The following is a 55,431-nucleotide window of genomic DNA, read 5'->3' as shown; positions in this document are numbered from 1 at the left end:
ACCGCATCCGGCGGGTGCTGGAGGCCAAGGCCCAGGCCAATGGCCGCAGCTTCGCCGAGCAGGAGGCGGAGGCGCTGCGCCCTGTCTCGCTCCGCTGCTATGTCACGCCGCAGGACATCGCCAATATGGCGCTCTATCTCTGCTCGCCTTTCGGGGCGACGATCAGCGGCCAGTCGCTCTCGGTCGATGGCGACATGCAGGTGCTGATGTGAGCCCTCGCCCGATCGAATCCTTCGACGAGCTGGTCCTTGGCCAGAGCTTCGAATTCGGCACGGTCGAGATGACGCGGGCGGACATCCTCGATTTCGGCCGGCGCTTCGACCCGCAGCCCTTCCATGTGGACGAGGCGGCGGCGGCTGAAGGGCCCTTCGGCGGCCTCATCGCCTCCGGCCTGCACACCCTCTCGGCGGTCTTCGGCCATATGATCGAGAGCGGGATCATGGCCAAGGTCTCGCTCGGCGGGGCAGGGATGGAGATCGCTTGGCCGGCGCCGGTGCGGCCGGGCGATGTGCTCCGCGTCTCCGCCGTGGTGGAAGCGCTGGCGCCGAGCCGCAGCAAGCCGGACCGGGGCATCGCCAAGCTGCGTTTCACCGGCGAGCGGGTCTCGGACGGGGTGAAGGTGCTCGACGTGCTGACGACGGTCTTCCTGCGGCGCTGATCAGGCCCTAACCCTTGGCGCGGGCGATGATCCCGGTGGTGGAGCGCCCCGGCAGCAGGTCGAGCAGCACCACCTGGCCGCCCGCCGCCTCCACCTCCCTGGCGCCGACCACCGTCTCCTTCGTGTAGTCGCCGCCCTTCATCAGCACATCCGGCAGTAGCAGGCGGATGAGCTCGATCGGCGTGTCCTCCTCGAAGGCGATCACGGCATCCACCGAGGCGAGGCCGGCGATGACGGCGGCGCGGTCGGCCAATGGGTTCACCGGGCGGGCCGGGCCCTTCAGCCGGCTGACGCTGGCATCGGCGTTCAGCGCCACCACCAGCCGGTCGCAGCGGCGCCGGGCCGCGCGGAGCGAGGCCACATGGCCCGCATGGAGGATGTCGAAAACGCCATTGGTGAAGCCGACGCGCAGCCCATGGGCGCGCCATTCGGCGACGAGGCGGGCAGCGGCCTCACGGTCGAGCAGCGCGCCCTCATCCGGGGCAGAGCCGCTTTCGGCCCGCAACGCATGGGCCAGCTCATCGGCGCCGACGGTTGCCGTGCCAAGCTTGCCGACGACGATCCCGGCCGCGGCATTGGCGATGCGCATCGCCTCCTCCAGCGGCTGGCCGGAGGCATGGACCAGGGCGAGGGTGGCGATGACGGTGTCGCCGGCGCCCGAAACGTCGAAGACCTCCCGCGCCAGGGCGGGCACGCTGGTGGCGCCGGCGCCGGCGCGGACCAGTACCATGCCGCGGCCGGCCCGGGTGCAGAGCAGGGCGGCGAGCCCGGCCTCGGCCATCACATGCTCGGCGGCGGCGACCACCTCCGCCTCCGTGCCGACGGGCAGGCGGGCGGCGCGGGCGAGCTCGCGCGCATTGGGCTTCACGCAATCGGCGCTGCGATAGACCGAGAAATCCTCGCTCTTCGGATCGACCAGGACGGGGATGCCCTGGGCGCGGGCGGCGGCGATGGCCTCGGCGATCACCGGGGGCGAGAGCACGCCCTTGGCATAGTCCGAGAGGATCAGCGCCTGGCAGGAGGGCAGGGCGGCGCGCACCGCCGCCAGCATGGCGGCGGCCTCCGCCGGCTCGGCCGGGCTGGTAGCCTCGTCATCGACGCGGACCACCTGCTGGGTGCCGGCGATGATGCGCATCTTGCAGATGGTGGGGCGGCCGGCGCTCTCGACCAGCCGGTCCTCGATGCGCGGGTCGGCGGCGAGCAGGGCGCGGAATTCGGCCCCCGCGGCATCCCGCCCGAGCAGCCCGACCAGCACGGCCCGGGCGCCGAGGGCGGTGATGTTGCGCGCCACATTGCCCGCCCCACCCGGCATGGCCGAGAGGCGGCGCTGGCGCAGCACGGGCACCGGCGCCTCGGGCGAGATGCGCTCCACCTCCCCGTAGAGGAAGCGGTCGAGCATGGCATCGCCGAGGACGAGGACGCGGAGGGCGCTGAAGTCGAGCATGGGGAGCGGCATAGCGCCGCGCGGTCCGGAAACGCAAACGGCGCCTGGGTTGCCCCAGGCGCCGCCATGCATCAGCCCTGATGGGCGAGGATCAGGCGGAGTTCTTCATGATCTCGTCCGCCACGTTCCGGGGCACCGGATCGTAGTGGTGGAACTGCATGGAGAAGCTGGCGCGGCCCTTGGTCATGCCCCGCAGGTTGGAGATGTAGCCGAACATCTCCTTCAGCGGCACATGCGCCCGGACGATGACCGAGGTGCCGGCCATGTCCTGGCTCTGGATCACGCCGCGGCGGCGGTTGAGGTCGCCCACCACGTCGCCGACATGGTCCTGCGGCGTCGTCACCTCGACATCCATGATCGGCTCGAGGATGACCGGGCCGGCCTTCTTCATGCCCTCGCGGAAGCAGGCCTTGGCGGCGATCTCGAAGGCGAGTGCCGAGGAGTCGACGTCGTGGTACTTGCCGTCCACCAGGCTGTACTTGAAGTCGACGGTCGGGAAGCCCGCGAGCACGCCGGTATCGGCCTGCATCTTGATGCCCTTGTCGACCGCCGGGATGTACTCCTTCGGCACCGAGCCGCCGACCACGGCATTGACGAACTCGATGCCGGTGTTCCGCTCCTTCGGCTCGAAGGTGATCTTCACCTCGGCGTACTGGCCCGAGCCGCCCGACTGCTTCTTGTGGGTGTAGACCTCGGTATGCGGCTTGGTGATCGTCTCGCGATAGGCCACCTGCGGCGCGCCGATATGGGCATCGACGCCGTATTCCCGCCGCAGCCGGTCGATGATGATCTCGAGATGCAGCTCGCCCATGCCGGACAGGATGGTCTGGCCGGTCTCCTGGTCGGTCTTGAGGCGGAGCGAGGGGTCCTCGCCGGCCAGCTTCTGCAGTCCGAGCGTCATCTTCTCGACGCCTTCCTTGGTCTTCGGCTCGACCGAGATGTCGATGACCGGGATCGGGAAGGCCATGCGCTCCAGCACCACCGGGTCCGCCTGGTCGGCCAGCGTGTCACCCGTGCCGGTGTCCTTCAGCCCGACGAAGGCGGCGATGTCGCCGGCGGTGACTTCCTTGATCTCCTCGCGCTTGTCGGCATGCATCTGGAACATGCGGCCGATGCGTTCCTTGTGGCCCTTGGTCGTGTTCATGACCATGTCGCCCTGCTTCAGCACGCCGGCATAGACGCGCACGAAGGTCAGGTTGCCGTACTTGTCGTTGATGATCTTGAAGGCGAGGCCGGCGAAGGGCAGCGTCTCGTCGGCCGGGATGATGCGGCGGTCGGCGGTCTCGTCCTCGCCTTCCTCGGCGGCGACCTTGATGCCGGGAATGTCGATCGGGCTCGGCAGGTAGTCGAGCACGCCGTCGAGCAGGGGCTGCACGCCCTTGTTCTTGAAGGCGGTGCCGCACATCACCGGGCGGAAGGTGCCATCGATGGTGCCGCGCTTGATGGCGCGCTTCAGCGTCTCGACCGAGACGTCGCCCTTCTCGAAGTATTCCTCCATGCCGGCGTCATCGACGCTCAGCGCGGTATCCAGCAGGTTCTGGCGGTATTCGGCCGCCTTCTCCTTCAGATCCTCCGGAATCTCCTCGTAGTGGTAGGCGGCGCCGAGCTCGTCGCCCTCCCAGATGATCGCCTTCATCTCGACCAGGTCGACGACGCCCTTGAAGGTGTCCTCGATGCCGATCGGCAGCTGCAGCGCGATCCAGGTGATGCCGAGCTTCTCGGTCAGCGTCGCCGCGGCGCGGTAGAAGTCGGCACCGGTCCGGTCGAGCTTGTTGATGAAGATCAGCCGGGGAACGTTGTAGCGGTCCGCCAGGCGCCAGTTGGTCTCGGACTGCGGCTGCACGCCGGCCACGCCCTCGATGATGAACACGGCGCCATCGAGCACGCGCAGCGACCGGTTGACCTCGATGTTGAAGTCAATGTGGCCGGGCGTGTCGATGATGTTGATCCGGTGGTCCTTCCACACGGCGGTCACGGCCGCGGAGGTGATGGTGATCCCCCGCTCGCGCTCCTGCTCCATGTAGTCGGTCGTGGTGTTGCCGTCATGGACCTCGCCGATCCGATGCGACTTGCCGGTGTAATACAGGATCCGCTCGGTCGTCGTGGTCTTGCCCGCGTCGATATGCGCGGTGATGCCGATATTGCGGATTCGGTCGAGCGGGGTGCGCGCCACGATGGGCCTCCATAGGCAAAAGCGGGCCCGGCCGCGGATTGCTCTCCGCACCGCCCGCCGAGGTCTGACTCAATCGGTCTGGTATCGCCGGGGGAGATGCCCCCTCCGGGCTGGTTTTGCAAGCGGGTTTCGTGATCGGGGGAGCCTTAACCCGGCGATAAGGGCCTGAGCGTTACGGAGATGGACCGGCCCGGCGCCCCGGGCACTGTACAGGATGTCACGATGCTGAACGCCCTTCGCCACACCCGCCTGTCGCTCAAGGTCATGCTACCCCTGGCCGTCATGGCCATGGTGGCGGTCGGGGCCGGCGGCTTCGTCAGTCGCTCCCTCGTCACCCTGGATGCCGCCTATAGCGGCCTGCTCGCGCGGGACAGCCTGGGCGCGACCTATGCCACGCGCCTCAACGTAACGATCGTCGACTTGCCCCGCTCCCTCTGGCGGGCCTTCGCGGTGCCCGAAGCGGCGACCATCGCCCAATCCATCGCCGAGATCGAGGCGATCGAGCGGACCTTCGCGGAGCGCGCCGTCCTGGTCCGGCCGGCCGTCGCCGGAACGCCGCACGCCGCCACCCTCGCCGGCATGGAACGCGACTTTCCCGCCCTGCGTGCAACCGGGCTGCGCGGCCTCGCCATGCTGCGGGACGGGCGTGGCGCGGAGGCGATGGCCTTGCTGCGGGCTGATTTTTTCAGCCAGATGATGCAGCTGCGCGAGACCAGCATTGCAATGACGCAGGCCCTGCTGGCTTCGGCCTCGGAGAAATCGGCGGCCCTGACCGAGGAGGCCCAGTCCATCGTCTGGACAGCCGTCACGGTCCTCGGCGCCGGCGTTCTGCTCAGCTTCGGCTTCGGCCTTTGGATGGCCCGGGCCACCGTGATCCGGCCCTTCGGCCGCCTGCAGGGCGCCATGCAACGGCTGGCGGGCGGCGACCTCGCCACCCCGATCGGCGATGCCGACCGCCGCGACGAGATCGGCAGCATGGCGCAGGCGCTTCAGGGTTTCGCTGCCAGCCTGCGGGAGGCCGAGACGCTTCGCGTCGGCCAGGAAGCCGCCAAGCACCGTGCGGAGGAGGAGCGCAAGGCCGGCCTCGCCAGCCTGGCTTCCGGCCTCGAGGCCAGCATCGGCGGCGTGACCGAGCACATCGCCTCGGCCGCGGCCGAGCTCAATGCCGCCGCGACCTCCATGGTGGCCATCGCCGACGGCACCAGCACGCGCGCCGGCACCGTCAGCAGCGCCACGCAGGAGGCGAGCGGCAACGTCAACACGGTCGCCGCCGCGACCGAGGAACTCGCGGCCTCCGTCGCCGAGATCAGCCGGCAGGTGGCCGACAGCGCCCGCATGGCCGCCGGTGCCGCCGATCAGGCCAACCGCACCAACGCGACGGTGGCTAACCTGAACGAGGCCGCGGCGCGGATCGGCGAGGTGACCCGGCTGATCGACAACATCGCCGGCCAGACCAACCTGCTGGCGCTGAACGCCACCATCGAGGCAGCGCGGGCCGGCGAGGCCGGCAAGGGCTTCGCCGTGGTGGCGAGCGAGGTGAAGGCGCTGGCCACCCAGACGGCTCAGGCAACCGGCAACATCGCCACCCAGATCCAGTCGATGCAGGGCGCCACCCGGCAGGCGGCGGCCGATATCGGCGCCATCCGCGACAGCATCGGGGCCATCAACGAGGTCACCGCGGCCATTGCGGCGGCGGTGGAGCAGCAGGGTGCCGCGACCCGCGACATCGCCCAGAACGTCCAGCAGGCGGCGGCGGGCACGGCGGCCATCGCCGGGGCCATCGACGGCGTCACCGCCGCCGCCAGCGAGACGGGCGGCGCCGCCAGCCAGGTGCAGGCGACCTCCGCCACCCTCGCGGAGCAGGCCGAGACGCTTCGCCGCGCCCTGGGCGACACGCTCGGCCGGTTGCGCGCGGCCTGACGGGGCCGGGCGGTGGCCTCAGCCGAAGAGCTTGGCGGTGATCTCCGCCACATGCTTGCCCTGGAAGCGGGCAAGATCCAGCTCATTCGCGCTGGGCTGCCGCTCGCCCTTGCCGCCGGCGATGGTCGAGGCCCCATAAGGGGTGCCACCGCTGACCTCGTCGAGGGTCAGCAGACCCTGGGCCGCGTAGGGCAGGCCGACAACGACCATGCCGTGGTGCAGGACCATGGTGTGCATCGCCATCAGCGTCGTCTCCTGGCCGCCATGCTGGCTGGCGGTGGAGGTGAAGGCGCTGGCGACCTTGCCGATCAGGGCGCCGCGGGCCCAGAGGCCGCCGGTCTGGTCCCAGAACTGCGCCATCTGCGAGGCCATCCGCCCATAGCGGGTCGGGCAGCCGAGGATGATGGCGTCGTATTGGTCAAGCTCCTGGGGCGAGGCTTCCGGCGCCGCCTGATCGAGCTTGGCGCCAGCCTTCTCGAGTACCGCGCGCGGGGCAAGCTCGGCCACCCGCTTCACCGTCACCGTGGCGCCGGCGCTCCGGGCGCCCTCGGCCACCGCCCCGGCCATCGTCTCCACATGGCCATACATCGAGTAGTAGAGCACGAGAATGCGCGCCATCGGTCCCTCGTCCGGTCGTCACCGGGTGGGCGATACGCATGGGATGCAGGAGCGTTCCGTTACCAGATCAGGCGTTCCGTCTCCGCATCGGTATAGAGGCGGCTGGCGAGATCGGAATGGCCGGCTTCGGTGGCATAGTCGGCGGCGGTGCGGCCCTCGCGGTCGCGGAGGGCCGGGTCGGCGCCGAACTCCAGCAGCAGCGCCACGGCCTCCTGATGGCCGGCGGAGGCGGCCTCCATCAAGGCCGTCGGGGCCTCGCGCGGGTCGCCTTCCGGCGCGGCCTGGGCGCCGCCTTCCAACAGCAGGCGCAGGACATCGAGATGTCCGAGCCGGGCGGCAAGCGCCACCGGGTCATCCGGATGGCCGCCCCTTGGTGCGGCGAGGTCGGGATCGGCCGAAAGCAGGCCAGCGACCGCCGCTGCGTCGCCCCGGCCGACCGCGGCGAGGAATTCGTCCCGCTCCGTCATGCGCGCCTCCCTTGCAAGGGGGCAAACGCTCAGGACCCCCGATAGGTTGTATAGCCGAAGGGCGAGCAGAGTAGCGGCACATGATAGTGGCCCTGCCCTGCCTCGAGCCGGATGCGCACCGGGACGATGTCGAGGAAGCCCTGCGCCTTGCCGAGGCCGCGCCCGGCGAAATAGGCGCCGACCGCGAAGCGCAGCTCATGCAGCCCGGGCGTGACCTCCTCCTCCGCGAGGAAGGGCTCTGAATTCCGGCCATCCGCCGTCGTCACGGTGCGGGTCAGCAGCACCGGCTCCGGCTCCAGCCGCCAGAGCTCCACCGCCACGCCGGCGGCAGGCACGCCCTCAGCGGTGTTGAGCATATGCGTGCTGAGATAGCCTGTTTGCGCCATGGGCCGGCCCTTTCCGTTGCGCGGTCCGGTCTAGCATGGCTTGACGCCGCCTGGCCCGCTGCGGTTTGTGCCGTGGCGTGAGGACAGGGGGCGAGCGATGAGCGGGACGGTCGTGCCGCGGCTGGTGGCCGCGGTGAGCGAGCAGCGGCAATGGGACCGGCTGATGGAGATGGCCCGGCTCGGGGCCTTCACCGGCGCCGATGGCTCGCCCGGCGTCAACCGGCCCTGCCTCTCGCCGCTCGACCGCGAGGCACGGCGCCTGCTGATCGGCTGGGGCATGGCGATCGGCCTCACCCCCTCCATCGACGCGCTCGGCAACCTCTTCCTCCGGCATGAGGGGCAGGACCCTGGCCTCGCCCCGGTGCTGACCGGCAGCCATATGGACAGCCAGCCGGCTGGTGGCCGCTTCGACGGGATCTGGGGCGTGCTCGCCGGGCTGGAGGCGATCCAGGCCCTGCGCGAGGCCGGCATCACGCCCCGCCGCCCGATCGAGCTGGTGGCCTGGACCAATGAGGAGGGCGGCCGCTTCGCCCCGGGCTGCATGGGCAGCATGGCCTATGCCGGCCACAGCAAGCCCGACACCTGGGATGCGGTGACGGATGGCGAGGGCATCCGCTTCGGCGATGCGTTGCGCGAGCAACTCATGCTCGAGGCCGACCTGCCGCGCCGGCCGCTCGGCGTGGTCGAGGGCCCGGCGCCCCACGCCTATGTCGAGGCGCATATCGAGCAGGGGCCGCGGCTGGAGACGGAGGGCTTCGATATCGGCGTCGTCACCGGCATCCAGGGCAGCCGCTGGTTCCTGGTCGAGATCATCGGCGAGAGCGCCCATGCCGGCACCGCCCCGCTCTCGACCCGGCGGGATGCGGTGCAGGACATGCTGCGCGCCATCACCGCGCTCAACGCGCTGATGGACGACCCGACCGACATCCTCCGCTTCACCGTGGCGCGGATCGAGGTGCAGCCCAACAGCTCCAACAGCGTGGCGGAGCGGGTGCGCTTCACCATCGATTTCCGCCACCCCTCGGCGGCGGTGCTGGCGCAGCGGGGCGATGCGATCGAGGCCACCATCCGTGGCGCCGTGCAGCGCTGCGAGGTGGTGGTGACGGAGCGCTTCCACGCCCAGCCCGTGGATTTCGCGCCGGAGGTGACGGAGGCGGTGGCGCGGGCCTCGGCGGCGCAGGGGCTCAAGGCATTGCGGATGCCCTCCGGCGCCTTCCACGATGCCCAGTTCATGGTGCCGCTCTGCCCGAGCGGGATGATCTTCGTCCCGAGCCGAGGGGGCATCAGCCATAACCCGGCGGAGTATTCCTCGCCGGCGCAGCTGGCGGCGGGCGCGCGGGTGTTGGCGCAGGTGCTAGGGGAGTTAGCGGAGACTTAGGTGGTACCGTACCGTTGACGCTTGACATCAGATTGGTTTCAAAAATGGAAGATTTAGCACATTAAAATGCAAATTCGTTTCTAACGCTTGGAATTTCCGTTCGATCAGAAATTTTGCTCGTTTCAAACTGCAGGAGTAAGCCTTTCATTTTTCTGCTTGTTGAATTGTTTGGATCAAATTTTCCTCGACTTTTCGGGGAAAAGCTGGTCCTAGCTTTTTGGACGCACACTCTCAATCATTTGCTTAATATCGGCTGCAATGCTTCGATCAGACGCTAGATTTCGATCTTCTCGGGCGAGATCAATTGTGGTTTCGCCAGACCTCAAGATGATATTGTTCTTTTCTGTCGCAGCTAAGCGCTCGACAACCACTTTAATAAGATCCTTATCATTAGATTGTATAGCTGTTGTGAGTGCCATAGCCCGCAGATCAACATTGGTGAGTTCGTTTTGAAAATACTTTACTTCTGACATTCCGTTTCTATAAAGTCTAAGAAAAAAGAAGGCGAACACTTCAATGAAAACAACGAAAGTGATTCTAGGTAAAAAATGAATTGCGAAAGCAGAAAATGTAAGTTCGGAGTCTGTGCCAATAGCGGCTGGTCCCGGACCGGTGACAAGAAAATAGAAAAGCGTAGCCATGCCTAGAAATGAAAAAAGAGAGCCAATTGTCATATTGCGATTCGCAAATGACCACAATACTTTAGTTTCATTGGACAGTCTTAATCTAAGAGCCTGAAGATGTTTCTCTTGCTGCTGGACGCGCTCGTCGAGAATCCGTTGTTCAACAAACTTCTCAATGCCGCTGCTACCAATTTCGGCTTGCACCGACTTAAGTAAGTGCTCTTTAGCGTACTCAAATTTGCCTTGATCAATGCCAGCTAGGGCAGCTTTTAATTCACCGACTTCACCCGAGAGCTTAATGTGAGCCAGTAACAACTCATCTGCTGTTGAGCGCGTTTCATCGATACTTCCAGGTATCTGGTCGATACGTCGCTCGGTCGATCTTGCTGCAGACCACATAGAAAAACCGAAGAGAATGCCTGAGACAGCGGAGGCAGCTGCGGCGAGTGCGGCTTCACCGAAATATCGCTCGACCGCTACCCCGCTAGTTATTAAGAAAGCTATAAAAAAAATACTGGCCGCAAGAATAATCGGAGATTCCTCAAAAGCGCGCCGGGCTGCCGGCACCAATACATCGGCCATCGCTCTGGCCAATTCATTAAACGGAGAAAAAACCCCCATAAAAAAATAAACCTTTCTCTGTGTTGGGTTGAATAAGCCGTTCTGCGGACATTGTGGCTGCTATAGCTTACCGTAGGACACGCATGTATATTGCCAAACCCAATATTCCCGGCTGTGGCCTTACATTTAGGGTTTTCAAATCGGCCAATTTAACTCTTAACGCCCTCGCCCGCCAACCAGCTCTTCGCCTCGCCCGCATACTCCACCCCCGGGTTGCCGCTCACCGTCATCCGCCACATCACCCGCTCCAGCCGCTCGGCATCGAACCAGGTGGCGGCATGAACGGTGCAGCGATTGTCCCAGATCATCAGGTCGCCCGCCGTCCATTCATGGACATGGACCAGCAGGCCGCCGGCCGCGGCCAGCGCCCCGGGCAGGGCGTCCGGCTCGGCCTCGGCGGCGGCGACCAGGGCCTCGGCGCCGGGCCGTCCCGGCAGGTGGATCCGGCCACCGAAACCGGCGCCGGGCAGGGGCATGAGGCTGTCGAAACGGCTCATCGGCGCACCCTTGAAGGGGGGCGGAAAGCCTATCGGGGCGTCTCGGCGAGGTCCAGGCTGGCCCCGAAGGGGAGGGTGGTGAACGCCTCCTCCGCCAGCCCGGCGGCGGCACGGGCCTCGGCGAGCCAGGCCTCCGGCCCCTCGATCGCCTCGTCAGTCAGGCCGGCGAAGGTGCCGAAATGCATCCCGATGCTGCGGCGGGCGCCAAGCGCCCGGTGGGCCTCGACGGCCTCGCCCGGGTCCATGTGCTGGGTGCGCATGAAGAAGCGCGGCTCATAGGCGCCGATCGGCAGCAGGGCGAGATCGATGCGCGGGAAGCGGGCCGCGATCTCGGCGAAATGCGGGCACCAGCCGCTGTCTCCGGCGAAATAGACGGTGGCATCGCCGGATTGGATGACGAAGCCGCCCCAGAGGCTGCAATTGCGGTCGAAGAGGGTGCGGGCGGAGAAATGCTGCGCCGGCACATAGGTGATCCGCAGCCCCGCCATCTCGGTCGACTGCCACCAGTCGAGCTCGGTCGCGGCCTGGATGCCCGCCTTGGCCAGGTGCCGCGCATTGGCGAGGCCGGTGATGGCGGGGGGCGACCAGCGGCGGCGGACCTCCCTCAGGGTCGGCAGGTCGAGATGGTCGTAATGGTTGTGGCTGACCAGCAGCAGGTCGCAGCCCGGCAGATCCTCGAGCCGCTGCCCCGGCGCCCGCACCCGGCGTGGCCCGGCGAAGGTGAGGGGGCTCGCCCGCTCGGACCAGACCGGGTCAACGAGGATGCAGCGGCCGCCGAGCTGGATCAGGAAGCTGGCATGGCCGATGAAGGTGGCGCCGATGCGCCCGGCGGGCAGGCGGCGTGGCGCGGGCTGCGGCGCGTCCTCGACCGAAGGCGGCCAGGGGATGGCGCGGCTGGTGCGGCGCCAGCGCCAGACATCCCGGAAGGTCTTCTCCGTCCGGTCATGGACGTTGTGGAAGTGCCGCCCGTCCCAATGGTCGGAGGGCGCTATTTGCAATCGAGGACCCGCAGGTCATAGACCGGATGCTCCAGCATGCTCACGCCGGGGGCATTGGCGAACATCCAGCCGCGGAAGACTTCCTGGAAGCCGGCGGCGCGGCGGCTGTCACTGACCTCGAGGAAGGCGGCCGCATCCGGCACCTCATCCGGCGGCCGCGCATTGCAGGCGGCGACCCTGATTGTCAGCGTGCCGAATTGCGTTGCCTGCCCGACCGGCGCGCGGAGGACGGAGACGCGGGCCGTCACCTTGTCCAGCAGTTGCAACTCGGCCTGCCCCTTCTGCAGCCAGTCCTGCGATTGGGCCAAGGCGGGAAGGGGCAGCAGGAGGACGAGAAGGAGCAGCCGCCTCAAGCGCCGGGCTTCCGCTTCGGGCTGGGCAGCGCCTCGACCATGCTGGTGAGCAGGCGGCGGAGCGCAGCCTCGTCGACGCCCATCAGCACGGCATCCTCGAAGGCGTCGCGCATCACCTGGGCGAGCTCCACATGGTTCTCCGCCAGGACCTTCACCTTCTCCCGGCAGGAGATCGGGTTGCCATCGGCGCCCGGCCAGGTCTCGGGTGGGGCGAGGCTCATCGCGCCGGGGCGGGGGCCTGGCTCCCGCCCTGGCCCCCTTCCTGGGTCTGGCTGTTCATCTGCGTCACCGAGAAGATGAAGCGGCCGAGCAGCGACTCGAGGCTGACCGAGCCCTGGGTCTCGGTGATGCGGCTGCCATCGGCGAGGAATTTCTCGCTGCCGCCCGGCACGAGGGAGACATACTTGCCGCCGAGAAGCCCCTCCGACGTGACTTCGGCCGAGGTGTCGTCGGGCAGACGGAGGCTGCGGTCCACCCGCATGGTGAGGACGGCCCCGAAGCTCTGCGGGTCGATCCGGCTGTCGGTCACGCTGCCCACCTTCACGCCGGCGATCCGTACATCGGCACCGTTCGAGAGGCCGTCGATCTTGTCGAAGCGGGCGGTGAGCTGCATGCCATCGGTGCTGGAGTTGCCGCGCCCGCTATGCAGCACCGCATAGGCAAGGAAGACCGCGGCGATGACGAGCACGATGCCGCCGGTGGCGACCTCGGCGAGGCTGCGTCCCTTCATTCGTCAGGAGCCCGGGGTCCAGGCTTCGTAGTCGCCACCGGTGGTGCGGCGCGTGCCGCCGACATAATCGTGCCCGAGCGGGCGATAGGCATGGGCCGTGCCGGTCAGGTTCGGCAGGTGCTCCTGCTGCCAGGCATAGCGCTTCACCTCCGGCAGCGGCTCGGCCGTGGTGTGGTGCAGCCAGGCATGCCATTCGGGCGGGACCACGGTCGGGTCGGATCCCTTGGCGAAGATCGCCCAGCGGCGGGTGCGGTTGTAGATCGGCTGCTTCGACTTGCTCTCGTAATAGACATTGCCAAAGCGGTCGGTCCCGGCCTTGCGGCCGAAGAGCGCGGACTGGAGGCGCAGCAGGACAGGCATGGGGCCGGGGGAGCTCCTGGGGATGGCCGCCCCGGAGATGGGGGCGGGATCGCGGCCGGACAATCGCACAAGCGATGCTGCGGAGCAAAGGAGGGACCTGCCACGACCGCCTGCCGGAACTATCCACAGGATGTTGCGTCCGCGCGCCCGAGTCGCCACCAGATACGGCTTCCCGCCGTGGCGCCGCCGCCCTAGCATCCGGCCATGGCACTGATCACTGGCACCCTGTGGGAAGAGGTCGCGCTGCGCCGCACCCGCGCCGCGGCCGATCCGGATGCGTCGCCTCGTCCCGTCGCCCTGCCGCTCGGCTGGGATGCGGAGGCCGCGGCGGCCCTCGCCGCGCTGGCGCCGGGCCACGGGCCAGTGGCGCTGCCACGCCTCGCCGAGGCCTGGATCGGCCGGGTCACCCGCGGCGGGCTGAAGGCGGGCATCTTCGGCGACGTCGGCGCGCCCCGGCTGGCCGAGGGCCTGCGCGACCTGCTGCTCCGCCGCCGTGGCGCGCCGGGGGCCGAGGTCTGGCGCGGCGAGGCCTTCAAGCCGGGCAAGGCGGAGCCGCGCTTCGTGCTCAACCTGCCTGCCTTCCTCGAGGCCGATGGCAGCTTCGACGTTGCGGCCTATGCCGAGGCCTGCGCCCTCGCGGTGCGGGCACTGGATGCGCTGGGCGGGGCGAAGGCCAGCCGGCTGCGACTCGGCTTCGCCGACCTGGCCGGCCTGCTGGCCGCGCTCGGCCTGCCCTATGACAGCCGCGAGGCGCGCGCTACCGCCGCCGCCATTGCCGCGCTGACCCGCGGTGCGGCGGAAACCGAGTCGGGCCACATCGCCGAGCGCCTGGGCGCGCGGGAGCCGGTGGCGCTTATCTGGCCGGCCCCGCCCGCCGAGACGCCCATCCCCGGCCTTGCCGCCGCTGCGCGGGCCGCGCTCGATGCCGCCGCCGCCTCGCCGGGCCTGCGGCACCAGGGGCTGCTGGCCCTCGCCCTGCCGGATGCGGTGGAGGCGCTGCTCGGTGCCGAGACGGGCGGGCTTGCCCCGGCCGCCGGCTCCACCCGCGCCGTGCTGACCGAGCGTGGCGAGGTGGCCGAGGTGCCGACCCGTGCTGCCCTCGCCGTCGCGCGGGAGCATCCGGCCCGGGCCGGGGCGCTGCTCGCCCCGGTGCCCGAGACGGCCCGGGCGGCGATGCGGGAGGCGGTCTCCCAGTTCCTCCATGCGGTGCCGCCGGCCCCGGTGGCGCTGCCCGCCCCGGCCCAGCCGGTGCCGAAGCCGGCCCCGATGCTGCGCCGCCATGCCGGGACGACGCTGCATGTCACCGTCGGCGGCCACAAGGTGGCACTGCGGACGGCCGAGGACGCCGATGGGCGGCTGCTGGAGATCGCCTTCACCCTCTCGAAGGAGGGCGCGGCGTATCGCTGCCTGATGGACGGCTTCGCGCAATCCGTCTCGCTCGGCCTGCAGCACGGGGTGCCGCTGGCGGAGTATGTCGAAGCCTTCGCCTATACCCGCTTCGGCCCCGCCGGGCTGGTCGAGGGCGACCCGGCCATTCCGCGTGCCACCTCGGTGCTCGACTGGGCCTTCCGCCGGCTGGCGCTCGATTACCTCGACCGGCGGGACCTGCCGCAGCCCTCCGAGGAGGATTGCCTGCCGGACACGCCGGGCACTGCGGCGCAGCAGGCACCGCTGCTGCCGCTCGACCTGCCGCCGCAGCCGGCACCGGGACGGGAAGCCGCAGTTGGCGGCAGCCCGCGCGGCCGGCGCCGGACACTCAGGCTGGTTGGATAAGGAGCGCGTATCATGGCCGGACGCATCGAAGCCCGCCTCGCCGAGCTTGGCATCACCCTGCCGGTGCCGGCGGCGCCGATCGCCAACTACGTCCCGTTCAACGTGAGCGGGAAGTTGCTCATCGTCTCTGGCCAGATCCCGCTGCAGGAGGGCCGGATCGTCCATACCGGCAAGCTCGGCGCCGGAGTCGCGCTGGAGGATGGGGTGGCGGCCGCCCGGCTCTGCTTCATCAACCTGCTGGCCCAGGTAAGGGCGGCGACCGGTGACCTCGACCTCGTGGCGCGGGTGCTGCGCCTTGGTGGCTTCATCGCCGCACCGCCGGAATTCACCCAGCATGCGGTGGTGATGAACGGTGCCTCGGACCTCGCCGTCGAGGTCTTCGGCGAGGCCGGGCGCCATGCGCGCACCACCATCGGCGTGCCCTCCCTGCCCGGGGATGCGGCGGTCGAGGTGGAGGGCATGTTCGAACTGGCCTGAGCGGCTTGACGGCGGGGCCTGGCCCGCCGCCTTCTTCCCGGCCAGGAGGAATGCCGCATGAGCCAGACCCAGCCGAAGCCCCGCTATCGCGGGGTTTTCCCGGTGGTGCCGACCATCTTCGACGAGCGGGGCGCGCTCGACCTCGAGGGGCAGAAGCGCTGCATCGATTTCATGATCGATGCCGGCTCCGAAGGTCTCGCCATCCTGGCCAATTTCTCCGAGCAATTCCTCCTCGCCGATGAGGAGCGGGAGCGGCTGACGCCACTCATCCTCGACCACGTCGCGGGGCGGGTGCCGGTGATCGTCACCACCACCCATCCCTCGGGCCGGATCTGCGCCGAACGCTCTCGCCGGGCGCAGGAGGCGGGGGCGGCCATGGTGATGGTGATGCCCCCTTATCACGGTGCCACCATCCGCTTCGGCGAGGCGGCGATCCATGATTTCTACCGCACCGTCTCCGACGCGATCCGCATCCCGATCATGATCCAGGACGCGCCCGTCGCCGGCACGCCGCTCCCGGCCGCCTTGCTGGCCCGCATGGCCCGCGAGATCGAGCAGGTGGCCTATTTCAAGATCGAGGTGCCCTTCGCCGCCAACAAGCTGCGCGAGGTGATTGCCCTGGGTGGCGCGGCGATCGAGGGGCCCTGGGATGGCGAGGAGGCGATCACGTTGATGGCCGACCTGGAGGCGGGCGCCACCGGCTCCATGACCGGCGGCGGCTACCCGGACGGCATCCGCCAGGTCACCGATGCCTGGTTCGCCGGTGACAAGGAGGCGGCGGCCGCCGCCTATCAGCGCTGGCTGCCGCTCATCAACTACGAGAACCGGCAATGCGGCCTGCTCGCCGCCAAGGTGCTGATGCGGGAGGGCGGCGTCATCGCCTGCGACGCGCCGCGCGCGCCCCTGCCGCCGCTGCACCCGGCGACGCGGGCCGGCCTGATCGAGGTGGCACGGCGCACCGACCCGCTGGTGCTCCGCTGGGGGCGCTGAGCCAAGGGGGCCTTGTCCTCGCGCTGCGGCGCAGCACATGCTGCCGGCAATGCCCTCCGCCCCCCTGACCCTCAGCCTCCACCGTGCCATCGCCGAGTTGCCGGCCGAGGAGTGGGATGCCTGTGCCGGCGGGGACAACCCCTTCGTCAGCCATGCCTTCCTCGCCGCGCTGGAGGAGAGCGGCAGCGCCACGGCCCGGACCGGCTGGCTGCCCCAGCATGCGGCGCTGCGCGACCCGGAGGGGCGGCTGCTGGCCTGCGCGCCCTGCTATGCGAAGAACCACAGCCAGGGTGAGTATGTCTTCGATTATGGCTGGGCGGATGCGCTGGAGCGGGCAGGCGGCCAGTACTACCCGAAGCTTCAGGTCTGCGCGCCCTTCAGCCCCGTTCCCGGGCCGCGCCTGCTGATCCATCCGGGGGCCGGAATCGGCCCCGCCGCCATGGCGCAGGGCCTGGCCCAGGCCTGCGACGATCTCGGCCTCTCCTCCGCCCACATCACCTTCTGCGAGGGTGCGGAGTGGGAGGCGCTGGGCGAGGCCGGCTGGTTGCAGCGGCTGGGGACGCAGTTCCATTGGCACAACAAGGGCTATGCCAGCTTCGAGGATTTCCTCGGCGCGCTGTCCTCGCGCAAGCGGAAGGCGATCCGGCGCGAGCGGCGGGATGCGGCGGCCTCCGGCTTCGTGCTCAAGACATTGCGCGGCCATGAGATCACCGAACGGTACTGGCGCGCCTTCCACCGCTTCTACCGCAGCACCACCGACAAGAAATGGGGCCGCAGCGCCTATCTCACCCCGCGCTTCTGGCCCTTGATGGGCAAGGCGCTCGGAGACCAAGTGGTGCTGATGGTGGCGGAGCAGGATGGCGAGCCGGTCGCCGGGGCGCTGAACCTGCTGGGGCGCGAGGCACTCTACGGCCGTAACTGGGGGAGCCTGGTCGACGCCCCCTTCCTGCATTTCGAGCTCTGCTACTACCGCGCCATCGACTTCGCCATCGAGCACGGGCTGCCGCGTGTGGAAGCCGGCGCCCAGGGCGAGCACAAGATCCAGCGCGGCTACCTGCCAACCCCAACCTACAGCGCGCACTGGATCGCCCATGGCGGGCTGCGCCGTGCTGTCGGCGACTTCCTCGAGCGGGAGCGGCCGGCGATGCTGCAGGAGATGGAGGCGCTCGCCACCCTCTCCCCCTTCAGGAAGGATGGCGAGGCCGAGTGATCAGGCGCGCTTCACGCCCCAGAAGGAGATGATCTCCGAGATCGGCTCGGTGATCGTCTTCCGCCAGGCGGTCGAGGCGAAGTACTGGCCGAGCGGCAGGTAGGGCGCCTCGTCGAAGACCACCTGCTGGATCTCGGCGGCGATCTTCTGCTGTGCGGCAATGTCCGGCGCGTCGAACCAGGAGAGACGCAGCGCCTCCAGCCGCGGCACGTTCGGCCAGCCGAACCAGGCACTTTGCCCGTTCGCCCGCAGATAGGTCATGACGCCGGGGTTGATGCCGTCGATCCCGTTCCAGGTGGTGTGGAACATGCTCCAGCCGCCCCGCTCCGGCGGCTCCTTGCTCGACCGGCGCTGCACCAGCGTGCCCCAGTCGGTCACCCGGAAATCCACCTTCATGCCGAGCTGCTTCAGCAGGTCCTGCCCGACCTCGCCGAGCGCGGTCAGCGCCGGCTGGTCGCTGGGGCTCAGCACCACCACCGTCTCGCCGGCATAGCCGGCCTCGCGCAGCTCGCGGCGGGAGCGCTCGAGGTCGCGCGGGGCGGTGATCGCGGCGATGCCTGCCTCATTCGCCAGCGGCGTGCCGGGGGTGAAGACGCCGGCGCCTGCCTTCCAGAGCGAGGGGTCGGTGCCCGCCGCCGCCGTCATGAAGTCGGCCTGGGACATGGCGCGCAGGACGGCGCGGCGCACGGCCGGCTTGTCGAAGGGGGGGTGCAGCGTGTTGAAGATGCCGGTGCCGATGGTGCCGAGGGGGCTGCCCGGCTTCTGCAGCAGGTCACGCGAGCGGCGCAGCACGGGGATGAGGTCGTTCGGTGGGTTCTCCCACCAATCCACCTCGCCGCTTTGCAAGGCCGCCCCCGCCGTCGCCGGGTCGGGCATCACGGTCCATTCGACGCGGTCGAAGAAGACCTGCTTCGGCCCGGCCGCCCAGTCGGGCGCGCCGCCCTCGCGCGGCTTGTAGTCGGGATTGCGCTCATAGACCACGCGGGCACCGACCACGCGCTCATCCGCCTTGAAGCGGAAGGGGCCGGATCCGATGGTCTCGCGGATCTGGGTATTGGCGTCCTGGCTGGCGATCCGCTCCGGCATGATGAAGAGGGCGGAGGGGCCGACCTTGGCCAGCGTCTCCAGCATCGGGCCGAAGGCCCGCTTCAGCCGGATGGTGAAGCTGCGGTCGTCGGGTGCCGCCATCTCCTCGACCCGCGCCATCAGCGCCTGGCCGAGCGCGTCGCGTTGCGCCCAGCGCTTGATGGAGGCGATGCAGTCCCGCCCGCGCACCGGTTCGCCATCGTGGAACAGGAGGCCGGGGCGGAGGCGGAAGCGCCAGAGCAGCCCATCCTGCACCACCTCATGGGCCTCGACCATCTGCGGCTGCGGCCGCAGCTTGCTGTCGAGGCCGTAGAGCTGGTCATAGACCATCATCGAATGGTGGCGCGTGATATAGGCCGTGGTGAAGACCGGATCGAGCACGGTCAGGTCCGACTGCGGCACGAAGCGCAGCACGCGTGCGCCGGCGGGCTGGGCGAGCGCGGGGCGCGCCAGGCTGGCGGCTGCGGTGGCGGCGGCCCCTGTGATCAGGGTGCGTCTCAGCATGTTCGGTCTCTCCCGGCGTGGGTGTGGGGACCGGCGTCTCCGGCGCGGAAGGAAGCAGCCCCGGGTGCGGCGCGCAAGCGGCATGCTATGAGGGCAAGGGGGGATCGCTGCCGGTGCTGCTTGCCTATGCCCAGCTCGGCGGCGCGATGGCGCTGGTGGGTGCCAATGTCGGCGTCGCCAAGCTGCTGGCCGAGGCCCTGCCCATCCCGCTGATCGCCTGCCTGCGCTGCCTGCTGGCCTGCCTCGTGCTCTGGCCGCTGGCGCGGGCGATGGAGGGCCAGGCGGGCAGGCTGGTGCGGGTCGGTCCGACCGCCCTCCGCAACCTCGCCCTGCAGGCGCTGTTCGGCACCGTGCTCTACAATGCCGGGCTGCTGGCCGGGCTGCGGCACACCACGGCGCTGGAAGGTGGCCTCGTGCTGGCGACGTTGCCGGCGGTGGTCGCCCTCGGCAGTGCGCTTTGGTTGCGGGAACGGCTGGCGCCGCGGCAATGGGTGGCGGCGGGGCTGGCGGCGGGGGGCATGGGTGCGATCACCCTGGCCCGGCTCGGCGGCGATGAGGGGGTGGGGCACCTGCTCGGCAACGCACTGGTCTTCGGCGGCGTGCTGGGGGAGGCGGCTTATGTGCTGCTGGCCAAGCGCATCGCAGGCACCGTGCCGGTGGTGACGGCGAGCCTCTGGATGCAGGGCTTCAGCGCGGCGATGCTGCTGCCGCTCTCCCTGCCGGGCCTCGGCGCCATGGCGGCGCTGGCCGAGCCGAGCCTCGCCGGGCTGCTGGTCTTCCACAGCCTGACGGCGAGCGTGCTCTGCCTGCTGCTCTGGTATGCCGGGCTGCGACGCGTGCCGGCCGGGGTGGCCGGCATCTTCACCGCCTTCCTGCCCGCCAGCTCCTCCTTGGTGGCCGTGGCGGTGCTGGGGGAGGCGTTCACCGCCGTGCATGGGGTCGGGTTCGTGCTGATGGGGGCGAGCCTGCTGCTGGCGACTTGGGCGAGGGGACGGGGATGAGGGCGTGGTTCGCTTGTAGCGGTGCGGAATTGCTGACGCGCGACCCGGCCGATACAGTCGGGCGCCTGGCTTCGGCGCAGTAGGCACGCGGCTTCCCGGGAAGCCCTGAGCAGGAGATAGCCTGGCGGGCGCAGGTGGCTGCGTTGCGTGCTGCTCTTGCCCATCATGCGGCCGCCGCCTGGACCATTGCCTTGGAGTTCGATCTGCTACGGCTCGAAAAGCGCATCGATACGGTGATACTCACCGATCGGGCGATCCTCTGCCTGGAGTTCAAGACCGGCGAACCCACTGACGCGGCCCGTGCTGAAGCCGAGGATTATGCACTGGACCTACGGGACTTTCATGCAGGCAGCCGGACGCACGCCATCGTGCCGGTCCTGGTCGCGGGCGCTGGTAGCTTCCAACCGCCGGCACAGCCATGGCTCTTTCCTAAGCAGCCGACCGACCCGCTGGTGACGGGAGCAGCCGGGCTCACGGAGATGATAGTGTGGGTGCAGGAGATGATCCCGGTGCCGCCGGTCCCGATCGACGGCGCGGCCTGGCTCACCTCGCCCTACCGTCCGGTGCCGACCATCGTCGAGGCGGCAACCATGCTTTATGCCCGTAACGGCGTGGCGGAGATCGCCGAGGCCCGCGCCGATGCTGCCAACCTGACCCGAACTGCAGGGGCTATCGCGCGCCATGTTGCGGCTGCCCAGCGGGATGGGTCACGCCTTGTCATCTTCGTCACCGGAATACCTGGCGCAGGCAAGACCCTGTGCGGCCTTAATGCAGTGTTTGGGCAGACCCGCGACGACAACCGCGCTTTCCTGACTGGCAATGTCCCGTTGGTTGCAGTGCTTCGCGCTGCCTTGTCGCGCGATGCGACGCAGCGCAAGGTTTGTGACCGCCGCGAGGCCGAGCGCCGGGTGAAACAGGCGTTGCAGAATGTCCATCGCTTCCTCGAGGATGGCGCCACTGACCCCAACTACCTACCGCCCGAGCGCCTGATCGTATTCGACGAAGCGCAGCGCGCCTGGGACGAAGCCAAGGCGAAGCTTGGGACCCGCAACAAGCCTTCCCGCCTGACCGCCAGTGAACCCGCGCATACCTTAGAGATTATGGGCCGTCGCCAAGGCTGGGCCGTCATCATCGCCCTCATCGGCAACGGCCAGGAAATCAACACTGGCGAGGCCGGACTGCGCGAATGGGGCCGTGTCATCGCCGCTGACTCCCGCTGGCGAGCGGTGGCTGCCCGCCGCGTGGTGGATGCTGCAGAATCTTCGCAGCGCCTCGCGGAGGAGGGAACGTCCTGGTTAACCTGCGATGAGGAACTGGACCTGACGGTACCAATGCGATCGGTGCGCGACAGGTCTGGCGCCGCCTGGGTGGACGCGGTCTTGCGGGGCGACCTGGATGCGGCGAGGACCATCGCCGCATCCGCACCGGAGTTGGCCTATTTCGTCACGCGTGATGCAACGGCCTGGCGGCAGGCGATTCGGCACTTCGCTCGCGGGCGGCGTCGGGCTGGGCTGGTGCGCAGTTCCGGTGCTAAGCGGTTGCGCGCCGAGGGGCTGGCCGCTGAAGTCGAGAGCGGCGAAGTACCAGACTGGTTCCTGCGGCACTGGCCTGACATCCGCGCCTCGGACGCGCTGGAAACCGCGGCGACGGAGTATGCGTGCCAAGGTCTTGAACTGGATGTAGTCGGGCTCGCGTGGGGTGGAGACTTCAGCCAAGCGTCCGAAGGCTGGCGTGCCTGGCGCTTCGTCGGACAGGCATGGCAGCGGGACCTGAAGGAATATGAATTCGTTCGCAACACCTATCGCGTGCTGCTGACCCGGGCGCGCTACGAGACCATCATTTGGGTTCCGCCCGGGTCTCCGGTTGACGAGCCTTTCCATGACCGAACCCGACCGGCCTCGCGTATGGACGCGATCGCCGCTTTCCTCGTCGCCTGCGGCGCCCGGCCGCTGCCGGCGCTCCCGCCGCCCCTGCCGGCTCTGGCCCTGCTATGATGCCGATCCCATTTTCTCGGAGCCCCCGATGTCCGGCACTTCCATCGTGCTCGTCGCCCTGCTGCTGCTGGCCATCGTCACCGCGGCGCGGGGCATCCGCACCGTGCCCCAGGGCCAGGTCTGGACGGTCGAGCGCTTCGGCGCCTTCACCCGCCTGCTGCAGCCGGGTCTGAATTTCCTCATCCCCTTCATCGATGCCGTCGGCCACAAGCTGAACGTGCAGGAGGTGGTGCTCGACATCCCGGAGCAGTCGGTCATCACCAAGGACAATGCGACGGTGGTGGTGGACGGCATCGTCTATTACCGGGTGATGGACCCGGCCAAGGCGGCCTATCAGGTCCAGAACCTGCAGCAGGCGCTGAACGCGCTGGCGATGACCAATATCCGCGCCGTCATCGGCGAGATGGACCTCGACGCTACCCTCTCCTCGCGCGAGCGGATCAACTCCTCCCTGCTCGCCATCCTCGACGGCGCGACCGATCCCTGGGGGGTGAAGGTCAGCCGTGTCGAGCTGCGCAAGGTGGAGCCGCCGGAGAACCTCGTCCGCGCCATGAACCTGCAGATGACCGCCGAGCGGGAGCGGCGGGCGACGGTGATGAAGGCCGAGGGCGACCGCGCGGCCGCGATCCAGCGCGCCGAGGGCGAGAAGCAGGCCCTTGTCCTCCAGGCCGAGGGGCGGCAGCAGGCGGCCATGCGCGATGCCGAGGCGCGGGAGCGGCTGGCGGAAGCCGAGGCCCGGGCGACCGAGATGGTCGCGGCAGCGGCGGCCGGGGCGGGCGGCGACGCGCTGCGCTACTTCATCGCCGACAAATATGTGAAGGCCTTCGAGGCGCTGGCCGCCAACCCCGCCAGCAAGCTGGTGGTGGTGCCGATGGAGGCCTCGGCCATGGCCGGCGGCATCACCCAGGCGATGGAGCTGCTGCGGCAGGGGCCGCCCGCGTCCAATGCCGTGCCGACCGGGAGTGGTCCGTGGAACCGGGGCTGATCTGGATCCTCGGCGGGCTGCTGCTGCTGCTCGCCGAGTTGGCCATGCCGGGCATCTTCCTGCTGTGGATCGGCGTCGCGGCCATCGGCACGGGGGCGCTGCTGCTGCTGACGCCGCTCTCCTTCGCGGCGGTGGCGATGGCCTTCCTGGTGCTGCTCGGGGGAGGCATCTGGCTGTCGCTCCGCCTGCGCCGGTCGGCGCCGGCGTCCGTGCTCAATACCCCGGCCTCCGGCCTTGTCGGGCGGAGTGGCCTGCTGATGCCGCTCGGCGAGGCGGCGGGGCCGGGCCTCCGGGTGCGGATCGGCGATTCGGAGTGGCAGGCCCGGCTGCCGCTCGAGATCCGCGCACCGGAACGCCCGCTCCGCGTCCGGGTCGAGGCGGTCGAGGGAACGGTGCTGATCGTGCGGCCGGAATAGCGGCCCGGGCTTGAACCTCGGGGGGCTTGCGGCAACATCATCCGCATGGACGATTTTCGGCGCCCCGGCCCGCCTGGCCGGGACCCATCTCCGCCGGTACTCGACATGACGCCGGACGGAGAGTTTCGCGATCCACTGCCCCCCCGCCGAACCTGGCTCGACCGGGCGCTGGGGCGGGTGGGTGGCGTGGCGCTGCTGCTGACCCTTGCGGCTGGCGGGTTGATGATCGTCGCCCTGGCCGTGGTCTTCGTCGGCCTGCTGCTGCCGGTGGCGATCGGCGCTGGCCTGGTGGCCTTCGTCTCGCTCTGGTGGCGGATGCGCCGCGCCCGCCGCGCCGGTGGGGCAGGGCCCGTCCGCTTCGTTGTCATCCGGCGCTGAGGCGCCTCGTCCTGCGCGTCCATGCCGGTCCAGCCGCCCCCGTTCTCCATCGATCCTGCCCGCCTCTATGACGTCGGGCAGGATGGCATCCCCCGAACCGATACGGGGGAGGCGCCGGAATGGCTGAGCCTGCGGCATCGACGCCTGCTGGGCTGGGTGGCGCTGGGCAGCCTCATTGTGGGCGGCCTGGCGGGTCTTTGCGTGCTCTGCTTCATCCTCGGGGCCCGGCTTTGGGCGGCGGCCTTCGCCCTTGCCATGATGGCGGCGACACCATTGCTCGGCATCGGCCCCGTGCTCGACTGGTGGCGCCATCGCCGGCCCTATCGCCGGCGCCATCATAGCCGGAGCCCGGATTTCCCTCCGGGTTGACGCCGCCTATTCGGCGGCGAGCGGAGTGGGGGAGGCGGTCAGCCCGAAGGCCTCGGCCAGCAGTCGGTAGCTGCGTTGCCGGGCCGCAGGGTCGTGGCAGGGGCTGAGCACCGCTACCTCCTGCGCGCCATGCGCCGCGGCCAGGGCCTCCAGTCTTGCCTTCACCTGCTCCGGCGCGCCGACAATGGCCCTGGCGCGGATGCGGTCGAGATGCGCCCGCTCCGCCTCGGAATAGGGATAGGCTTCTGCCTCCTCGACGCTGGGCAAGGGCGGGAAGCGGCCGGTATCGCGGAACAGCCGCCAGAGCTCGCGCGACTTGTAGAGCCGCCAGGCCTCCGCCTCGGTGTCGGCGGTGAGGGCGAAGACGCCGAGGGCGCAATGCGGCGCGGCGAGGCGGCCGGGCTGCGGGCGGAAGCCCTCCCGGTACAGCGCCATGACCTGCTCCGAGCCGCGCTCCGCGATGAAATGGGCGAAGCAGTAGGGCAGGCCGAGATAGGCGGCGAGCTGGGCGCCATAGTCGCTGGAGCCAAGGATCCAGACCTCCGGCCGCGTCGGCACCTGGGGGTTGGCCGCGACCTGGCGGAAGGGGTGGCCCTCCGGCAGCCCGTCGCCGAGCCAGCCGAGCACATCCATCACCTGGTTCGGGAAGCGGTCCGCCGCCTCATTGGCATTGGGGTTCAGGGCGAAGGCGGTGCGCCCGTCGCTGCCCGGCGCCCGGCCGAGGCCGAGATCGATCCGCCCCGGCGCGATGGCCTCCGCGACCTTGAACTGCTCGGCGACCTTCAGCGCCGAGTAGTGGGGCAGCATCACCCCCGCCGTACCGACCCGGATGCGCCGCGTGGTGGCGGCGATGGCAGCCACCAGCATCTCCGGCGCGGAGCCGGCATGGGACTGGCTGTTGTGGTGCTCCGCCAGCCAGTAGCGGCCATAGCCCCAGTCATCGGCGAGCCGGGCCAGGGCCAGCGTCTCGCGGATCGCGTCATCGGCGCCGCGGCCGGAGGCGATGGTGGATTGGTCGAGGATGGCCAGGCGGAGGGTCATGGGGAAACTCTAGCCCGCCCGGCCGGCGACGGAAGGGGGCAGGCCCCTGCCCCTGCCCCTGCCCCTGCCCCTGGCGGCGTCAGAACGAGACCCGGCCGAATATCGCCGTCAGCAGGGCGAAGAGCACGCCGCCGACCAGGAAGCCGACCAGCGTGCCGTTCATCCGCACATATTGCAGGTCGCGCCCGACCCGCAGCTCGATCTTCTCGGTCACCTGGGTCGTGTCCCAGCCGGCGACCACCTGGGCGATGAAGCCGGCGAGCTGGGTGCGGGCGGACGGCAGGATGGTGGCGATCAGCCCCTCCGCCGCGCGGTTCAGCCGGGCGCGGGCCGCCGGGTCCTGCTCCAGCAGGCTGCCGGCATTGGCGAAGGCGCCTTCCAGCAAGGCCACGGTGCGGCCTTGCGGGTTGCCTGCATCGGTGATCAACGCGGCTTTCAGCCGGCCCCAGATATCCTCGATCCAGGCTGCGACGGTGGGGTGCGCGACTGCCTGGCGCAGCGCGCGGCCGACCGCGGCGGCGCGTTCGGGATCGGTCTCGAGCTTGTCGATCTCGCCCCGCAGCCAGACCTCGAAGGCGGCGCGGAGATCGCTGTCGGAGGGCTCCATGCGTGCCAGCTCGGCATTCACCGTGGTGAGGATGCGGCGGGCAACGGCGGCGCCGGCGAGCCACCCCACCAGCGCGCCGCCCTCGGCCCGGACCCGCTGCTCGATCGCGCCGCGCAGCTGGTCCTCCTTGCTGGCGAGAACCAGGCGGAGCTGGCCGATGGCGAGGTCGAAGACCTCGTTGTGCCGCCCGCCCGCCACCAGCGCCCTGAGCGCCCGGGCCAGGATGCGGGCCCCGCCCGGACCGCCTGCCATGCGCGGCAGCAGCCGGCCGAGGAGGCGGCGGGCCCGCCCGTCCTCGATGCTGGCCAGCAGCCGCGGCAGGCTGGCCGCGAGCGCCTCGGCCGCCGGGCGGGCGGCGGCCGGGTCGGCCATGACGCTGCGCAGGATGCCGGCGACATCCAGCCGGCCGAGCACCCGCCGCACCTCGGACTCGGTGAAGACATGGTTGGCGACGAAGCGGCCAAGGCCCTGGCCCAGCCGCTCCTTCTGCCGCGGGATGATGGCGGTGTGCGGGATCGGCAGGCCGAGCGGCCGGCGGAACAGGGCGGTGACGGCAAACCAGTCGGCGATGCCGCCGACCACGCCGGCCTTGGCCGCGGCCTGCAGCATATCCGTCCAGTAGCCGGGCGGCAGCCAATAGGCGGCCACCAGGAGACCGGCCATGCCGATCAGCAGGCCGGTGGCGATGGCGCGGTGGCGCGCCAGCGCCTGGCGGAGTGGCGCCTCAGGGTCGGCGGTCGGCGGCAAGGTCAGGCCAGGCTCTCCACCACATGGGGGAAGACGGATTGATAACCCTCCCCATAGGTCACCGCGCGCTCGGAGTTCCGCGCGGCCTGGGCACCACGCTGCAGGGCGACGCGGGTGTAGTATTCCCAGAGATGCTCCTGCCCGGCCATGCAACGGATGGCGGCCAGTTTCCGCTCCCAGACCGGGGTGATGTCCAGCAGCATGTCCGGCGCCCAGCGGCACTGCTCGGGCTGGTGCGGCTCGAAGAGATAGACGGGCGGCGCGCCGACCACCGGCACGCCCGGCTCATGCCCATGCGCCTGGGCGATGATGCGGGCATGCTGGGCGAAGTCGGTCGTTGCCGGATGGTCGTGGTTGTAGGGGTCTTCCTTGCTGTGCGTCAGCACGAAGCGGGGGCGCAGCGCCCGGTAGACCGCGGCGAGGCGGAACAGGCTCTCCTGTCCGAGCGTCAGCGGGTAATCGCCAAGATCCCAGAATTGCAGGTCATGGACGCCGAGCGCCGTGGCGGCCCGTTCGGCCTCGCCCTGCCGCTCGGACTTGACCCGCTCCAGCGTCATGCCGGGCTGGCGCCAGAGCTTGGCGCTCTCGCCCCGCTCGCCGAAGGAGAGGCAGATGACCGTCACCTGCCAGCCCCGTTCGGCATGGAGCGCGATGGCCCCGCCGGCGCGCCAGACGAAATCCGCCGAATGGGCGCTGACGACCAGCGCCGTTCCGGTGGATGCCGTGGTCATTCCGCGGCCTTGGCCCGCTCGATGGCTTCCAGGATCAGCTGCCTGGCCTCGGCGGCATCGCCCCAGCCGGTGATCTTCACCCACTTGCCGGGCTCGAGATCCTTGTAGTGCTCGAAGAAGTGCTTGATCTGGTCGAGCGTGATCTGCGGCAGGTCGGAGTAGTTGGCGACCTTCTCGTAGCGCCGCGTCAGCTTGGTCGAGGGCACGGCGATGATCTTCTCGTCGATGCCGCCGTCATCCTCCATCTTCAGCACGCCGACCGGGCGGACATTGATGACGGCACCCGGGACGATCGGGCGGGTGTTGGCGATCAGCACGTCGATCGGGTCGCCATCGTCGCTCAGCGTGTGCGGAACGAAGCCGTAATTCCCGGGATAGCGCATCGGCGTGTAGAGGAAGCGGTCGACGACCAGCGTGCCGGCCTCCTTGTCCATCTCGTATTTGATCGGCTCGCCGCCGATGGCGACCTCGACCACCACATTGATATCCTCGGGTGGGTTCTTGCCGATAGCGATGGCGTCGAGACGCATGGACCGTGATTCTCCGGAAAGGGGCCCATCCTGGGCCGGGCCCCTTTCCTTAGCATTGACGGGCGACGGAGTGCGACTCCCCGCCGGAACGGGGGGCCGTTCCGGCAGCGGGCGTACTTCCGGGGAGGGCGGCGTTAGGCCGCCTTCGCCATGGCGATCGCCTTCCACACCGTCTCCGGCGTCGCCGGCATGTCGAGATGGGTGACGCCGATGGGCGAGAGCGCATCGACCAGCGCATTCATCAGCGCCGGCGGCGAGCCGACCGCCCCGGCCTCGCCGGCCCCCTTCACCCCGAGCGGGTTGGTCTCGCAGGGGACGGAGAGGAACTCCACCTCGATATCCGGCAGGTCCTCCGCCCGGGGCAGGGCGTAGTCCATGAAGGAGGCGGAGAGGAGCTGGCCGCTCTCCGGGTCATAGGCGGTGCGCTCATGCACCGCCTGGCCGATGCCCTGGGCCACGCCGCCATGCACCTGGCCGCGCACGATCATCGGGTTGATCGCATGCCCGACATCGTCGACCACCACGTAGCGCGGCACCTCGATCAGGCCGGTATCCGGATCGACCTCCACCTCGGCGATGTGGCAGCCATTGGGGAAGGTGTGGGACTTGATCTCGGCAACCTCGGCCGCGTCCAGCAGCGTGGCGGACTCGCCGCGCGCCGCCCGCTCCCGCTGGATATTGGCCAGCGAGAGGATGTCGACGCCGCGATCCGTGCCAACCACCGAGAAGCGGCCGCCGATGGATGCGAATTCGATATCGGCCACCGAGGCTTCGAGATGCTCGGAGGCGGCCTGCTTGCCCTTCTCGACCACGGTCGCGGCGGTCAGCAGGATCGCCTGCCCCTCGGAGTAGAGGCTGCGCGCGCCGCCGGTGCCGCCACCCGTCGGGATCTCATCCGAATCGCCCTGGACGATGCGGATCTTCTCCATCGGGATGCCGAGCTCATGGCTCGTCAGCATGGCATAGGCGGTCTCGTGCCCCTGGCCGGTGGACTGCGTGCCGACCAGGACATCGACCATGCCATCGGCGGCGAAGCGCACCTCGGCCCGCTCCGTCGGCCCGCCGCCGGTCGCTTCCAGGTAATAGGCAACGCCGATGCCGCGCCGCTTGCCGCGGGCCTCGGCCGCCTTGCGGCGGGCGGCGAAGCCGGCCCAGTCGATATTCCTCAACGCCGCATCCAGCACCGCGCCGAAGTCGCCGCTGTCATAGCGCTGGCCGACCGCGGTGACATAGGGCATGGCGCTTGGCTGCACCATGTTGCGCTTCCGCAGCTCGACGCGGTCGATCCCCAGCTCACGCGCCGCGGCATCGATCAGCCGCTCGACGACGTAATTGCTCTCCGGCCGCCCGGCGCCGCGATAGGCATCGACCGGCACGGTGTTGGTCAGCACGCCGATGACATGGGCGTGGATCGCCTGGAAGTTGTAGACGCTGGCCAGGACCTTGGTGCCCGCGCCGGTCGGGATCATCGGCGCGAAGGTCGAGAGATAGGCGCCCATGCCGGCATAGTTGGTGGTGCGCAGCGCCAGGAATTTGCCGTCCTTGTCGAGGGCCAGCTCCGCCTCTGTGATGTTGTCGCGGCCCTGCGTGTCGGACTGGAAGGCCTCGGTCCGCTCGCTGGTCCACTTCACCGGCCGGCCGAGGCGGCGCGCCGCCATGCAGACCAGGGCATACTCGCCGTACAGGTAGAGCTTCATGCCGAAGCCGCCGCCCACATCCGGGGTCACGACGCGGAACTTCTCCGGCGGCAGCTTAAAGACGCTCTCGGCCAGCAGGTTCTTGACCAGCCAGGAGCCCTGGGTGCCGCAGAACAGGGTGAACTTCTCGTTGGCCGCGTCGTATTCGGCGGTCGCGGCGCGGACCTCCATGCTGTTCACGATGACGCGGTTGTTGACGACCGTCAGCTTCGTCACATGCGCCGCCTGCGCGACGAGCTCCGCCGCCTTCGCCTTGTCGCCCGTCTCCCAGTCGAAGACGGTGTTGTTCGGGATCTCGTCCCAGACCTGCGGCGCGCCGGGCTTATAGGCGGTGGCGAGGTCGGTCGCCGCCGGCAGCAGGTCGTAATCGACCATCACCGCCTCGGCCCCGTCCCGCGCCGCCTCATAGGTCTCGGCGACGATGAAGGCGACCGGGTCGCCGACATGGCGCACCCGGTCGGTCGCCAGCGCGCCGCGCGGCGTGTTGGAGCGCTCCGTGCCGTCGCGGTTCTTCAGCGGGATGACGCAGGGGATCTCGCCGAGGCCTTCCGCCTCCCAATCCTTGCCGGTGATGACGGCGAGCACGCCCGGTACGGCGAGCGCGCCGGAGGTGTCGATCGAAAGGATCTTCGCCGCGGCATGCGGGCTGCGCAGCACCACGCCATGGGCGACGCCCGGCATGGCGATGTCGTCGGTATAGCGGCCGCCACCGATCAGCAGGCGCGGATCCTCGATCCGTCGCATCGGCTGGCTCAGCCCGAATTTGGCCATGGTGACCTCCCGTCCAATGTCTGCCCCATCATCTGCGGAGGAAGGGGGCGACGGGAAGAGGGGGAAGGCGTGAAATCAGCGGCCGCCGAGCCAGGCCTCCACCCGGTCGCAGGCCGCGCCGACCCCATCCTCCGCCCGGATGGCCCGGCCGATGGCCCCGGCCCGGGCCTCGACCTCCGGATTGTCGAGCAGCGGCCCGAGGGCTTTGCTGGCCCGGTCCGCCCGGTAGCGTGCAGTGGGGAGGCTGGCGGCGATGCCGAGCCGGGCGAGCCGCGCCGCATTGTCCGGCTGGTCGTGGCTGAAAGGCACCACCAGCATCGGCCGCCCGGCCCGCATCGCCTGGGCCGAGGTACCGATGCCACCCTGGTGGATGATGGCCGAGGCGGCGGGGAACAGGGCGGAATGCGGCAGGTAGTCCACCGCCAGCATCCCGGGCGGCAGGGGGCCGAGGGCGGCACGGTTCGCCGCTGTCCCGGTCAGCAGCACCGCCCGCTGGCCGAGCAGCCGCGCGGCCTCCAGGCTCTCGGCGAAGAACCGGCCTGGCGCGTAGATGGCGGCCGAGCCCAGGGTGAAGACCAGCGGCGGCGGGCCGGCGGCGAGGAACCGCGCCAGCTCCCGCGGCATCGGCGCCGGCTCGTCCCAGAAGGGGAAGCCGGTCGGCGGCGGTTCGGCCCGGCTCAGCAGCGGCGAGAAGAGCGAGAGGGAGAAGGCCGGCGGGCGCGCGGCATTGAGAATGGGGTCGGTGGCCGCGGGCAAGCCGAGTTCCACCCGGAACGCGGCGACGTCCCTGGACCAGCGACCGACCATCCATCGGGCGACGGATCGTATCGCCGGGCCTGCCAGGCGCCGCAGCCACTCCGCCCGCCAGAGCCAGTCATAGCCGCCGGGGATGCCCGGATCCTCGGCCGAGAACAGGGTGAAGGGCTGGAGATAGGCGGGCGCCCAGGGCAGGCCGCGGCACTCGGCCACCATCGGCGCCGCGGCGGCGACCGGGCTGGCGAGGATCAGCGCCACCCCCTCGCTGGCCGCCATCAGATCGGCATAGGCATCGCGGATGGGCTCGGCGACCAGGGTTCGCCAGACGAATTCAGGCCCGGTCCGCCGGTCCATCGCCCGGGCGAAGGCGGCGAGGTCCGGCTCGCCCTCCGGCATGCTGGGGCGCATGGGGGCGAAGCCAAGCCCGGCCGCCTCCACCCGTCCGCGATAGCCCTCGGCCGTGGCGATGGTGACCTGATGGCCACGGCCCCGCAGCCCCGCCGCCACCGCCAGATAGGGGAAGAGATCCCCAAGCGATCCGGTGGTGGCGAGGAGGATCCGGCTCAAGACCGGGTGCTGTCGGTCTTGTCCGGCGCCGGGTGGGGCGACTGGCCGGGACCGACCGAGGCATGCGCCTCCACCGGGCGGATGCCCATCCAGCCCTTCACCCGCTCCCGCGTCGCCTGAAAGACAACGTAAAGCATCGGGATCATGAAGATGCCGATGATCGAGGCCGCCAGCATCCCGCCGAAGACCGGCGTGCCGACCGCGCGGCGGGAGAGCATGGCGGCGCCCGAGGCCGTCACCAGCGGCACCAGGCCGAGGACGAAGGCGATCGAGGTCATCATCACCGCGCGGAAGCGGAGGCGGGACCCCTCGATCGCCGCGTCGCGGATGGACATGCCGCGCTCCCGCGAGTCCTTGGCGAATTCGATGATCAGGATGCCGTTCTTCGCCGCCAGCGCGATCAGCACCACGAGGCCGATCTGCGCATAGACATCGAGGCTGAGCCCCGCGATCTGGATGGCGAGGAAGGAGCCGAGGCCGCCCACCGCCACCGACAGCAGCACCGGGACCGGGATGGTCCAGCTCTCATAGAGGGCGACCAGGAAGAGGTAGGCGAAGAGGATGGCGAGCGCGACCACGTAGATGGTCTGCCCGGCCGCCAGCCTCTCCTGATAGGCGGTACCGGTCCATTCATAGCCATAGCCAGCGGGCAGCACCCGGCGCGAGAGCTCCTCCATGGCGTTCAGCGCATCGCCCGAGGAGACGCCGGGCTTCGGCGCGCCGTTGATCAGCACCGCGCGGTAGTTGTTGTAGCGGCTGATCGTCTGCGGCCCGACCACGATCCGCACATCGGCGAAGGCGCGGAGCGGCACCATGTCGCCCCGGCTGTTGCGGACGCGGATGCGCCAGATGTCCTCGATGTCGTCGCGGTCCTGCGCCTCGGCCTGGATATTCACCTGCCAGGTGCGGCCGAACAGGTTGAAGTCGTTGACGTAGAACCCGCCCAGCGCCGCCTGCAGCGCCGAGAAGATGTTGGAGATGGGGATGCCGAGGGCCTGGGCCTTGTCGCGGTCCACATCGAGGAAGAGCGAGGGCGTCGCCGCCGAGAAGGTCGAGAAGACCTGCTGCAGCCGCGGGTCCTGGTTGGCCGCGACGACGAGGCCGAGCATCGCGCTGCCCAGCTCCGCCGGGTCGCGACCCTGAAGGTCCTGGAGCTGGTACTCGAAGCCGCCGCCGGTGCCGAGGCCGATGATCGGCGGCAGGTTGAAGGCGACGACCGTGGCGGTGCGGACATTGGCACCCGCGCCGAAGACCCGCCCAATGGAGGCGAAGACCGAATCCGCCGCGTCGGTCCGGTCCTCGAAGGGCTTCAGCCGGGCCACGATGAAGGCGGAGTTGGACTGCGCGCCCTGGTCGATCAGGCTGAAGCCGACGATCGCCAGGACGTTCTCCACCGCCGGGATGCCCTTCAGGATGCCCTCCACCTGCTCCACCGTGGCGCGGGTGCGGGAGAGGGAGGCGGCCTGCGGCAGCGAGACCTGGATGAAGAAGGTGCCCTGGTCCTCCTGCGGCAGGAAGCCCTGCGGCGTCTTCGAGCCGATGGTGAAGATGCCGAAGGCGATGGCCGCGGTCAGCGCGAGCGACAGGATCGAGATCCGCACCAGCCGCTTGACGACCGAGGCATAGCCGTCCCGCACCTTGTCGATACCCCGCAGGATATACTTGATCGGCCCCCGCTTCGGGCCGGTATGGCGGAGGAAGAGCACGCAAAGCGCCGGCGAGAGGGTCAGCGCATTCAGCGCCGAGATCACCATCGCCGCCGAGATGGTCACCGCGAACTGGCGGAACAACACGCCCGAGAGGCCGGGGATGAAGGCGATGGGAACGAAGACCGAGAGCAGAACGAGGGTGATGGCGATGATCGGCGCGGTGATCTCGGCCATGGCCTGCTTCACCGCTCGCGCCGGCTCCCATTCGGGGTGCTCCTCCATCACCCGCTCGACATTCTCGACCACGACGATCGCGTCGTCGACGACGATGCCGATGGCCAGCACCATGGCGAGCAGCGAGACGGTATTCGCGCTGTAGCCGATGGCAAGCAGGATGGCGAAGGCGCCGATCAGGCTGACCGGCACCGCGATGGTCGGGATGATGGTCGCCCGCAGCGAGCCGAGGAAGAGATAGACCACGATGACGACGAGGACGAAGGCCTCGAGCAGGGTGTGGATCACCTCCTCGATCGTATCGACGACGAAGGTCGAGCTGTCATAGAGCACCTGCGCCCGCATCCCCTCGGGGAAGCGGGTCGAGAGCTCGTCCAGCGTGCGCTTCATCGCGTTCGAGACGGTCACCGCATTGGCGCCGGGCGAGAGATAGACGCCGACCGTGACGGCGCTCTGCCCGTTCAGCCGGCTCACCGTGTCCATGCTCTGGGCGCCGAGCTCGACGCGCGCCACGTCCCGCACGCGCAGGACCGAGCCGTCCGGATTGGCCCTGATGATGATGTCGCTGAACTGCTCGGGCGTGATAAGGCGCCCGAGCGTCTGGATGTTCATCTGGAATTGCTGGGTGTCGGGAATCGGCTGGGCGCCGATGCGGCCGACCGCGGCCTGGATGTTCTGGCTCTGGATCGCCGTGATCAGGTCCTGCGGCGTCAGGTTCAGGCTGGTGAGGCGGTCGATCTCGAACCACACGCGCATGGAGTAGTTCTGCGCGCCGAAGATGTTCGCCTGGCCGACGCCGGGCACGCGCGCCATCCGGTCCACCATGTTGATGGTGAGGTAGTTCGACAGGAAGAGCGGCGTATGCTCGGGGTTCGTCGAGGTCAGCGCGATGAACTGCAGCACCGAGGAGGACTGCTTGCGGACGATCAGCCCGGCCCGCTGCACCTCCTGCGGCAATCGGGCGATATTGGCCTGGATGCGATTGTTGACGTTGACGGTGTTGATGTCCGGGTTGGTGCCCAGGGCAAAGCTGACCGAGAGTTGGTAGGTGCCGTCATTGGCGCTGTTCGAGCGCATGTAGATCATGTTCTCGACGCCGTTCACGGCGCTTTCGATGATCTGCGCGACGGTCGCCTCGATGACGGCGGCGGATGCGCCCGGATAGGTCGCGTTCACCGAGACCTGGGGCGGCACGATGTCCGGGAACTGCGCGACGGGGATGCGCAGCAGGGCCAGCAGCCCCGCGAGGGTGATGACGATGGCGATGACGATCGCCAGCCGGGGGCGGTCGACGAAGACGCTCGAGATCATGGCGGGTCAGCCCGGCCGGCTGCCGGAGGCGGCGCCACCTGGGGCGGGGCCCCCCGGTGGCGTGGCGCCCGCTGGTGGCGCGGCGGCCGGTGCGGCATTCACCTCCTGGCCCGGACGCACCCGCTGCAACCCCTCGCTGATCACCTGCTCGCCGCCTTCCAGCCCGTTCTCGACCACCACCTGGTCGCGGATCGTGCGGCCGAGGCGGACGGCGCGGCGCTGCGCCTTCTTCTCGGCATCGACCACGAGCACGTAATTGCCGCCCTGGTCCTGCAGCACCGCGGCACGGGGCAGGACGATGGCCTGCACCGGCTCGATCCCCTCGACCGCCACGGTGACGAACTGGCCGTCCACCAGCTCGCGGTCGCCGGGGCTGCCGGCCCGGGCGCCGGCGCGGAGCGGGTTCGGGATGAGGGCGCGGATCAGCAGGCTGTCCGTGCTGCGGTCCACCTGCGTATCGACGAACTCGATGCGGCCCGCCTGCGGATAGGGCCGCCCGTCGCTCAGCCGGACGCGGACGACGACGGCATTCACCCCGCCGCGGCCCTCGTAGCGCGCCTGCAGCTCGCCGGCGGCGCGGGAGCTGACGGTGAAGACCACGCGCATCGGATCCTGGCTGACGATGGTCGCCAGCGGATCGGTCAGGGTCGGGGTGACGACATTGCCCGGCGTCAGCGTGGCGCGGCCGATCTTGCCGTCGATGGGGGAGAGGATATCGGTGTAGCCGAGATTGATCTCGGCGACGCGTACCGCAGCCTGGGCGCCGAGCAGCGATGCGTTGGCCGTGCGCTCCTGTGCCTGGGCGTTGTCGAGGGCGACGCGGGTGCCGGCGCCGGTCGATTGCAGCTCCCGGGCGCGGGCCAGCGCCACCCGGGCATTCTCGAGCGTCGCCTGGGCGGAGGCGACATTGGCCCGGGCCTGCTCGAGCTGCGCCTCGAAGGGCGGCTTCTCGATGCGGAAGAGCACGTCGCCGGCCTTCACCTCCTGGCCTTCGGTGAAGGCGCGCTCCTGGAGGAAGCCGGTGACGCGGGCGCGGATCTCGACGCGGTTCACCGCCTCGATCCGGCCGGTGAACTCGGTGCTCTCGGTCACCGGCTGGCGGTTGGCCGGGACCACGCCGACGGCCGGCGGGCCCTGGGGCCCGAACTGGGCCTCGGCCGGTAAGGCGAGCATGGTGAGCAGGAGAGCTGCGGACAGTCGGCGCATCATGCAGGATATCCGGATCGGAACGGCTGGCGATACCAGGGCGTCCCCCCCGGGACCAGATGGCTTTCCCAAATAGCGGTCATTCGCCGCCATGCAAGCTTGGTATGATGTAACCGGCGTGAACCCGCCATCCGGCCGGGTCGCGGCCCTGATGCGCCATGTTCGTTGCCGCGACTGGCGACTCCGGGTGAGGCCCATCCCATCGGTGACCGATTGTGACGGCCTGCAACGCGATCCGGCATTATCACGGGGTTGCGAGATGCGGCCGGGAGGACCGCCTGGGGGGCTGCTCAGGCCTTCAGTGCTGGACGTAAATGGCGCAGGGCGCCTCCCGCAGCAGCCGGCGGGTGGTGGAGCCGAGCAGGAGGCTGCGCAGCCGGCCATTCTCGAAGGCGCCCATCACCAGCAGCCGGGCCCGGAGCGTCACCGCCTCGGCCAGCAGCAGCTCGGCCGGATGCCCGGCGGCGACGGCGGATTCCTCGACCGCGAGCCCGTGCCGGCGGAGGAAGCCGGCGCCCTCGGCGGCGAGCCGCGCGGCGCTCTCCGGCGCCGGGTCGGCCGCCAGGAGCTTGACCGGCGAGCCCTCGGCAAGGCCGAGCAGGGCGAAGGATTGCAGGGACCGCATGGCGGGGACGGAGCCGTCATAGCCGACCAGCACCGGCCCCTCAGCCGGGGCGCCGGCCGGGACCACCAGAAGCGGGCGGGCGCCGTCCTTCAGCAGCGTCGGGATGACGGGGGCGAGCCCGTCCTCCGTCTCCTCCAGGCCAAGGGTGCTGTCGCGGCCGAGCAGGATGAGGTCATGCGCGGCGCTGGCGCGGAGCAGGGCGGGGGCAGGGGCCTCCTCCAGCGTCACCGTCCGGACCGGCAGGGTGCCGGCGGCGGCGCGGAAGGCGGCAAGGGCAGCGGCGGCCTCGGCCTCCAGCCGGGCGGCGCGGGCGGCGTCGCGGTGCTCGGCGAAGGCGGCGCCGCCGATCGGCAGGGCCTCGTGCGCGCCGCTGGTATGCGGCCGGTCGAGGATCGCCGCCGCGGTCAGCGCCGCGCCGGTGCGGGCGGCGAGCGCCAGCGCCGCGTCGCGCGCCGCCAGGGCGCCGGGCGTGTCATCGAGGGCAAAGAGGAGGCTGCGGAGCATCGGGGGAGATTAGGCCCGCCGCCGCAGCAGCAGGAAGCCGGTCCCGGAGGCGATCAGCGCCACGGCGAGACTCGCCAGCGCGGCGCCGACGCCCCCCCGGCTGGCAGCCAGGCCCGAGATCGGCTGCAGCGCCGCCGCGCCAGCGAAGAAGGCGATGTTCAGCGCCGAGAGCGCCCGCCCCGCCCGCTCGGGCGGCACGGCGGCGCGGGCCTGGCCGAAGGCGACGGGCTGGACCGAGACAAGGAGGCCGATGAGGACGAAGATCGCCGCATCCCAGCCCGGCGGCAGGCCGCGCCCGGCCAGCAGGGCGAGGATCAGCCCGGCGACGGCGAGATGGCTGCCCGCCAGCATCAGCGTCGGCCGGCCGAGCCGCCGCTCCACCCAGCCGCAGAACACCGGGGCCAGGGTCATCGCCAGGGCGCAGGCGGTGAGGATATGGCCGGCCTCGATCCGCGTGAGGCCCTTGGCCTCCATCAGCCAGGGCCCGCCCCAGAGACCGCGGAGCCCGATGATGGTGGCGAAGCTGGCGGCGCCGAAGACCATCAGCGGGCGGAGGGCGGGGGAGGCGGCGATGGCCAGCACCTCGCGCGCATCCTGCCACAGGGAGGTGCGGTCGCGGCGTGCCGGCGGCGGCTGGCGCACCACCAGCGCGACGGCCAGCAGGGCCAGCAGGGCGAAGCCCGCCATCGCCCAGTACCCGGCCCTCCAGCCCTGCCAATCCACCAGCCAGGCGAGCGGGCTGCCCGAGAGCAGCATCCCCGTATTGCCGAAGGTCAGGATGATCCCGGACCAGAGGCCGAAACGGGAGGGCGGCACGGCGCGGGCGGCATAGGTCATCGGCGCCATCAGCATCCCGGCGCAGCCGGCGCCGAGCACGGCCTGGGCCAGCAGCATCGTCCAGGCGCCGGGGGCCAGCGCCGCGAGCACGGCGCCGAGCCCGGCCACCGCCAGCAGGATCAGCGCCGTCCGCCGCGCCCCGAGCCGGTCGAGGCCGACGCCGACCGGCACCAGGGCCAGGGCGAAGGCAAGGGAGAAGGTGCCGGTGACGGCGGCCAGCCCCTCCGGCGAGAGGCCGAGCGACGCCTGCATCCGGTCGGCCGCCAGGGCGGGCAGCGTCCGAACGGCGTTGGAGAGCACATGGCCAAGGGCGAGCGCCAGGATCGGCACCGCCAGGCCGCCTTTTTGCGGCACGTTTCCTCCCGTGGACCGGTCTGGCTAGTTCCGGAACAGCTTGCCGGGGTTGAGGATGCCCTTGGGGTCGAAGCTCGCCTTGATGCCGCGCATCAGGTCGAGCGCCTCCGGCCCATGCTCCACCTCGAGGAATTCGCGCTTGCCGAGGCCGACGCCATGCTCGCCCGAGCAGGTGCCGCCCAGCGCCAGGCCGCGCGCCACGATCTTGCGGTCGATCTCCCAGGCCTTCTCATGGCCCTGCGGGTCGTTCGGGTCGAAGAGGATGACCTGGTGGAAATTGCCGTCGCCGACATGGCCGACGATGCAGGTGGTCGCCCCCGCGGCCTCGGCATCCTCCTTGGCGCCGAGGATGGCCTCGGCGAGCTTGCTGATGGGCACGCAGACATCGGTGGTGATGCCGCGCCAGCCGGGGATCAGCGCGACCGCCGCCCAGTAGGCATCGTGCCGGGCCTTCCAGAGGCGGTTGCGGGCCTCGGCATCGGTCGCCCAGGCGAAGCCCTCGCCGCCGAGCTCCGTGGCGATGGCCTCGACCGTCTCGGCCTGCTCGGTGACGGCGGCCGGGCTGCCGTGGAATTCGAGGAAGAGGGTCGGCGTCGGGCGGTAGCCCTCGAGCTTCGAGTACCGGATGCAGGCCTGCATCTGGTCCGCGTCCAGCAGCTCGATCCGGGCGACGGGGATGCCGGCCTGCATGGTGGCGATGGTGGTCTCGACCGCCGATTTCAGGTCCGGGAACTGGCAGACGGCGGCGGAGATCGCCTCCGGGATGCCATGCAGGCGGAGGCGCACCCTGGTGATGACGCCGAGCGTGCCCTCGGAGCCGATGAAGAGGCGCGTCAGGTCGTAGCCGTTGGAGGCCTTGCGGGCGCGGCCGCCGGTGTTGATGACGCGGCCATCGGCCAGCACCACCTCGAGGCCGAGGACGTTCTCGCGGATCGTGCCGTAGCGCACGGCGGCGGTGCCGCTGGCTCGCGTCGCGCACATGCCGCCGATGGTGCAGACGCTGCCGGGATCGACGGGGAAGAACATGCCCTGGTCGCGGAGATAGTCGTTGAGCTGCTGGCGGGTGACGCCCGGCTCGATCAGGCAGTCCATGTCCTCGGCATTGACCTCGAGGATGTTGGTCATGCGGCTGAGGTCGAGCGAGATGCCGCGCCGCACCGGGTTCACATGGCCCTCGAGGCTGGTGCCGGCGCCGAAGGCGACGACGGGCACGCCGTGCTGGTTGCAGAGCGCCAGGATGCGGCTGACCTCCTCCGTCGTCTCCACATAGGCGACGGCGTCGGGCAGGGTCGGCGGCGTCTGGTCCTCGCCGCGGCTGTGCTGCTCGCGGATCGCCTGGGCGGTGGAGAGGCGCTCGCCGATCAGGTCGCGGATGGCGGCGATGACGGCATCCACGGGGCGGGAGGCGATGGTGTTCATGGGGTTTCCTCTTCCCGATGCAGCGGGCAGGTCAGGCAATGCGGGCCGCCGCCGCCGGCGGTGAAGAGCGAGAGGGCGGGGTCGAGGACCGTGACGCCCTCGGCCCGGAGCGCGGCATTCAGCTCCCGGCTTTCGGCCGCGGATATCACGCGCCCCTCGCCGAGGGAAAGGATGTTGCAGCCGAGCTGCATCGCCGCCCGGTAGGGGACGGGCAGGCAGGCGATCCCCCGTTCCGTCAGCCAGGCGATGAAGTCATCGGGCAGCACGTCGAGGCAGGCCGCGGCTAGGCCGGGGGCGGCCAGGCAGAACAGCACGTCGAGATGCAGGAAATGCTCGTCGAAGGGCTGGACGCGCACCTCCCAGCCCTCGGCGCGGAGCCAGCCTGCCAGCTGCTCCGCCCCGTCGAGGTCGGTGCGGCCGCCGCTGGCGCCGATCAGGGCGAGGCCGGGGCGGAGGATGTGGATGTCGCCGCCCTCCAGCGTGCCGGCGGAGGATTTGCGCCAGAAGCGGCCGCCATGCCAGTCGATCAGGGCGGCGTATTCGCCGCGGCGCTGCGGGCGCTCCAGCTGGCAGAGGACGGGGCCGCGATGCGTCACCACCACGCTGTCCCGCGTATAGGCCATGTAGGGCAGGTGCGGCTCGGGCGGCAGGTGGTGGACGGTGGCGCCCCCCTGCTCGAGCGCCGCGACCAGCTCGCGGTGCTGCGCCTGCAGCCCTTGCAGGTCGGGCTGGCCGCCGCCGGCGAGTGTCCGGCGGGCGATGCTGTTGGTCGGCAGCCAGCGGTAGTGGTCGGGGGCGCAGACCAGGACGTCGGTCAGGCGGCCGGTCTCGGAGGTGACGGTCCAGTCGGGCATGGCATCCAGGGTGCCGGGCGGGGCGGGCGGCGTCCAGCGATGGATCAAGCGCTTCAATTCGGCTCAAATCGCTTGAGAAAAGCAGCGCCAACCTATTGATATTGCACGGTCTCGCATCGGATTTTAAGGATTGAGGAGCGGCGGCGGGCCCGGCCGCGCCTCCGGCGGTGGCGGCCCATATCCTAGCCGGGTGCGGTGCGAAAACGCAACGGTAGCCTGCCGCCGGGGCCGCGTTGACGGCCCTCCGCCCGGCGCCTAGCGTCGCAATCCCGAATGGAATCCCGAGGGGGAAGCGATGCCCAACAAGGTCAAGGCAGCATGGAAGGCCGGTAAGGCCGTCGTGAATGGGTGGCTCGCCATTCCGAACGCCTTCAGCGCCGAGATGTACAGCCAGGCCGGCTGGGACAGCGTGACGGTCGACATGCAGCACGGCGTGCAGGACTACCTCTCCTGCGTCGCCTGCTTCCAGGGCATCCAGCCCTCCGGCGCCACGCCGATGGTGCGCGTGCCCTGGAACGAGCCCGGGATCATCGGCAAGGTGCTGGATGCCGGCGCCTATGGCGTGATCTGCCCGATGGTCAACACCAAGGCCGAGGCCGAGGCGCTGGTGCAGTATTCGAAGTACCCGCCCCGGGGCACCCGCAGCAACGGGCCGATCCGCGCCGGCGTCTATGGCGAGGCGGGCGGCTACCAGAAGACCGCGAATGACGAGATCCTCGTCATCCCGATGATCGAGACCCAGACGGCGCTCGACAACCTCGACGCCATCCTCGACGTGCCGGGGATCGACGCGATCTATGTCGGCCCCTCCGATCTCGGCCTGTCGATGGGCATGATCCCCATCCTCGACCGCGAGGAGCCGGAGATCCTCAAGATCTACGAGCGCCTGATCAAGGAGACCTCGAAGCGCGGCATCGCGGCGGGGCTGCATAATTCCTCGCCGAAATACGCGAAGAAGATGATCGACATGGGCTTCAAGCTGGTGACCGTCGGCGGCAACGATGTCGGGCTGATGGTCAATGCGGCGAAGGCCGCGATCAAGGAAGCGCGCGGCGGCTGAATGCCGGGCCTCCTCGCCGGCCGGCTGGTGCAGATCGGGGTGGTGCTCGCCCTGCTTTCGGTACTGACCTGGCTGGCGATGGGGCTGATGCCGGGCGACCCGGTCGAGCTGGCGCTGAGCGCCGATCCGCGGCTGACCGCCGAGGATGCGGCGCGGCTCCGGGCGCTGCACGGGCTCGACCAGCCCTTGTGGGGGCGCTACCTCGCCTGGGCGGCGGCGGTGCTGCGGGGGGAGTTCGGCTTCTCCCGCCTCTATGCCGTGCCGGTGACGGAGGTGCTCTGGCCGGCGCTGCGCTCCACCCTGGTGCTGCTCGGCTGGTCGCTGCTGCTCTCGGCGGGGCTCGGGATCGGGCTCGGCGTGCTGGGGGCGGTGCGTCGCGGCGCCGGGGTGCTGGCGGATGGCGTGGCGCTGCTGGCGCAATCCCTGCCGGGCTTCTGGCTCGGCATCCTGCTCATCATCCTCTTCGCGGTGGAGCTCGGCTGGCTGCCGGCGGGCGGCATGGCGGAGGGCTGGGGTCTCGCTGAGGGAGCGCGCTTCCTGGCGCTGCCGGTGGCGACGCTCGCCTTCGTCAACATCGCCGCCTATGCGCGGCACAGCCTCTCGGCCATGCGGGAGGAGATGGCGCAGCCCTATATCCGCACCGCGCGCATGAAGGGCCTGCCGGAGCGGCAGGTGATCTGGGGCCATGCCTTCCCCAATGCCGCCATCCCGGTGGTGACGGTCGCGGCGCTGGATGCCGGCAGCCTCGTCTCCGGCGCGCTGGTGACGGAGACGATCTTCGCCCGGCCCGGCATGGGCAAGCTGATCTATGACAGCATCATGGGCAACGACTACAACCTGGCGCTGCTCGCCCTGCTGCTGGCGGCGCTGGTGACGATGCTGGCGACGCTGGCGGCCGATATCGTGCAGCGGATCATCGACCCGCGGCTGGCCGCTTGATCCGGCTGATCCTGGGCCTGCTGCTGCTGGGGATGCTCGGGCTCGGCGCGCTGGCGGCGCCCTGGGCGCAGGGCTGGATGGGGGTCGATCCCTTCGCCCCCGACCTGATGGCGCGCTATGGCGAGGCCTCCGCCGCCCATCCCCTCGGCACTGACGAGCTGGGGCGGGACCTGCTGCTGCGGCTGCTGCATGGCGCGCGGGTCTCGCTCAGCGTCGGGCTGGCGGTGGCGGTCGGGGCGACCGGGCTCGGCACGGCGATCGGGCTGCTGGCGGCCTGGCGGGGCGGCTGGGTGGATGCGGTGCTGATGCGCGTCGCGGACGGCCTGCTCGCCCTGCCGGCCCTGCCGCTGCTGGTGGTGCTGGCGGCGGTGGATACCGGGCGCTTCGGCCTGCCCCGGGGCGAGGCGGCCTCCGACATCCTGCGGATCGTCCTCATCCTCGTCGCCTTCGGCTGGGTGGGCACGGCGCGGCTGGCCCGGGCGGCGGCGCTGACGCAGCTTTCGCTCGACTACGTGGCGGCGGCGCGGGTCTCGGGCGCGGGAGAGGGGCGGGTGCTGCTACGGCATGTGCTGCCGAACATCGCGGGGCCGATCGGCGTCGCCGCGGCGCTGGCCGTCGCCGGGGCGATCCTGGCCGAGAGCACGCTGAGCTTCCTGGGCCTCGGCATCCAGCCGCCGGCGCCGAGCTGGGGCAACATGCTCTCCAACGCGCAGGAGATGGTGTTCTCGGCGCCGCTGCAGGCGGTCTGGCCGGGCCTCTGCATCCTGCTCGCGGTCGCGGGCTGCACGCTGGTGGCGGACGGGTTGCGGCGCCGCTGAGGCCGGGCGCTGTTGCACCGCAGCGAGGCGCGGTTTACGCTTGGGTCATTCGCTCGGACCCGGTGCAAACCCGGGTGGCTCTTCCGGCCGCCGATCCGCCGGACAACGCATCGATCCGGTGAGCCCGGCCGCGCAGGACGCGGTGCGCTCGCCCTGTGCGGATGATATTCATGACAATACATTCTCGTTGGTGGCGCGACTGGTTCGGCAACCCGCGCGGCGACATCCTCTCGGGTATCGTCGTCGCCCTGGCGCTGATCCCGGAGGCGATCGGCTTCTCGGTCATCGCCGGGGTCGATCCGAAGGTCGGGCTCTATGCCTCGGTGGTGATCGCCTGCGTCATCGCCTTCACCGGCGGCCGGCCGGCCATGATCTCGGCGGCGACGGCGGCAACGGCGGTGGTGATGACGGATCTCGTCCGCGACCATGGCCTGCAATACCTGCTGGCCGCGACCATCCTGATGGGCGTCTTCCAGCTCATTGCCGCGGCGCTCCGGCTGGGGCGCCTGATGCGCTTCGTCTCGCGCTCGGTGATGACGGGCTTCGTCAATGCGCTGGCGATCCTGATCTTCCTGGCCCAGCTGCCGGAACTGACCGGCGTGCCGCCGGTGACCTATGGGCTGATCGCCCTCGGCCTCGCCATCATCTACCTCTTTCCCTACGTGACGCGGGCAGTGCCCGCGCCGCTGGTCGCCATCGCGGTGCTGACGGCGCTGACGGCCTGGCTCGGCCTCGACGTGCGGACGGTCGCCGATCTCGGACAGCTGCCCTCGGCGCTGCCGGAATTCATCCTGCCGGACGTGCCGCTGAGCTTCGAGACGCTGCGGATCATCGCCCCCTACTCGCTGACGCTGGCGGCGGTCGGGCTGCTGGAGTCGCTGCTGACGGCGCAGATCGTCGACGACATGACCGACACGCCGAGCGACAAGAACCGCGAATGCGCCGGGCAGGGGCTGGCGAACATGGCCTCGGCCTTCTTCGGCGGGATGGGCGGCTGCGCCATGATCGGCCAGTCGGTCATCAATGTGAGCTCGGGCGCGCGGGGGCGGCTCTCGGCCCTCGTCGCCGGCCTGTTCCTGCTGGCGCTGCTGGTGCTGCTGCAGGACCTGCTCGCCATCGTCCCGGTCGCGGCGCTGACGGCGGTGATGATCATGGTCTCGATCAACACCTTCTCCTGGGGCTCCATCGCCCGGCTGCGGAGCAACCCGCTGCCCTCCTCCGTGGTCATGCTGGCGACGGTGGTGACGGTGGTGGCGACGGCCGACCTGGCGAAGGGCGTGCTGGTCGGGGTGCTGCTCTCGGGCGTGTTCTTCGCCGGCAAGGTCTCGCGCCTCAGCCGGGTGACGAGCGCGCTCTCGGCCGATGGGCGGGTGCGGACCTACCGCGTGGAGGGGCAGGTCTTCTTCGCCTCGGCCGGCGGCTTCGCCGAGGCGATCGACGTGACGGAGCCGGTGGAGCGCATCGTCATCGATGTCGGCGCCGCCCATTTCTGGGACATCTCGGCGGTCGGCGCGCTGGACCGCGTGGTGATGAAGGTGCGGCGCCAGGGCAAGGCGGTCGAGGTCACGGGACTCAACGCGGCGAGCGAGACCATGGTGGAGCGTTTCGGGGCGCATCGGCAGGACGGGGCGGCGCCGGCCGCGCATTGAGCGCGGCGCTCTCCGGCGGCGGCCAGGGCGTTACGATGAGGCGGCGATGGCCATGGCCCGAGGTCAGCGGGTGCTGCGCCGCGCCGGCTTCCTCCGACCGCGTGGAGACGATCAGGCAGACGCCGGCGACGACGATGGCCGTGGCCAGCATCGCCTGCGGGGTAAGGGGCTCGGCGAAGAGCAGCCAGCCGAGCCCCATCGCCACCACCGGGTTCACATAGGAGAAGGTTGTCGCCACGGAGGGCGCCACGGTGGCGGCGAGGTAGCCATAGGCGGTGAAGCCGACCACGGCGGTGAGGGTGAGCCAGCCGAGGCCGAGCCAGGATTGCGTGGAGACGGCGTGCCAGTCGAGGCTGGTGACGTCGCCCATCAGGCCGGCCGCCACCACCAGGATGGCGCCGCCGCAGAGCAGCTCCATCCCGGCCGCGAGGCGCGGGTCCTCCGGCAGGCCGACGCGTGGTGCCAGCACCGCGCCGAGCGCCCAGGCGCATTGGCTGGCGACCAGCAGCGCGATGCCGAAGGGGTCGAGGTCGGCGCCGGGCCTGAGCAGCAGGCCGAGGCCGGCGACGCCGATCACCAGGCCGATCAGGGCGCGGCGGGCCGGGCGCTCGCGGAAGAGCAGGTAGCCGAGGCAGGCGGCGACGATCGGCAGCAGGGCGGACATCACGCCGGCGATGCCGGAGGGCACGGTCTTCTGTCCGAAGGTGCCGACCCCGGCGCCGAGGGCCAGGATCAGCAACCCGATCCCGCAGGCGGCGAGCCAGTGGCGGCGCGTCGGGCGCGGGGCGCCGGCGGCGAGCGCCCAGAGGAAGAGGATCACGCCGCCGGCCAACCCGCGGATGCCGACGAGCAGCAGCGGCGGCAGCGTGTCGAGCGCTGCCCGGGCACCGGCCGGGCCGGAGCCGAAGCTGGCATAGGTGGCGGCGAGGGCGAGGGGGATGCGCCAGTCCATGGCGCGCGGCAGCAGGCGGGCCAGGGAGGCCGGCAGGCTCGCGCCGCTCAAGGCGTGGAGGCTCGGGCGGAGCCCTGTCGGGGTGGAGTGTTGAACCTACAGGCCATGGACGCCTCCGGCAGTCACCGCAGGCAAGGGCGAACACGGGAGGCCCGGGAAAGTTCGGGCCGTGGGGGCTGGCTCTAGCGTCCCCGCTCCTTCCGCCAGGCGGCGAAGAGCTCGCGGTTCTTCGGGTCCGTCATCGGGTAGAGGCCGCGGATGGTGTGGCCGGCGGCGACGCGTTCCTGGACGAAATCCTCGCCCACCGTCTGCTCATGGGCCTCCTCGGCCACCTGGTCGGCGAGATGGGCGGGGATGCAGACCACGCCCTCGCCATCGCCCACCATGATGTCGCCGGGATAGACCGGCACCCCGCCGCAGGCGATCGGCAGGTTGAGGTCGACGGCGTGGTGGCGGATGAGGTTGGTCGGGGCGCTGGGAGCGGCGTGGTAGGCCGGCCAGGGCATCTCCGCCACTTCCGGCGTGTCGCGGAAGCCGCCATCGGTGACGGCGCCGGCGACGCCGCGCGTCATCAGCCGGGTGAGCAGGATGCCGCCGGCGCTGGCCGCCCTGGGATCACCGCGGCTGTCGATGACGAAGACGCTGCCGGGCGGGCAGTCCTCGACGCCCTTGCGCTGCGGGTGGTCGGGGTCGAGGAAGGCGTCGAGCGTGTCGAGATCCTCCCGCGCCGGGATGTAGCGGAGCGTATAGGCGGGGCCGACGAGGCGCGGCGCCCCCGGATTGATGAGCCGTGGGCCTTCGAGGAAGAGGTTGCGGAAGCCGTGCTTGAACAACACGGTGGTAAGCGTGGCGGTGCTCACCTCGGCGAGCTTGCGGCGGGTCTCGGGCTTCATCGGCTTCCCCGGGCGGTGACGTGGCCGGCCCAGTCTGGCGCGGCGGCCCGGCCGGTGTCGAGGAAGGGGGGCGGGGCCTCGCGCCGCTACCGGTCCGGCAGCCAGATCTCCAGGGTCTGCGGCGACGGGGTGGGTTCGAAATTGCGGAAATCCTGGATCGCCCAGCCGCGCCCGAGCCGGCCCGCGAGGCGCGCGGCGGCGGCGGCATCCTCGCCATGGAAGTAGCGGACGACGCGCTGGGAGGGCGTGGCGCCGACGCTGCGAACCTCGGCGATGTCGAAGCCGGCCTCCCGCAGCTGCGGGGCGAGCTCGGCGGCGGCGCTGGCGGCGGCGGCCGAGCCGGCCCGGAGATGGATGAAGACGCGGGCGCCGCCCGCCGGCAGGACCGGTGCCGCGACGCTTTCGGGCAGGCGCAGAGGGCGGGGCGGTGCGCCGAGCACCGGCGGCGGGGCGGCCGCTGCCTGGGCCGCCTCCCTCCGGCTGGCGGTGAGGTCGCGGCGCAGGCCGGCGAGTTCCGTCTCGAGGGCGACGCGCGCCTGGCGCAGGCCGTCGAGCCGCGCCTGCTCGGCCGCGACCTCGGCCTGCAGGGCGGCGCGCTGTGCGGCGAGCTCAGCCGGGCTCGGGCCGGAGGGGAGGGGCGGCGCCGCTGCCCGGCTCGGCATCGGCGGGGGTGTCTCGGGGGCGGGCGGGGCGGCCACCGGCGGGGGGGCCGGGGCCACCATGGCGCTCGGCCCCGGGACCGGAGCCGGGGAGGGCTCCGACCGGAGGCCGAGGCCGAGCACCACTCCGCCCGCCAGGCCGGCGAGGCCAAGCAGGAGGCCGGTGGGGCCCAACCAGGAGCGCTTCTGCGGTCGCAGCAGCGGCGGTGCGGGGGAACGCCTGGACACGGTCAGCCTGTTACCATGAGACGGGCCCGGCCCAATGGGACCGGGCCGGAGCAGCGAGCCTCAGTGCCGCTCCTCCGCCTCCACCACCAGCTCGCGGTCGGGGTGTGCCGCCATGCTCTGGGCGGCGAGGGCGCGGGCCATCTGGCTCAGCGCCTCCTGATGCTTCTCGTTGTCGATCAGCGCGAAGTTCCGGGCGAGCTCCAGGCACATGCGCTGGCGCGGGGAGATCTCGCTCGGCTCGTGCTCATCGTTCAGGCCTTCGAAGAACCAGGAGACGGCAACGTTCAAAACCTGGGCGATCTCGAAGAGACGACCAGCGGAGATGCGGTTGAGGCCGCGCTCGTATTTGTGAGCCTGCTGGTAGGTAACCCCGATCATGCGCGCGAGTTGTTGTTGCGAGAGGCCCATCATCACCCGCCTCTCGCGGATCCGGGCGCCGACGTGGCGATCCGCAGCATTCGCCCGTTGCCCAACCTTGGCAGCGGCGGGGCGCGGCGAACCGGTCTCGGTAGATGCTGGCATATTGTATCCCTTGGAGCCCGTGGTTGTCTCACCTTGGGCAATGCCGAGGGAGTGCCACCGTTCCACCGCTGCGCGTGACGAACGCGTGATGGAGCCAGGGCTACCGGGAATCACCCCCCGCGCGAGTTGTCCTTGCCGGCGCTCTGCAACTCAGCCAGCTGGCGGCGCAGCAATTCAACCTCCGCCTTCAGGGATTCAATGGTTTGCGGGGTCTCGGGCTGGCGGAAGGGGGCGAAGAGGCTCATGGCCCGCTCCATCATCGCCATGTTCTGCTTGCTGACCTCCTCGAGCGTCGGGAAGGGCATGAAACCCCCCATCGCCTGCTCCATGGAGCGCCGCATCTGCGTTTGCTGACGGGCGAAGCCGTTCATCGCCACGTCGAGATAGCGTGGCAGGACGGTCTGCAGACTGTCGCCATAGAAGCCGATCAGGTGACGGAGGAAGCCCTCGGGCAGCAGGTTGCGGCCCTTGGATTCCTCCTCGACGATGATCTGGGTAAGGACGGAACGGGTGATCTCATCGCCTGATTTTGCATCATAAACGACGAAATCGCGGCCCTGGCGGACCATTCCGGCCAAGTCTTCCAGGGTGACGTAGCTGGAGGATTCCGTGTTGTAGAGGCGGCGGTTGGCGTATTTCTTCACCACCACCGGTGGGGCCGGATTGGCAGGGGCCTCGGTCGCTGGTTCGGCGCGGACGGTACTTTCGGCCATGGCGTTTCCGATGCGGTTATTGCGTGACAGGCCACGGATCGTAGCACAGCGCAACGGCCCGCACGGAAGCGGGTTTTTGCGTTGCACACATTCGCGCGCGCGGTTGTGCCCGGATGAAGGAAGCAGGGATGGGCGGCATGGCGGAGGCGGGAGATACCGAACTCGACCGGCTGGCGGAGGAGTGGATCGCGCTTTGGCAGGACGAGATCGCCGCGCTGGCCGCGGATGGGGAGATGATGGCGGCCTGGCGGACGATGATGGGCCCCTGGGCCGGTGCACCTGGAGGAGCCCATGGGGCCGCCCCGCATGAGGCGGGGGCCGCGGCCGCTGCCGCTGCATCTGGGCCTGCTCGGCCTGCGCCGGTGGATGGCGATGGCGATGCTGCCGCTGATCTCCGCCGGCGCGTCGCCGAGCTCGAGGCCCGGCTCGCCCGGCTCGAAGCCGGAGGGGCAGGGACCGCGGAGGGTGCCGGCGGAGGCGATGCGCCTCGCCGGGCGCCTCGCCGCAGGCGGCCACCGGCCTGAGGATTTCGCCGCCGCGGTCTGGCGCGGGCTGAACCGGGCGGACGGGGCGCTGCTGGCCGGGATCCGCGCTTACCGGCGCCATCCCTGGCAGCGGGAGGAGGCGGCGCTGCCGGCGGTCTGGACGGAGGGCGGCAGCCGGCTGCTGGATTATGGCGGCGGCGGCCCGGTGGTGCTGGTCGTGCCCTCCCTCGTCAACCGGGCGCATATCCTCGACCTGCTGCCCGAGACCTCGATGCTGCGGCACCTGGCCGGGCAGGGGCTGCACCCCTTGCTGCTCGACTGGGGCGAGCCGGGGGAGGTGGAGCGTGGCTTCGACCTCACCGACTACATCGCCGGGCGGCTGGAGCGGGCGCTGGCGGCGGTCGGCGAGCCGGTGGTGCTGGTGGGCTACTGCATGGGCGGGCTGCTGGCACTCGGCGCGGCGCAGCGGCAGCCGGGGCGGGTGCGGGCGCTGGCGCTGCTGGCGACGCCCTGGGATTTCTGGGCCGAGGATGCCGACCGGGCCCGCCAGCTCGGCGCGCTGCTGCCGGGGCTGGAGCCGCTGCTGGCGGCGACCGGGGCCTTGCCGGTCGATACGCTGCAGGCGCTGTTCGCCGCGCTCGACCCCTTCTCCATCGCCGAGAAGTATCGCGGCTTCGCCCGGCTCGACCCCGGGAGCATGCGGGCCCGACGCTTCGTCGCGCTGGAGGACTGGCTGAATGACGGCATCGCGCTGGCGGCCCCGGTGGCGCGGGAGGTGCTGGCCGGCTGGTACGGCGCCAATACCCCGGCGCGGGGCGAATGGCGGGTGGCGGGCGAGGTGGTGGCGCCGGAGCGGCTGCGGGTGCCGGGTTTCCTCGCCATCCCCTCGCGGGACCGGATCGTGCCGCCCGCCTCCGCCATGGCGCTGGCGGGGCGGCTGCCGGGGGCCCTGGTGCATGGCGCGGCGGCCGGCCATATCGGCATGGTCGCGGGGCAAGGGGCCGAGGCGGCCCTGTGGCAACCGCTGCGGCGCTGGCTTTCGGGCCTCGGCTTGTAGCGGGAGGCGGCGCGGGTCCAGACTGCGCCGCATCGAGCAATAAGGGTGGGAGAGCCAGACATGACCGATATCGTCATCGCTTCCGCGGCGCGTACGCCGGTGGGGAGTTTCTCCGGGGCCTTCGCCAGCCTGTCGGCGCATGCGCTGGGCACGGTCGCGCTGAAGGCCGCGATGGAGCGCGCCGGGGTGCGGCCGGAGGAGGTGGACGAGGTCATCCTCGGCCAGATCCTGACCGCGGGCGCGGGGCAGAACCCGGCGCGGCAGGCGGCCGTCGCGGCCGGCATCCCGGTCGAGCGGACGGCCTTCGGCATCAACCAGCTCTGCGGCTCCGGCCTCCGGGCGGTGGCGCTGGCGGCGCAGCAGATCGCCACCGGCGATGCCAGCATCGTCGTGGCCGGCGGGCAGGAGAGCATGACCCAGGCGCCGCATGCGCAGCAGCTCCGCGCCGGGCAGAAGATGGGCGACCTGCAGCTGGTCGACACCATGATCAAGGACGGGCTGTGGGATGCCTTCCACGGCTACCACATGGGCACGACCGCCGAGAACGTCGCGCAGAAGTACCAGATCACCCGCGAGCAGCAGGACGAGTTCGCCGCCGCCAGCCAGCGCAAGGCGGGCGAGGCGATGAAGGCCGGGCGCTTCAAGGATGAGATCGCGGCGGTGACGGTGAAGACCCGCAAGGGCGAGGTCACCATCTCCGACGACGAGTATCCGAAGCCGGAGACCACGCTCGATGTGCTGCAGAAGCTGCGGCCGGCCTTCAGCAAGGACGGCACGGTGACGGCGGGCAATGCGAGCGGCATCAATGACGGCGCCGCGGCGCTGGTGGTGATGTCGGCCGAGGAGGCACGGAAGCGCGGCATCAAGCCGCTGGCGCGCATCGCCTCCTGGGCGACGGCGGGCGTCGATCCGTCGATCATGGGCACGGGGCCGATCCCGGCGAGCCGCAAGGCGCTGCAGAAGGCGGGCTGGGACATCACCACGCTCGACCTGATCGAGGCGAATGAGGCCTTCGCGGCGCAGGCCTGCGCGGTGAACAAGGATCTCGGCTGGGACACCTCGAAGGTGAACGTGAATGGCGGGGCGATCGCGCTCGGCCATCCGATCGGCGCCAGCGGCGCGCGGGTGCTGAACACGCTGCTCTTCGAGATGCGGCGGCGCGAGGCGAAGCGCGGCCTGGCGACGCTCTGCATCGGCGGCGGCATGGGCGTCGCGATGTGCCTGGAGCGCGTCTGAACTAATGGCGGGGCCTGGGGGGAAGCTTTCCCCCCGGCTGGGTGCAGGGGCAGAGCCCCTGCAATCCCTTCAGCAGAAATGCGCGCCGCGGGTCTCGACGGGGACCATGTAGAGCGACTGGCTCGCCGTCATATAGAGATGGTTCCTGCGCGTACCGCCGAAGCAGAGATTGGCGCAGATCTCCGGCAGCCTGATCTGGCCGATGCGCTGGCCGTCGGGCGCGAAGACATGGACGCCGTCATAGCCATCGCCGACCCAGCCGGCGCCGACCCAGACATTGCCCTGCTCGTCGCAGCGGAGGCCGTCGCCGAAGCCTGACTTGCCGTTCAATTCCATGTCGCAGAAGGTGCGCGGGTTGGTGAGGCGCGCGCCGTCCACGTCGAACATCCAGATGATGTTCTTCGCCTCGTCATAGTGGGACTTGCCGCTGTCGGCGACGTAGAGCCGGCGGTAGTCGGGCGAGAAGCATAGGCCGTTCGGCTTGAAGGGCTGGTCGGCCACCTTCGCCACCTGGCCGGTCTGCGCGTCGATGCGGTAGATCGCCTCCTTGATGAAGGGGCGGGGGCTGCTGGCCGCTTCCGGCACGCGCTGGCCCTCGTAGTTCATCAGCGCGCCATAGCCCGGGTCGGTGAACCAGATGGCGCCGTCCTGCGGATGCACCACGCCGTCATTCGGGGCGTTGAAGGCGCCGTCCGGGCCGCGGGCGGCCAGCACCGTGGTGCTGCCATCCGGCTCGTAGCGCAGCACGTCGCGGTGGAAGTGGCGGAAGGCGATCTGCCGCCCCTCGCGGTCGAAGGTGTTGCCGTTGGAGAAGCCCGAGGGGCTGCGGAAGCGGCGGTGGACGGACTGGTCCTCCTCCACCAGGCGCAGGCATTCGTCATTCGGGATGTCGGACCAGATGAGGAAGCGGCCGGTGGCGTGCCAGGCGGGCCCCTCGGCCCAACCATAGCCGGTGCCGAGGCGCCGGATGGTGGTGTTGCCGAGCTTCGCGGTGAAGCGCTTCGGGTCGATGGCGACGATATCGGCATCGGGGTAGCGGGCGGGGGCCGCGCCGCGGTCGTAGCCGCGCTGCGCCTGGGCCGGGATGGCGGCGCCGGCCGCGAGAGCGCCGGCGAGCGCGCCGAGCGAGCGGCGCCCGATGATGGGGTCTGCCATGCGTTTCCTTCCCTCGCCGCTTCGGGATGCGGCAAGGGAAGGCTGGCATGGCCGTTGGCGCTTCTGGCGTCGCGATGGCGTGGTTACGCCAGCGTGGTGAGGTCCTGGAACCAGTGCTGCGCCTGGGTGTAGCCGCGCACCCGGCTGGTCGCGGCATGCGGGTTGGTGTCGTGCACGACGAAGACGAGCAGCGCCTCGTCGACGGCCTTCTCATGGACCTTGGCCATCAGCCGGTCCACCTCCGCCGGGTCGAAGGTCTGCATCGCGGTGTCGATCAGCCGGTCCATCTCCGCGTCGCGGTAATGGCTCCAATTCACCCCGGTGGGCGCGATCTGCTTCGAGTGGAAGAAGCGGATGAGGGCGTAGAGCGGGTCGCTCGTCACATAGGCGACGTTGTTGGCGGTGACGTTCCGCGCCAACTCGCCGGCGGCGCCCTGGCGCCAGCAGGTGTAGAGCACCTCGAGCTCCACCGGCTCGAACTCGACCTCGATGCCGACCTCGCGCCAGCTCTGCTGGACGTACTCGTTCATCGGCATCGACAGCATCTGGCCGCTGCCGCCCGTGGCGACGAGGAAGCGCGTCTTCAGCGGGTTGCGGGTCGAGAAGCCGGCCTCGGCCAGCAGCCGCCGCGCCTCGGCCGGGTCGTGCCGGACCTTGAAGCCCGGGTTGCCGAACCAGGGCGAGGAGGGATCGACCACGCCGGCCGCGGGCTTCGCCAGGCCGTTCATCAGCGCCACCACCCCGTCGCGGTCGATGGCGAGATTGGCTGCCTTGCGCAGGCGGATGTCGCGCCAGGGCGAGTTCTCGAGCAGGCTCAGATGGTAGTTCCAGACATGCGGCGTGACGTTCTCGATGATCCGCGCGCCGGACTGCTTGAGGCGCGGGACGAGGTCGGGCGCCGGGGTCTCGATGAAATCGACCTGGTTGGTGAGCAGCGCATTGGTGCGCGTCACCGCATCCGGGGCGCAGACGAGGATGACGCGGTCGGCCTTCGGGATGCGCTTCGGGTCCCAGTAGGCGCTGTTGCGGACCAGCTCGGCGCTGGCGCGGGGGGTGAGCTTCGCCAGGCGGAAGGGGCCGGTGCCGGAGGGCTGATCGGCGAACCTCTCCCAGGAGCGGCCGAGCTTCTCGTATTGCGCGGGGGAGGAGATGAGGAACCAGAGCATCTGGTAGGGGAAGATGCTGTCGATCGCCTTGGTGGTGACCTCGACGGTCATGGCGTCGAGCTTCCGCCAGGAGGCCACGGAGGGGAGGCGGGGGCGGACCTGGGCGGCTTGGCGGTTGTCGAAATGCGGCGCCTGGGGGGTCAGCACCTTCTCGAAATTCCAGACCACCGCATCGGCGTCGAAGGCCGAGCCGTCGTGGAATTTCACGCCCTCGCGGAGCCGGAAGACCCATTTGGTGCGGTCGGCCGGGTCCGCCTCCCAGCTTGTCGCCAGGCCGGGGACGAGCTTCCCGGGGCGGTCGGCGACATCCATCTCCCAGGCGACGAGCGGGTCGTAGATCGTGTAGCCGGTGAACTGGTAGGCGCCGGCGCCGCGGTCGGGCTGGCCGGTAGTCTGGGGGATGTCGGCCATCGAGATGCCGTAGCGGATGACGCGCTCGCCTTGGGCGGCGGCGGGCGGGACTGCCCAATCGCTGGGCATCAGGGCAAGGCCGGATGCGCCGAGAAGGGCGCGGCGGGAGAGGGACATGCGGAAACCCCGGGCTGATCGTTGCCTCTGCCGAGCAAGCCCCGTGCCGAGGCGGGGCCGGTGTCCTGATTTCAAAAATCCTTCGGATCTTGCTCCCAGGCCACCGGCCTTTGGTTCAGTGGCCTGCTTGTCCGCGAAGCCCGTGGGTAAACCCACGAACTTCGCGGGCAGGACACTAGGTCGTGTGGACAGTTACCTGAGCCACAGGACGATGGCGGCGAGGGTGACGACGGCGCGGTAGTTGCGGGCGGTCTTCTCGAAGCGCGTGGCAACGCGCCGGAACTGCTTGAGCTTGCTGAAGCAGCACTCGATCAGGTGGCGTTGAGCGTAGAGATGCTGGTCGAGCGGGTATTTGCGGGCGCGGGACGGGTTGTTCGGAATGACTGCGACCGCGCCCTTGGCAGCGATCGCGTGGCGCAGGGGATCGGCATCGTAGGCCGCATCGGCCATGACGATCTCAGCGGGCAGGCCGTCGATCAAGGCGTAGGCCTGGGGGCAGTCGCCGCGCTGGCCGCCGGTGAG

Annotated in this window: 52 protein-coding genes, 1 pseudogene and 1 other annotated feature (1 of these 54 only partly in view); of the genes and pseudogenes, 20 read left to right on the top strand and 33 right to left on the bottom strand. The window is 70.3% G+C overall.

Annotation, left to right across the window (positions count from 1 at the left end; genetic code table 11):
• Positions 1 to 212 carry the end of an SDR family oxidoreductase gene (locus tag BLR02_RS14155; protein WP_245704783.1) on the top strand. Its footprint begins 571 nt before the window's first position, so the window shows 212 of its 783 coding nt (coding positions 572-783); its start codon lies off the left edge, out of view; it ends in the stop codon at positions 210 to 212.
• Complete coding sequence (locus tag BLR02_RS14150; protein WP_090663662.1) at positions 209 to 658, top strand: MaoC family dehydratase; 450 nt, start codon at positions 209 to 211, stop codon at positions 656 to 658. Before BLR02_RS14155 ends, BLR02_RS14150 begins: the two co-directional genes overlap by 4 nt.
• A gap of 7 nt (positions 659 to 665) precedes the next feature.
• Here BLR02_RS14150 and hldE read toward each other — a convergent pair whose 3' ends face one another.
• Positions 666 to 2,102 (bottom strand): bifunctional D-glycero-beta-D-manno-heptose-7-phosphate kinase/D-glycero-beta-D-manno-heptose 1-phosphate adenylyltransferase HldE, encoded by a 1,437-nt coding sequence (hldE, locus tag BLR02_RS14145; RefSeq protein WP_090663738.1) that lies wholly within the window; start codon positions 2,100 to 2,102, stop codon positions 666 to 668.
• 91 nt (positions 2,103 to 2,193) lie between these two features.
• The gene (gene fusA, locus BLR02_RS14140; RefSeq protein WP_090663661.1) at positions 2,194 to 4,275 is read right to left on the bottom strand and encodes an elongation factor G; all 2,082 of its coding nucleotides are present in this window, start codon (positions 4,273 to 4,275) and stop codon (positions 2,194 to 2,196) included.
• An 879-nt stretch (positions 4,276 to 5,154) separates the two neighbouring features.
• Between fusA and BLR02_RS31235 the strand changes: the two are divergent.
• A pseudogene (locus BLR02_RS31235) lies at positions 5,155 to 6,195 on the top strand (methyl-accepting chemotaxis protein); the annotation flags it as partial.
• A gap of 18 nt (positions 6,196 to 6,213) precedes the next feature.
• Here the strand turns inward: BLR02_RS31235 and wrbA are convergent.
• Genes wrbA through uraH form a run of 3 tightly spaced genes read right to left on the bottom strand, consistent with a single transcriptional unit; the run spans position 6,214 to position 7,666 of the window.
• On the bottom strand, positions 6,214 to 6,813 hold the full coding sequence (wrbA, locus tag BLR02_RS14130; RefSeq protein ID WP_090663659.1) for an NAD(P)H:quinone oxidoreductase: 600 nt from the start codon (positions 6,811 to 6,813) through the stop codon (positions 6,214 to 6,216).
• Positions 6,814 to 6,872: 59 nt separating this feature from the next.
• Entirely contained in the window at positions 6,873 to 7,280 is a 408-nt protein-coding gene (locus tag BLR02_RS14125) for an ankyrin repeat domain-containing protein (protein WP_090663658.1), read from the bottom strand.
• A gap of 29 nt (positions 7,281 to 7,309) precedes the next feature.
• Positions 7,310 to 7,666 carry a hydroxyisourate hydrolase gene (gene uraH / locus BLR02_RS14120; protein ID WP_090560321.1) on the bottom strand — a complete coding sequence of 119 codons (357 nt, stop codon included), beginning with the start codon at positions 7,664 to 7,666 and terminating at the stop codon, positions 7,310 to 7,312.
• 97 nt (positions 7,667 to 7,763) lie between these two features.
• Here uraH and BLR02_RS14115 point away from each other — a divergent pair, with 97 nt between their 5' ends.
• A complete protein-coding gene (locus BLR02_RS14115) occupies positions 7,764 to 9,044 on the top strand; it encodes a M20 family metallo-hydrolase (protein ID WP_090663657.1) in 1,281 nt (426 codons plus the stop codon).
• 209 nt (positions 9,045 to 9,253) lie between these two features.
• On the opposite strand, the gene BLR02_RS28645 is transcribed toward BLR02_RS14115, so the two are convergent.
• The 7 genes from BLR02_RS28645 to BLR02_RS14085 all read right to left on the bottom strand — a co-directional run bounded on the left by BLR02_RS28645 (position 9,254) and on the right by BLR02_RS14085 (position 13,226).
• A complete protein-coding gene (locus BLR02_RS28645; protein WP_143018134.1) occupies positions 9,254 to 10,249 on the bottom strand; it encodes a hypothetical protein in 996 nt (331 codons plus the stop codon).
• A gap of 188 nt (positions 10,250 to 10,437) precedes the next feature.
• Positions 10,438 to 10,785 carry a TauD/TfdA family dioxygenase gene (locus BLR02_RS14110; RefSeq protein ID WP_090663656.1) on the bottom strand — a complete coding sequence of 116 codons (348 nt, stop codon included), beginning with the start codon at positions 10,783 to 10,785 and terminating at the stop codon, positions 10,438 to 10,440.
• Positions 10,786 to 10,814: 29 nt separating this feature from the next.
• Positions 10,815 to 11,783 (bottom strand): MBL fold metallo-hydrolase, encoded by a 969-nt coding sequence (locus tag BLR02_RS14105; RefSeq protein WP_218127948.1) that lies wholly within the window; start codon positions 11,781 to 11,783, stop codon positions 10,815 to 10,817.
• On the bottom strand, positions 11,774 to 12,136 hold the full coding sequence (locus BLR02_RS14100) for a DUF2155 domain-containing protein (protein WP_090560323.1): 363 nt from the start codon (positions 12,134 to 12,136) through the stop codon (positions 11,774 to 11,776). The genes BLR02_RS14105 and BLR02_RS14100 overlap by 10 nt, the downstream gene beginning before the upstream one ends.
• The gene (locus BLR02_RS14095; protein ID WP_090560324.1) at positions 12,133 to 12,357 is read right to left on the bottom strand and encodes a hypothetical protein; all 225 of its coding nucleotides are present in this window, start codon (positions 12,355 to 12,357) and stop codon (positions 12,133 to 12,135) included. The genes BLR02_RS14100 and BLR02_RS14095 overlap by 4 nt, the downstream gene beginning before the upstream one ends.
• Entirely contained in the window at positions 12,354 to 12,866 is a 513-nt protein-coding gene (mlaD, locus tag BLR02_RS14090; RefSeq protein WP_090560325.1) for an outer membrane lipid asymmetry maintenance protein MlaD, read from the bottom strand. Before mlaD ends, BLR02_RS14095 begins: the two co-directional genes overlap by 4 nt.
• A 3-nt stretch (positions 12,867 to 12,869) precedes the next feature.
• Entirely contained in the window at positions 12,870 to 13,226 is a 357-nt protein-coding gene (locus BLR02_RS14085) for an NADH-ubiquinone oxidoreductase subunit NDUFA12 family protein (protein ID WP_090560326.1), read from the bottom strand.
• A 204-nt stretch (positions 13,227 to 13,430) separates the two neighbouring features.
• On the opposite strand from BLR02_RS14085, the gene BLR02_RS14080 reads away from it, so the two are divergent.
• The 4 genes from BLR02_RS14080 to BLR02_RS14065 are packed head-to-tail and all read left to right on the top strand — an operon-like array spanning position 13,431 to position 17,676.
• Positions 13,431 to 14,999, top strand: a complete 1,569-nt coding sequence (locus tag BLR02_RS14080) for a TSCPD domain-containing protein (protein WP_090663655.1) — start codon at positions 13,431 to 13,433, stop codon at positions 14,997 to 14,999.
• A gap of 12 nt (positions 15,000 to 15,011) precedes the next feature.
• Positions 15,012 to 15,476, top strand: coding sequence for a RidA family protein (locus BLR02_RS14075; protein WP_090663654.1), 465 nt, complete (start codon positions 15,012 to 15,014; stop codon positions 15,474 to 15,476).
• 57 nt (positions 15,477 to 15,533) lie between these two features.
• On the top strand, positions 15,534 to 16,466 hold the full coding sequence (locus BLR02_RS14070; RefSeq protein ID WP_090663653.1) for a dihydrodipicolinate synthase family protein: 933 nt from the start codon (positions 15,534 to 15,536) through the stop codon (positions 16,464 to 16,466).
• A gap of 49 nt (positions 16,467 to 16,515) precedes the next feature.
• On the top strand, positions 16,516 to 17,676 hold the full coding sequence (locus BLR02_RS14065; protein WP_090663736.1) for a GNAT family N-acetyltransferase: 1,161 nt from the start codon (positions 16,516 to 16,518) through the stop codon (positions 17,674 to 17,676).
• Here the strand turns inward: BLR02_RS14065 and BLR02_RS14060 are convergent, their stop codons facing one another.
• Entirely contained in the window at positions 17,677 to 19,266 is a 1,590-nt protein-coding gene (locus BLR02_RS14060; RefSeq protein WP_090663652.1) for an ABC transporter substrate-binding protein, read from the bottom strand. It abuts the gene before it with no gap.
• A 113-nt stretch (positions 19,267 to 19,379) separates the two neighbouring features.
• On the opposite strand from BLR02_RS14060, the gene BLR02_RS14055 reads away from it, so the two are divergent.
• From BLR02_RS14055 to BLR02_RS14030, 6 genes are all read left to right on the top strand, one after another.
• A complete protein-coding gene (locus BLR02_RS14055; RefSeq protein WP_090663651.1) occupies positions 19,380 to 20,267 on the top strand; it encodes a DMT family transporter in 888 nt (295 codons plus the stop codon).
• A gap of 191 nt (positions 20,268 to 20,458) precedes the next feature.
• Complete coding sequence (locus tag BLR02_RS14050) at positions 20,459 to 22,261, top strand: DNA/RNA helicase domain-containing protein (RefSeq protein WP_245704782.1); 1,803 nt, start codon at positions 20,459 to 20,461, stop codon at positions 22,259 to 22,261.
• A gap of 28 nt (positions 22,262 to 22,289) precedes the next feature.
• Positions 22,290 to 23,246 (top strand): SPFH domain-containing protein, encoded by a 957-nt coding sequence (locus BLR02_RS14045; RefSeq protein WP_090663650.1) that lies wholly within the window; start codon positions 22,290 to 22,292, stop codon positions 23,244 to 23,246.
• Complete coding sequence (locus tag BLR02_RS14040; RefSeq protein ID WP_245704781.1) at positions 23,231 to 23,662, top strand: NfeD family protein; 432 nt, start codon at positions 23,231 to 23,233, stop codon at positions 23,660 to 23,662. The genes BLR02_RS14045 and BLR02_RS14040 overlap by 16 nt, the downstream gene beginning before the upstream one ends.
• A gap of 45 nt (positions 23,663 to 23,707) precedes the next feature.
• Positions 23,708 to 24,040: a hypothetical protein gene (locus BLR02_RS14035; protein WP_090560332.1), complete on the top strand. Its 333-nt coding sequence runs from the start codon at positions 23,708 to 23,710 to the stop codon at positions 24,038 to 24,040.
• Positions 24,041 to 24,061: 21 nt separating this feature from the next.
• Positions 24,062 to 24,409: a hypothetical protein gene (locus BLR02_RS14030; RefSeq protein ID WP_090663649.1), complete on the top strand. Its 348-nt coding sequence runs from the start codon at positions 24,062 to 24,064 to the stop codon at positions 24,407 to 24,409.
• 6 nt (positions 24,410 to 24,415) lie between these two features.
• On the opposite strand, the gene BLR02_RS14025 is transcribed toward BLR02_RS14030, so the two are convergent.
• From BLR02_RS14025 to BLR02_RS13970, 12 genes are all read right to left on the bottom strand, one after another.
• On the bottom strand, positions 24,416 to 25,450 hold the full coding sequence (locus BLR02_RS14025; RefSeq protein WP_090560334.1) for an LLM class flavin-dependent oxidoreductase: 1,035 nt from the start codon (positions 25,448 to 25,450) through the stop codon (positions 24,416 to 24,418).
• A gap of 79 nt (positions 25,451 to 25,529) precedes the next feature.
• Positions 25,530 to 26,804, bottom strand: a complete 1,275-nt coding sequence (locus tag BLR02_RS14020; RefSeq protein ID WP_245704780.1) for a DUF445 domain-containing protein — start codon at positions 26,802 to 26,804, stop codon at positions 25,530 to 25,532.
• 2 nt (positions 26,805 to 26,806) lie between these two features.
• Positions 26,807 to 27,535, bottom strand: a complete 729-nt coding sequence (locus BLR02_RS14015) for a PIG-L deacetylase family protein (RefSeq protein ID WP_090663648.1) — start codon at positions 27,533 to 27,535, stop codon at positions 26,807 to 26,809.
• On the bottom strand, positions 27,532 to 28,065 hold the full coding sequence (gene ppa / locus BLR02_RS14010) for an inorganic diphosphatase (protein WP_090663647.1): 534 nt from the start codon (positions 28,063 to 28,065) through the stop codon (positions 27,532 to 27,534). The genes BLR02_RS14015 and ppa overlap by 4 nt, the downstream gene beginning before the upstream one ends.
• A gap of 134 nt (positions 28,066 to 28,199) precedes the next feature.
• Entirely contained in the window at positions 28,200 to 30,533 is a 2,334-nt protein-coding gene (locus BLR02_RS14005) for a xanthine dehydrogenase family protein molybdopterin-binding subunit (protein WP_090663646.1), read from the bottom strand.
• A gap of 75 nt (positions 30,534 to 30,608) precedes the next feature.
• Positions 30,609 to 31,856, bottom strand: coding sequence for a glycosyltransferase (locus BLR02_RS14000; RefSeq protein WP_143018133.1), 1,248 nt, complete (start codon positions 31,854 to 31,856; stop codon positions 30,609 to 30,611).
• Positions 31,853 to 35,050, bottom strand: a complete 3,198-nt coding sequence (locus BLR02_RS13995; RefSeq protein WP_090663644.1) for an efflux RND transporter permease subunit — start codon at positions 35,048 to 35,050, stop codon at positions 31,853 to 31,855. Before BLR02_RS13995 ends, BLR02_RS14000 begins: the two co-directional genes overlap by 4 nt.
• Before the next feature lie 6 nt (positions 35,051 to 35,056).
• On the bottom strand, positions 35,057 to 36,223 hold the full coding sequence (locus BLR02_RS13990) for an efflux RND transporter periplasmic adaptor subunit (RefSeq protein WP_245704779.1): 1,167 nt from the start codon (positions 36,221 to 36,223) through the stop codon (positions 35,057 to 35,059).
• 331 nt (positions 36,224 to 36,554) lie between these two features.
• Positions 36,555 to 37,385 carry a universal stress protein gene (locus BLR02_RS13985; protein ID WP_090663642.1) on the bottom strand — a complete coding sequence of 277 codons (831 nt, stop codon included), beginning with the start codon at positions 37,383 to 37,385 and terminating at the stop codon, positions 36,555 to 36,557.
• A gap of 9 nt (positions 37,386 to 37,394) precedes the next feature.
• The gene (locus BLR02_RS13980; protein ID WP_090663641.1) at positions 37,395 to 38,576 is read right to left on the bottom strand and encodes an MFS transporter; all 1,182 of its coding nucleotides are present in this window, start codon (positions 38,574 to 38,576) and stop codon (positions 37,395 to 37,397) included.
• 24 nt (positions 38,577 to 38,600) lie between these two features.
• Positions 38,601 to 39,995, bottom strand: a complete 1,395-nt coding sequence (locus tag BLR02_RS13975) for an FAD-binding oxidoreductase (protein ID WP_090663640.1) — start codon at positions 39,993 to 39,995, stop codon at positions 38,601 to 38,603.
• The gene (locus tag BLR02_RS13970; RefSeq protein WP_245704778.1) at positions 39,992 to 40,897 is read right to left on the bottom strand and encodes a dimethylarginine dimethylaminohydrolase family protein; all 906 of its coding nucleotides are present in this window, start codon (positions 40,895 to 40,897) and stop codon (positions 39,992 to 39,994) included. The genes BLR02_RS13975 and BLR02_RS13970 overlap by 4 nt, the downstream gene beginning before the upstream one ends.
• 247 nt (positions 40,898 to 41,144) lie before the next feature.
• Here BLR02_RS13970 and BLR02_RS13965 point away from each other — a divergent pair, with 247 nt between their 5' ends.
• The 4 genes from BLR02_RS13965 to BLR02_RS13950 all read left to right on the top strand — a co-directional run bounded on the left by BLR02_RS13965 (position 41,145) and on the right by BLR02_RS13950 (position 45,315).
• Positions 41,145 to 41,909, top strand: coding sequence for an HpcH/HpaI aldolase family protein (locus tag BLR02_RS13965; RefSeq protein WP_090560344.1), 765 nt, complete (start codon positions 41,145 to 41,147; stop codon positions 41,907 to 41,909).
• On the top strand, positions 41,910 to 42,848 hold the full coding sequence (locus BLR02_RS13960) for an ABC transporter permease (protein WP_090663639.1): 939 nt from the start codon (positions 41,910 to 41,912) through the stop codon (positions 42,846 to 42,848).
• On the top strand, positions 42,845 to 43,666 hold the full coding sequence (locus BLR02_RS13955; protein ID WP_090663638.1) for an ABC transporter permease: 822 nt from the start codon (positions 42,845 to 42,847) through the stop codon (positions 43,664 to 43,666). Before BLR02_RS13960 ends, BLR02_RS13955 begins: the two co-directional genes overlap by 4 nt.
• Before the next feature lie 52 nt (positions 43,667 to 43,718).
• Positions 43,719 to 43,774 (top strand) — a sequence feature (sul1 is cis-regulatory element that is thought to sense ions involved in sulfur or methionine metabolism; They are found in Alphaproteobacteria).
• Positions 43,775 to 43,836: 62 nt separating this feature from the next.
• The gene (locus BLR02_RS13950; protein ID WP_176849564.1) at positions 43,837 to 45,315 is read left to right on the top strand and encodes a SulP family inorganic anion transporter; all 1,479 of its coding nucleotides are present in this window, start codon (positions 43,837 to 43,839) and stop codon (positions 45,313 to 45,315) included.
• Here BLR02_RS13950 and BLR02_RS13945 read toward each other — a convergent pair.
• The 5 genes from BLR02_RS13945 to phaR form a co-directional block, all read right to left on the bottom strand.
• A complete protein-coding gene (locus BLR02_RS13945) occupies positions 45,239 to 46,318 on the bottom strand; it encodes an EamA family transporter (protein ID WP_090663636.1) in 1,080 nt (359 codons plus the stop codon). The genes BLR02_RS13950 and BLR02_RS13945 overlap by 77 nt on opposite strands.
• A gap of 131 nt (positions 46,319 to 46,449) precedes the next feature.
• Complete coding sequence (locus BLR02_RS13940; protein ID WP_090663635.1) at positions 46,450 to 47,160, bottom strand: ribonuclease activity regulator RraA; 711 nt, start codon at positions 47,158 to 47,160, stop codon at positions 46,450 to 46,452.
• An 86-nt stretch (positions 47,161 to 47,246) separates the two neighbouring features.
• Positions 47,247 to 48,047: a LytR C-terminal domain-containing protein gene (locus tag BLR02_RS30870; RefSeq protein ID WP_143018132.1), complete on the bottom strand. Its 801-nt coding sequence runs from the start codon at positions 48,045 to 48,047 to the stop codon at positions 47,247 to 47,249.
• A 60-nt stretch (positions 48,048 to 48,107) separates the two neighbouring features.
• Complete coding sequence (locus BLR02_RS13930) at positions 48,108 to 48,569, bottom strand: helix-turn-helix domain-containing protein (RefSeq protein WP_090560351.1); 462 nt, start codon at positions 48,567 to 48,569, stop codon at positions 48,108 to 48,110.
• Positions 48,570 to 48,679: 110 nt separating this feature from the next.
• On the bottom strand, positions 48,680 to 49,282 hold the full coding sequence (phaR, locus tag BLR02_RS13925) for a polyhydroxyalkanoate synthesis repressor PhaR (RefSeq protein ID WP_090560352.1): 603 nt from the start codon (positions 49,280 to 49,282) through the stop codon (positions 48,680 to 48,682).
• Positions 49,283 to 49,573: 291 nt separating this feature from the next.
• On the opposite strand from phaR, the gene BLR02_RS13915 reads away from it, so the two are divergent.
• The gene (locus BLR02_RS13915; RefSeq protein WP_245704776.1) at positions 49,574 to 50,824 is read left to right on the top strand and encodes an alpha/beta fold hydrolase; all 1,251 of its coding nucleotides are present in this window, start codon (positions 49,574 to 49,576) and stop codon (positions 50,822 to 50,824) included.
• Between the two features lie 60 nt (positions 50,825 to 50,884).
• The gene (locus tag BLR02_RS13910; protein ID WP_090560355.1) at positions 50,885 to 52,060 is read left to right on the top strand and encodes an acetyl-CoA C-acetyltransferase; all 1,176 of its coding nucleotides are present in this window, start codon (positions 50,885 to 50,887) and stop codon (positions 52,058 to 52,060) included.
• 69 nt (positions 52,061 to 52,129) lie between these two features.
• Here the strand turns inward: BLR02_RS13910 and BLR02_RS13905 are convergent, their stop codons facing one another.
• The 3 genes from BLR02_RS13905 to BLR02_RS13895 form a co-directional block, all read right to left on the bottom strand.
• Positions 52,130 to 53,215: an SMP-30/gluconolactonase/LRE family protein gene (locus BLR02_RS13905; protein WP_090663631.1), complete on the bottom strand. Its 1,086-nt coding sequence runs from the start codon at positions 53,213 to 53,215 to the stop codon at positions 52,130 to 52,132.
• Between the two features lie 83 nt (positions 53,216 to 53,298).
• Complete coding sequence (locus tag BLR02_RS13900) at positions 53,299 to 54,909, bottom strand: ABC transporter substrate-binding protein (protein ID WP_090663630.1); 1,611 nt, start codon at positions 54,907 to 54,909, stop codon at positions 53,299 to 53,301.
• A 192-nt stretch (positions 54,910 to 55,101) separates the two neighbouring features.
• Positions 55,102 to 55,431 (bottom strand): IS5 family transposase (locus BLR02_RS13895; protein WP_143018131.1); only part of this gene is annotated, 330 nt, incomplete at its 5' end.

Origin of the sequence: Belnapia rosea, assembly GCF_900101615.1 — a bacterium.
Classification (GTDB): domain Bacteria; phylum Pseudomonadota; class Alphaproteobacteria; order Acetobacterales; family Acetobacteraceae; genus Belnapia; species Belnapia rosea.
This window is presented reverse-complemented; position numbering and strand designations above follow the sequence as displayed.

Excerpts from the sequence above, each read along its gene's own strand:
- hldE (WP_090663738.1), bottom strand. The coding sequence starts at position 2,102 with ATGCTCGACTTCAGCGCCCTCCGCGTCCTCGTCCTCGGCGATGCCATG.
- wrbA (WP_090663659.1), bottom strand. The coding sequence starts at position 6,813 with ATGGCGCGCATTCTCGTGCTCTACTACTCGATGTATGGCCATGTGGAG.
- BLR02_RS14125 (WP_090663658.1), bottom strand. The coding sequence starts at position 7,280 with ATGACGGAGCGGGACGAATTCCTCGCCGCGGTCGGCCGGGGCGACGCA.
- uraH (WP_090560321.1), bottom strand. The coding sequence starts at position 7,666 with ATGGCGCAAACAGGCTATCTCAGCACGCATATGCTCAACACCGCTGAG.
- BLR02_RS14115 (WP_090663657.1), top strand. The coding sequence starts at position 7,764 with ATGAGCGGGACGGTCGTGCCGCGGCTGGTGGCCGCGGTGAGCGAGCAG.
- BLR02_RS28645 (WP_143018134.1), bottom strand. The coding sequence starts at position 10,249 with ATGGCCGATGTATTGGTGCCGGCAGCCCGGCGCGCTTTTGAGGAATCT.
- BLR02_RS14110 (WP_090663656.1), bottom strand. The coding sequence starts at position 10,785 with ATGAGCCGTTTCGACAGCCTCATGCCCCTGCCCGGCGCCGGTTTCGGT.
- BLR02_RS14095 (WP_090560324.1), bottom strand. The coding sequence starts at position 12,357 with ATGAGCCTCGCCCCACCCGAGACCTGGCCGGGCGCCGATGGCAACCCG.
- mlaD (WP_090560325.1), bottom strand. The coding sequence starts at position 12,866 with ATGAAGGGACGCAGCCTCGCCGAGGTCGCCACCGGCGGCATCGTGCTC.
- BLR02_RS14085 (WP_090560326.1), bottom strand. The coding sequence starts at position 13,226 with ATGCCTGTCCTGCTGCGCCTCCAGTCCGCGCTCTTCGGCCGCAAGGCC.
- BLR02_RS14080 (WP_090663655.1), top strand. The coding sequence starts at position 13,431 with ATGGCACTGATCACTGGCACCCTGTGGGAAGAGGTCGCGCTGCGCCGC.
- BLR02_RS14075 (WP_090663654.1), top strand. The coding sequence starts at position 15,012 with ATGGCCGGACGCATCGAAGCCCGCCTCGCCGAGCTTGGCATCACCCTG.
- BLR02_RS14070 (WP_090663653.1), top strand. The coding sequence starts at position 15,534 with ATGAGCCAGACCCAGCCGAAGCCCCGCTATCGCGGGGTTTTCCCGGTG.
- BLR02_RS14065 (WP_090663736.1), top strand. The coding sequence starts at position 16,516 with ATGCCCTCCGCCCCCCTGACCCTCAGCCTCCACCGTGCCATCGCCGAG.
- BLR02_RS14060 (WP_090663652.1), bottom strand. The coding sequence starts at position 19,266 with ATGCTGAGACGCACCCTGATCACAGGGGCCGCCGCCACCGCAGCCGCC.
- BLR02_RS14045 (WP_090663650.1), top strand. The coding sequence starts at position 22,290 with ATGTCCGGCACTTCCATCGTGCTCGTCGCCCTGCTGCTGCTGGCCATC.
- BLR02_RS14035 (WP_090560332.1), top strand. The coding sequence starts at position 23,708 with ATGGACGATTTTCGGCGCCCCGGCCCGCCTGGCCGGGACCCATCTCCG.
- BLR02_RS14030 (WP_090663649.1), top strand. The coding sequence starts at position 24,062 with ATGCCGGTCCAGCCGCCCCCGTTCTCCATCGATCCTGCCCGCCTCTAT.
- BLR02_RS14025 (WP_090560334.1), bottom strand. The coding sequence starts at position 25,450 with ATGACCCTCCGCCTGGCCATCCTCGACCAATCCACCATCGCCTCCGGC.
- BLR02_RS14015 (WP_090663648.1), bottom strand. The coding sequence starts at position 27,535 with ATGACCACGGCATCCACCGGAACGGCGCTGGTCGTCAGCGCCCATTCG.
- ppa (WP_090663647.1), bottom strand. The coding sequence starts at position 28,065 with ATGCGTCTCGACGCCATCGCTATCGGCAAGAACCCACCCGAGGATATC.
- BLR02_RS14005 (WP_090663646.1), bottom strand. The coding sequence starts at position 30,533 with ATGGCCAAATTCGGGCTGAGCCAGCCGATGCGACGGATCGAGGATCCG.
- BLR02_RS13995 (WP_090663644.1), bottom strand. The coding sequence starts at position 35,050 with ATGATCTCGAGCGTCTTCGTCGACCGCCCCCGGCTGGCGATCGTCATC.
- BLR02_RS13990 (WP_245704779.1), bottom strand. The coding sequence starts at position 36,223 with ATGCTCGCCTTACCGGCCGAGGCCCAGTTCGGGCCCCAGGGCCCGCCG.
- BLR02_RS13985 (WP_090663642.1), bottom strand. The coding sequence starts at position 37,385 with ATGCTCCGCAGCCTCCTCTTTGCCCTCGATGACACGCCCGGCGCCCTG.
- BLR02_RS13975 (WP_090663640.1), bottom strand. The coding sequence starts at position 39,995 with ATGAACACCATCGCCTCCCGCCCCGTGGATGCCGTCATCGCCGCCATC.
- BLR02_RS13965 (WP_090560344.1), top strand. The coding sequence starts at position 41,145 with ATGCCCAACAAGGTCAAGGCAGCATGGAAGGCCGGTAAGGCCGTCGTG.
- BLR02_RS13960 (WP_090663639.1), top strand. The coding sequence starts at position 41,910 with ATGCCGGGCCTCCTCGCCGGCCGGCTGGTGCAGATCGGGGTGGTGCTC.
- BLR02_RS13950 (WP_176849564.1), top strand. The coding sequence starts at position 43,837 with ATGACAATACATTCTCGTTGGTGGCGCGACTGGTTCGGCAACCCGCGC.
- BLR02_RS13940 (WP_090663635.1), bottom strand. The coding sequence starts at position 47,160 with ATGAAGCCCGAGACCCGCCGCAAGCTCGCCGAGGTGAGCACCGCCACG.
- BLR02_RS13930 (WP_090560351.1), bottom strand. The coding sequence starts at position 48,569 with ATGCCAGCATCTACCGAGACCGGTTCGCCGCGCCCCGCCGCTGCCAAG.
- phaR (WP_090560352.1), bottom strand. The coding sequence starts at position 49,282 with ATGGCCGAAAGTACCGTCCGCGCCGAACCAGCGACCGAGGCCCCTGCC.
- BLR02_RS13915 (WP_245704776.1), top strand. The coding sequence starts at position 49,574 with ATGGGGCCGCCCCGCATGAGGCGGGGGCCGCGGCCGCTGCCGCTGCAT.
- BLR02_RS13910 (WP_090560355.1), top strand. The coding sequence starts at position 50,885 with ATGACCGATATCGTCATCGCTTCCGCGGCGCGTACGCCGGTGGGGAGT.
- BLR02_RS13905 (WP_090663631.1), bottom strand. The coding sequence starts at position 53,215 with ATGGCAGACCCCATCATCGGGCGCCGCTCGCTCGGCGCGCTCGCCGGC.
- BLR02_RS13900 (WP_090663630.1), bottom strand. The coding sequence starts at position 54,909 with ATGTCCCTCTCCCGCCGCGCCCTTCTCGGCGCATCCGGCCTTGCCCTG.